This is a genomic window from Candidatus Solirubrobacter pratensis (assembly GCF_000425945.1).
GTDB classification, from domain to species: domain Bacteria; phylum Actinomycetota; class Thermoleophilia; order Solirubrobacterales; family Solirubrobacteraceae; genus Solirubrobacter; species Solirubrobacter pratensis.
Window position 1 is genome coordinate 56,257 of record NZ_KE384481.1, and the last position, 56,624, is coordinate 112,880.

At 72.7% G+C, this 56,624-nt stretch carries 53 protein-coding genes and 2 pseudogenes (2 of these 55 only partly in view); 31 read left to right on the forward strand and 24 right to left on the reverse strand.

Going from position 1 to position 56,624, the window contains the following annotated elements:
* Positions 1-1,483, reverse strand: partial view of an exonuclease domain-containing protein gene (locus tag H958_RS0129865; protein ID WP_196807632.1) — the 5' portion only. The gene continues 170 nt to the left of window position 1, outside the view; 1,483 of the gene's 1,653 nt are visible here — the first part of the coding sequence; the start codon lies at positions 1,481-1,483; its stop codon lies off the left edge, out of view.
* 64 nt (positions 1,484-1,547) lie between these two features.
* Between H958_RS0129865 and H958_RS47940 the strand changes: the two genes are divergently transcribed.
* Positions 1,548-1,964: a hypothetical protein gene (locus tag H958_RS47940; protein ID WP_028061349.1), complete on the forward strand. Its 417-nt coding sequence runs from the start codon at positions 1,548-1,550 to the stop codon at positions 1,962-1,964.
* Between the two features lie 39 nt (positions 1,965-2,003).
* Here the strand turns inward: H958_RS47940 and H958_RS41310 are convergent, their stop codons facing one another.
* A complete protein-coding gene (locus H958_RS41310; protein ID WP_051324993.1) occupies positions 2,004-4,874 on the reverse strand; it encodes a WD40/YVTN/BNR-like repeat-containing protein in 2,871 nt (956 codons plus the stop codon).
* Positions 4,862-5,386 (reverse strand): RNA polymerase sigma factor, encoded by a 525-nt coding sequence (locus H958_RS41315; RefSeq protein ID WP_196807633.1) that lies wholly within the window; start codon positions 5,384-5,386, stop codon positions 4,862-4,864. The genes H958_RS41310 and H958_RS41315 overlap by 13 nt, the downstream gene beginning before the upstream one ends.
* Positions 5,387-5,490: 104 nt before the next feature.
* Between H958_RS41315 and H958_RS0129885 the strand changes: the two genes are divergently transcribed.
* Entirely contained in the window at positions 5,491-6,726 is a 1,236-nt protein-coding gene (locus tag H958_RS0129885) for an ABC transporter substrate-binding protein (protein WP_081686431.1), read from the forward strand.
* Here H958_RS0129885 and H958_RS0129890 read toward each other — a convergent pair.
* Entirely contained in the window at positions 6,723-6,920 is a 198-nt protein-coding gene (locus tag H958_RS0129890) for a hypothetical protein (RefSeq protein ID WP_028061351.1), read from the reverse strand. The two genes, H958_RS0129885 and H958_RS0129890, sit on opposite strands and share 4 nt — an antisense overlap.
* A 14-nt stretch (positions 6,921-6,934) precedes the next feature.
* Here H958_RS0129890 and H958_RS41320 point away from each other — a divergent pair, with 14 nt between their 5' ends.
* The gene (locus tag H958_RS41320; protein WP_037412066.1) at positions 6,935-7,390 is read left to right on the forward strand and encodes a chromate resistance protein ChrB domain-containing protein; all 456 of its coding nucleotides are present in this window, start codon (positions 6,935-6,937) and stop codon (positions 7,388-7,390) included.
* On the opposite strand, the gene H958_RS0129900 is transcribed toward H958_RS41320, so the two are convergent.
* From H958_RS0129900 to H958_RS0129910, 3 genes are all read right to left on the reverse strand, one after another.
* The gene (locus tag H958_RS0129900; RefSeq protein WP_051324996.1) at positions 7,342-8,169 is read right to left on the reverse strand and encodes an ABC transporter permease; all 828 of its coding nucleotides are present in this window, start codon (positions 8,167-8,169) and stop codon (positions 7,342-7,344) included. The genes H958_RS41320 and H958_RS0129900 overlap by 49 nt on opposite strands.
* Positions 8,170-8,179: 10 nt before the next feature.
* Positions 8,180-9,184, reverse strand: coding sequence for an ABC transporter substrate-binding protein (locus H958_RS44370; RefSeq protein WP_051324997.1), 1,005 nt, complete (start codon positions 9,182-9,184; stop codon positions 8,180-8,182).
* Positions 9,185-9,324: 140 nt separating this feature from the next.
* Positions 9,325-10,254, reverse strand: a complete 930-nt coding sequence (locus tag H958_RS0129910; RefSeq protein ID WP_037412067.1) for a S1C family serine protease — start codon at positions 10,252-10,254, stop codon at positions 9,325-9,327.
* Between the two features lie 67 nt (positions 10,255-10,321).
* Here H958_RS0129910 and H958_RS41330 point away from each other — a divergent pair, with 67 nt between their 5' ends.
* From H958_RS41330 to H958_RS41340, 3 genes are read left to right on the forward strand one after another with little or no spacing between them, the layout of a single operon-like run.
* Entirely contained in the window at positions 10,322-10,771 is a 450-nt protein-coding gene (locus H958_RS41330) for a MarR family winged helix-turn-helix transcriptional regulator (RefSeq protein ID WP_196807634.1), read from the forward strand.
* On the forward strand, positions 10,768-12,321 hold the full coding sequence (locus tag H958_RS41335; RefSeq protein ID WP_156028407.1) for an MFS transporter: 1,554 nt from the start codon (positions 10,768-10,770) through the stop codon (positions 12,319-12,321). Before H958_RS41330 ends, H958_RS41335 begins: the two co-directional genes overlap by 4 nt.
* A gap of 56 nt (positions 12,322-12,377) precedes the next feature.
* Positions 12,378-13,325, forward strand: coding sequence for a magnesium transporter CorA family protein (locus H958_RS41340; RefSeq protein WP_051325001.1), 948 nt, complete (start codon positions 12,378-12,380; stop codon positions 13,323-13,325).
* Positions 13,326-13,379: 54 nt separating this feature from the next.
* Here H958_RS41340 and H958_RS0129930 read toward each other — a convergent pair whose 3' ends face one another.
* A complete protein-coding gene (locus H958_RS0129930; protein ID WP_028061354.1) occupies positions 13,380-13,745 on the reverse strand; it encodes a PNPOx family protein in 366 nt (121 codons plus the stop codon).
* A 51-nt stretch (positions 13,746-13,796) separates the two neighbouring features.
* Between H958_RS0129930 and H958_RS41345 the strand changes: the two genes are divergently transcribed.
* Genes H958_RS41345 through H958_RS0129950 form a run of 4 tightly spaced genes read left to right on the forward strand, consistent with a single transcriptional unit; the run spans position 13,797 to position 17,145 of the window.
* Positions 13,797-14,543, forward strand: coding sequence for an SDR family NAD(P)-dependent oxidoreductase (locus tag H958_RS41345; protein WP_051325002.1), 747 nt, complete (start codon positions 13,797-13,799; stop codon positions 14,541-14,543).
* Positions 14,540-15,487, forward strand: a complete 948-nt coding sequence (locus H958_RS0129940; protein WP_028061355.1) for a Gfo/Idh/MocA family protein — start codon at positions 14,540-14,542, stop codon at positions 15,485-15,487. The genes H958_RS41345 and H958_RS0129940 overlap by 4 nt, the downstream gene beginning before the upstream one ends.
* A 55-nt stretch (positions 15,488-15,542) precedes the next feature.
* Positions 15,543-16,790 (forward strand): crotonyl-CoA carboxylase/reductase, encoded by a 1,248-nt coding sequence (gene ccrA / locus H958_RS0129945; RefSeq protein ID WP_028061356.1) that lies wholly within the window; start codon positions 15,543-15,545, stop codon positions 16,788-16,790.
* A gap of 1 nt (position 16,791) precedes the next feature.
* On the forward strand, positions 16,792-17,145 hold the full coding sequence (locus tag H958_RS0129950) for a hypothetical protein (protein ID WP_028061357.1): 354 nt from the start codon (positions 16,792-16,794) through the stop codon (positions 17,143-17,145).
* 49 nt (positions 17,146-17,194) lie between these two features.
* On the opposite strand, the gene H958_RS0129955 is transcribed toward H958_RS0129950, so the two are convergent.
* On the reverse strand, positions 17,195-18,634 hold the full coding sequence (locus tag H958_RS0129955; RefSeq protein WP_028061358.1) for an MFS transporter: 1,440 nt from the start codon (positions 18,632-18,634) through the stop codon (positions 17,195-17,197).
* Positions 18,635-18,739: 105 nt separating this feature from the next.
* On the opposite strand from H958_RS0129955, the gene H958_RS0129960 reads away from it, so the two are divergent.
* On the forward strand, positions 18,740-19,375 hold the full coding sequence (locus tag H958_RS0129960; RefSeq protein ID WP_231379408.1) for a TetR/AcrR family transcriptional regulator: 636 nt from the start codon (positions 18,740-18,742) through the stop codon (positions 19,373-19,375).
* 1,574 nt (positions 19,376-20,949) lie between these two features.
* Here the strand turns inward: H958_RS0129960 and H958_RS0129970 are convergent.
* The 3 genes and pseudogenes from H958_RS0129970 to H958_RS41355 all read right to left on the reverse strand — a co-directional run.
* A complete protein-coding gene (locus tag H958_RS0129970; RefSeq protein WP_028061361.1) occupies positions 20,950-21,795 on the reverse strand; it encodes an MBL fold metallo-hydrolase in 846 nt (281 codons plus the stop codon).
* A gap of 2 nt (positions 21,796-21,797) precedes the next feature.
* Complete coding sequence (locus H958_RS41350) at positions 21,798-22,526, reverse strand: amidohydrolase family protein (RefSeq protein WP_051325003.1); 729 nt, start codon at positions 22,524-22,526, stop codon at positions 21,798-21,800.
* Positions 22,523-22,978: pseudogene (locus H958_RS41355) on the reverse strand (ABC transporter permease); the annotation flags it as partial. The pseudogene H958_RS41355 and the gene H958_RS41350, both read right to left, overlap by 4 nt.
* Positions 22,979-23,207: 229 nt before the next feature.
* On the opposite strand from H958_RS41355, the gene H958_RS0129985 reads away from it, so the two are divergent.
* A complete protein-coding gene (locus H958_RS0129985; RefSeq protein ID WP_028061362.1) occupies positions 23,208-24,146 on the forward strand; it encodes an aldo/keto reductase in 939 nt (312 codons plus the stop codon).
* 1 nt (position 24,147) lies between these two features.
* Here the strand turns inward: H958_RS0129985 and H958_RS44375 are convergent, their stop codons facing one another.
* Complete coding sequence (locus H958_RS44375) at positions 24,148-27,639, reverse strand: LamG domain-containing protein (RefSeq protein WP_156028409.1); 3,492 nt, start codon at positions 27,637-27,639, stop codon at positions 24,148-24,150.
* Between the two features lie 242 nt (positions 27,640-27,881).
* On the opposite strand from H958_RS44375, the gene H958_RS0129995 reads away from it, so the two are divergent.
* On the forward strand, positions 27,882-28,592 hold the full coding sequence (locus H958_RS0129995; RefSeq protein ID WP_028061363.1) for a FadR/GntR family transcriptional regulator: 711 nt from the start codon (positions 27,882-27,884) through the stop codon (positions 28,590-28,592).
* Positions 28,593-28,696: 104 nt separating this feature from the next.
* Here the strand turns inward: H958_RS0129995 and H958_RS41365 are convergent, their stop codons facing one another.
* Positions 28,697-30,706, reverse strand: coding sequence for a sensor histidine kinase (locus H958_RS41365; RefSeq protein ID WP_051325005.1), 2,010 nt, complete (start codon positions 30,704-30,706; stop codon positions 28,697-28,699).
* Between the two features lie 73 nt (positions 30,707-30,779).
* Complete coding sequence (locus H958_RS0130005) at positions 30,780-31,244, reverse strand: winged helix-turn-helix transcriptional regulator (RefSeq protein WP_051325006.1); 465 nt, start codon at positions 31,242-31,244, stop codon at positions 30,780-30,782.
* A gap of 95 nt (positions 31,245-31,339) precedes the next feature.
* Here H958_RS0130005 and H958_RS0130010 point away from each other — a divergent pair, with 95 nt between their 5' ends.
* Positions 31,340-32,227 (forward strand): alpha/beta fold hydrolase, encoded by an 888-nt coding sequence (locus tag H958_RS0130010; RefSeq protein WP_051325007.1) that lies wholly within the window; start codon positions 31,340-31,342, stop codon positions 32,225-32,227.
* Here H958_RS0130010 and H958_RS41370 read toward each other — a convergent pair.
* From H958_RS41370 to H958_RS0130025, 3 genes and pseudogenes are all read right to left on the reverse strand, one after another.
* On the reverse strand, positions 32,224-33,069 hold the full coding sequence (locus H958_RS41370) for a fumarylacetoacetate hydrolase family protein (RefSeq protein WP_028061366.1): 846 nt from the start codon (positions 33,067-33,069) through the stop codon (positions 32,224-32,226). The two genes, H958_RS0130010 and H958_RS41370, sit on opposite strands and share 4 nt — an antisense overlap.
* A 13-nt stretch (positions 33,070-33,082) precedes the next feature.
* Entirely contained in the window at positions 33,083-33,889 is an 807-nt protein-coding gene (locus H958_RS0130020) for a family 1 encapsulin nanocompartment shell protein (protein WP_028061367.1), read from the reverse strand.
* A gap of 101 nt (positions 33,890-33,990) precedes the next feature.
* Positions 33,991-34,296, reverse strand: a pseudogene (locus H958_RS0130025) (ferritin family protein); the annotation flags it as partial.
* Between the two features lie 46 nt (positions 34,297-34,342).
* On the opposite strand from H958_RS0130025, the gene H958_RS0130030 reads away from it, so the two are divergent.
* The 10 genes from H958_RS0130030 (at position 34,343) to H958_RS41385 (ending at position 45,007) form a co-directional block, all read left to right on the forward strand.
* Positions 34,343-35,320 carry an aldo/keto reductase gene (locus tag H958_RS0130030; RefSeq protein ID WP_028061369.1) on the forward strand — a complete coding sequence of 326 codons (978 nt, stop codon included), beginning with the start codon at positions 34,343-34,345 and terminating at the stop codon, positions 35,318-35,320.
* 20 nt (positions 35,321-35,340) lie between these two features.
* Positions 35,341-37,305, forward strand: coding sequence for a protein meaA (locus H958_RS41375; protein WP_037412070.1), 1,965 nt, complete (start codon positions 35,341-35,343; stop codon positions 37,303-37,305).
* Positions 37,302-38,225, forward strand: coding sequence for an ArgK/MeaB family GTPase (locus tag H958_RS41380; RefSeq protein WP_037412072.1), 924 nt, complete (start codon positions 37,302-37,304; stop codon positions 38,223-38,225). Before H958_RS41375 ends, H958_RS41380 begins: the two co-directional genes overlap by 4 nt.
* 149 nt (positions 38,226-38,374) lie before the next feature.
* Complete coding sequence (locus tag H958_RS0130045) at positions 38,375-38,905, forward strand: cupin domain-containing protein (RefSeq protein ID WP_028061370.1); 531 nt, start codon at positions 38,375-38,377, stop codon at positions 38,903-38,905.
* Positions 38,906-38,971: 66 nt separating this feature from the next.
* Positions 38,972-39,718 (forward strand): HpcH/HpaI aldolase family protein, encoded by a 747-nt coding sequence (locus tag H958_RS0130050; RefSeq protein WP_051325008.1) that lies wholly within the window; start codon positions 38,972-38,974, stop codon positions 39,716-39,718.
* Positions 39,719-39,798: 80 nt separating this feature from the next.
* Positions 39,799-40,710, forward strand: coding sequence for a TIM barrel protein (locus H958_RS0130055; protein ID WP_051325009.1), 912 nt, complete (start codon positions 39,799-39,801; stop codon positions 40,708-40,710).
* A complete protein-coding gene (iolC, locus tag H958_RS0130060; protein WP_028061373.1) occupies positions 40,707-41,654 on the forward strand; it encodes a 5-dehydro-2-deoxygluconokinase in 948 nt (315 codons plus the stop codon). The genes H958_RS0130055 and iolC overlap by 4 nt, the downstream gene beginning before the upstream one ends.
* Positions 41,630-42,457: a 5-deoxy-glucuronate isomerase gene (gene iolB / locus H958_RS0130065; protein ID WP_028061374.1), complete on the forward strand. Its 828-nt coding sequence runs from the start codon at positions 41,630-41,632 to the stop codon at positions 42,455-42,457. The genes iolC and iolB overlap by 25 nt, the downstream gene beginning before the upstream one ends.
* On the forward strand, positions 42,454-43,962 hold the full coding sequence (locus tag H958_RS0130070) for a CoA-acylating methylmalonate-semialdehyde dehydrogenase (RefSeq protein WP_028061375.1): 1,509 nt from the start codon (positions 42,454-42,456) through the stop codon (positions 43,960-43,962). The genes iolB and H958_RS0130070 overlap by 4 nt, the downstream gene beginning before the upstream one ends.
* Before the next feature lie 115 nt (positions 43,963-44,077).
* The gene (locus H958_RS41385; RefSeq protein WP_196807636.1) at positions 44,078-45,007 is read left to right on the forward strand and encodes a LacI family DNA-binding transcriptional regulator; all 930 of its coding nucleotides are present in this window, start codon (positions 44,078-44,080) and stop codon (positions 45,005-45,007) included.
* 668 nt (positions 45,008-45,675) lie between these two features.
* On the opposite strand, the gene H958_RS0130080 is transcribed toward H958_RS41385, so the two are convergent.
* Positions 45,676-46,677, reverse strand: a complete 1,002-nt coding sequence (locus H958_RS0130080; protein WP_037412333.1) for a LacI family DNA-binding transcriptional regulator — start codon at positions 46,675-46,677, stop codon at positions 45,676-45,678.
* Between the two features lie 79 nt (positions 46,678-46,756).
* On the opposite strand from H958_RS0130080, the gene H958_RS0130085 reads away from it, so the two are divergent.
* From H958_RS0130085 to iolD, 6 genes are read left to right on the forward strand one after another with little or no spacing between them, the layout of a single operon-like run.
* Positions 46,757-47,767 carry a sugar ABC transporter substrate-binding protein gene (locus H958_RS0130085; protein WP_028061377.1) on the forward strand — a complete coding sequence of 337 codons (1,011 nt, stop codon included), beginning with the start codon at positions 46,757-46,759 and terminating at the stop codon, positions 47,765-47,767.
* Positions 47,768-48,826, forward strand: coding sequence for an ABC transporter permease (locus H958_RS0130090; protein ID WP_051325011.1), 1,059 nt, complete (start codon positions 47,768-47,770; stop codon positions 48,824-48,826).
* Positions 48,823-49,602 carry an ATP-binding cassette domain-containing protein gene (locus H958_RS0130095; RefSeq protein ID WP_028061379.1) on the forward strand — a complete coding sequence of 260 codons (780 nt, stop codon included), beginning with the start codon at positions 48,823-48,825 and terminating at the stop codon, positions 49,600-49,602. The genes H958_RS0130090 and H958_RS0130095 overlap by 4 nt, the downstream gene beginning before the upstream one ends.
* The gene (locus H958_RS0130100) at positions 49,599-50,738 is read left to right on the forward strand and encodes a Gfo/Idh/MocA family protein (RefSeq protein WP_037412078.1); all 1,140 of its coding nucleotides are present in this window, start codon (positions 49,599-49,601) and stop codon (positions 50,736-50,738) included. Before H958_RS0130095 ends, H958_RS0130100 begins: the two co-directional genes overlap by 4 nt.
* Positions 50,735-51,703, forward strand: a complete 969-nt coding sequence (iolG, locus tag H958_RS0130105; RefSeq protein ID WP_028061381.1) for an inositol 2-dehydrogenase — start codon at positions 50,735-50,737, stop codon at positions 51,701-51,703. Before H958_RS0130100 ends, iolG begins: the two co-directional genes overlap by 4 nt.
* On the forward strand, positions 51,703-53,598 hold the full coding sequence (gene iolD / locus H958_RS0130110) for a 3D-(3,5/4)-trihydroxycyclohexane-1,2-dione acylhydrolase (decyclizing) (RefSeq protein WP_037412081.1): 1,896 nt from the start codon (positions 51,703-51,705) through the stop codon (positions 53,596-53,598). The genes iolG and iolD overlap by 1 nt, the downstream gene beginning before the upstream one ends.
* On the opposite strand, the gene H958_RS0130115 is transcribed toward iolD, so the two are convergent.
* The 4 genes from H958_RS0130115 to H958_RS0130130 form a co-directional block, all read right to left on the reverse strand.
* Positions 53,552-54,436 (reverse strand): carbohydrate kinase family protein, encoded by an 885-nt coding sequence (locus tag H958_RS0130115; RefSeq protein ID WP_081686434.1) that lies wholly within the window; start codon positions 54,434-54,436, stop codon positions 53,552-53,554. The two genes, iolD and H958_RS0130115, sit on opposite strands and share 47 nt — an antisense overlap.
* Positions 54,437-54,500: 64 nt before the next feature.
* The gene (locus tag H958_RS0130120) at positions 54,501-55,355 is read right to left on the reverse strand and encodes an LLM class flavin-dependent oxidoreductase (RefSeq protein WP_028061384.1); all 855 of its coding nucleotides are present in this window, start codon (positions 55,353-55,355) and stop codon (positions 54,501-54,503) included.
* Complete coding sequence (locus tag H958_RS0130125) at positions 55,352-55,597, reverse strand: DUF2630 family protein (RefSeq protein ID WP_028061385.1); 246 nt, start codon at positions 55,595-55,597, stop codon at positions 55,352-55,354. The genes H958_RS0130120 and H958_RS0130125 overlap by 4 nt, the downstream gene beginning before the upstream one ends.
* Before the next feature lie 13 nt (positions 55,598-55,610).
* Positions 55,611-55,997: an Rv0361 family membrane protein gene (locus H958_RS0130130; RefSeq protein ID WP_028061386.1), complete on the reverse strand. Its 387-nt coding sequence runs from the start codon at positions 55,995-55,997 to the stop codon at positions 55,611-55,613.
* Positions 55,998-56,021: 24 nt separating this feature from the next.
* Here H958_RS0130130 and H958_RS0130135 point away from each other — a divergent pair, with 24 nt between their 5' ends.
* Complete coding sequence (locus H958_RS0130135; RefSeq protein ID WP_028061387.1) at positions 56,022-56,591, forward strand: hypothetical protein; 570 nt, start codon at positions 56,022-56,024, stop codon at positions 56,589-56,591.
* Here H958_RS0130135 and H958_RS0130140 read toward each other — a convergent pair.
* Positions 56,562-56,624 carry the final stretch of a lipase/acyltransferase domain-containing protein gene (locus H958_RS0130140; protein WP_028061388.1) on the reverse strand. 2,391 nt of this gene lie beyond the right edge of the window, so 63 of the gene's 2,454 nt are visible here — the last part of the coding sequence; its start codon lies beyond the right edge, outside the window — the gene reads right to left on this strand; the stop codon is at positions 56,562-56,564. The genes H958_RS0130135 and H958_RS0130140 overlap by 30 nt on opposite strands.

The window sequence follows — 56,624 nt, forward strand, 5'->3', positions numbered from 1 at the left end:
GCGCCGACCTGGCCGCCAGCTCGGGCGCGTGGACCAGCGGACCCCAATCCACCACGCGCCCGCCCGCGAGCCACACCGCGTCGAAGCGGCCGCGCTGCGAGGGATGCGGCGCGAGCACGAGCCGGGTGCTGGCATGGATCGCGCGCAGCACGCCGCCGAGCCGCCCGAGCAGCGCCTCGAGCCGGCGGCGCCGGCGGTGCAGCCACGCCGCCCGCTCGTAGCGGCGCTCCGCCGAGGCGGCGCGGATCTGCCGGTCCACGTGCGCGAGCAGCGACGACCCGCCGTCGCCGCCGCTCGTGAACAACGCCAGCGCGGCGTCCAGCCGCTCGCGGTAGACGTTGGGATCGAGGTCGCGCAGGCAGGGCGAGAGGCAGCGCCCCATCTGGCCGTACGCCGACGGATGCGCGCGGCGCGGCAGCGCGCGCCCGCAGTGGCGCAGCCCGAACAGCGAGTTGAGCTGCTCGACCAGTTCGGCCGCCGCCGCGCGGCCGCGGAGCGGGCCGACGCAGATCGCGTGGCCGGCCGCCGGCTCGCGCGCCACCTCGAGGATCGGGAACGGGATGTCCAGCCGGCAGCGCAGGTACACGAAGCCATCCGGCTCGGCCTTGCCGCGCACGTTCCCCGGCGGCCGCAGCGTCTTGATCAGCCGGTCCTCGAGCAGCAGCGCGCCGAGCTCTGACTCCGTCGCCTGGTGGTCGACGTGCTCGGCCTCCGACGTCCACGACGCGCCCGCCGAGAAGTGCGCGGCGGCGCGCGTGCGCAGATCGATCGACTTGCCGACGTACAGCGGCCGCCCGTCGGCGTCGCGGAACACGTAGACGCCGGGGTCGTGCGGGAGGTGCTTGAGGTGCGGCCGCGCGCCGCGCCGAGCCCGTCCGCGGTCGCGCCCCGTGTGCTTCTCCTTGCGCGTGCGGCCGCGCAGGAGCGCGAGCGCCTCGCCGATCGTCGCCGCGTTCGCGCACAGGCGGCCGAAGAGCGCGCAGAACACGCGCGCGCACGTGCGCGCGTCGGGCAGCGCCCGGTGGACCTCGCCGACGTCGACGCCGAGCGCGGCGGCCAGCGTCGCCAGCCCGCGGCGCTTCTGCAGCGGCGCGAAGCGGCGCGCGAGCTGGACGGTGCACAGCACCGGCGGGTCCGGCCACTCGAGGCCGGCGCTCACGAACGCCTGCTCGAGCACGCGCCGGTCGAAGCTCGCCGAGTGCGCCACCAGCACGCGGCCCTGCATCCGCGCCGCCAGCTCGGGCAGCACCGACTCAGGCGGCGGCGCGGCGTCGATCATCGCCTGCGAGATCCCGGTGAAGCGCTGGATCCCGCGCGACAGCGGCGCCGCGACGCCGACCAGCGACCCCCACTCGTCGTGCAGCTCGCCGCCGCCGACCAGCACCGCGCCGACCTCGGTCAGCTCGCAGCGCTCGCCCGGGAGGCCGTTGGTCTCGGTGTCGACGGCGAGGAACTCTGCGGAGGCGAGGGGCAGCTCGAGCACGGACCGTCCAGCATCCGCTCCGAACCGGACGTATCGCAAGCGCGCTTGCAGTAGCGTCCGCGACGTGCGGATCGCGGCCGTCGCCATCGCAGCGTCAGCGCTCGCCGCCGGCTGCGGCGGAGGCGGACCGCGCGCGAACGTCCGGCGCCCTCCGGCGCCCGTGACGATGACGGCGGCGATCCACGACGACGTCGTCCAGGTCTCGCCCGCGCGCGTCGGCGCCGGGCCGATCGTGCTGGTCGTCTCCAACCAGACCGCCAAGCCCCAGCGCGTGACGTTCGAGACCGACGAGCTCGGAGGCAGCCGGGCCGGCCGCATCGCCTCCACGCCGGTCATCCCCGCGCAGGGCACCGGCCGCCTCACGATCGACGCGCGCAGCGGCCGCTACGCCGTCCACGTCCGCAGCCGCGCGATCAGGGCCGCGCACGTGCGCGTCGGCGCGCCGCGCAAGTCCTCCCAGAACGATCTGCTGCTGCCCTGATCCGCCCCGCGCCCTGGACGGGCGCGGGGCGGGAGGGTCCTACGGGTTCGTCGTCGACAGCGTGAACGTCACCGTCGCCGAGTAGCTGCCGGTGCGCAGCGGGTCGTTCGCGCCGATGTGCTGCTTGAACGCGATCCCGAACGCGTCGTTGGTCACCGGGCCGGTCCACGCCGTCTTCTCCGGCGCGACCACCAGCGGCTCGGCCAGCTTGAACGCGCCGTTGGCCAGCGTCGCCGGCCAGGCGCTCAGCGCCGCATCGCCCGCCGTCGACGTCACCGACGCCGTCGTCGAGGCCGAGTAGTTGCCGTCCACGCCCGCCGCGAACGCGCCGAACGACGCAGGACCGCCGAGCGTCAGCGAGAGCGTGGCCGGCACCGTGCCGCCCGCGCCGCCGCCGGAGGTACCGCCCGTCGTCACGCTCGTCGACAGCGGCAGCCGCCACACGCTGCGGCCGAACGTCGCGGCCACGAGCCACTTGCCGTCGCCCGAGAGCTTGACGTCCATGATCGGCGTCTTCGGCAGGCCGACGCTGATCCGGTACCAGCTCGAGTCGCCGTCCTTGCGGTCGAACAGGCCGTAGTCGGTCGCCGCGTAGAGGACGTCGTGGGCGCCGTCGTAGAGGATCTCCTCGACGGGGCCGTTGGGCAGGTTGGAGCTGATGTTGCTCCACGTCGCGCCGCCGTCGCGCGACTCGTAGACGTTGGCCGCGTCGTCGCCCTCGCGGTAGCCGGAGAACGCCACGTAGAGGTGGTTCGAGTCGGCCGGGTCGACCTGGATCGCGTTGACCCAGCGCGTCGGCGTGCCCTGCAGCCGCGTCCAGTTGGCGCCGCCGTCGGTCGTCTTCCACATCCGGCCCGTGTCGGTGCCGACGTAGATCAGACCTGACGTCTTGGTCGGCGCGATCGCCGAGATCGTCGCGTACTCATTGGCGTAGAACGGCCCGAGGTCGTTCGCGTCGGCCGGCACCGGGCCTGCGAGGCTGTTGGCGTCGTCCGTCGGGCTGATCACCGTGAAGTGCGCGCCACGGTCGTGCGAGACGCCGAGGGTCGAGCCGCCGAGGTAGATCGTCGCGGGATCGTTCGGGTCCAGCGCGAACGGCGTATCGGTCGTCCAGCGCTGGTTGGCCGGCCACGGGCCGGGACCGGTCCGCGGGTTGTTCTGGAACGATGTCGAGGTCGTCTTGCCGCCCGCGTCGTGGAACTGCGCGCAGCTCTGGCTCGGCGGCGACGGCTGGAAGCACTCGTAGTAGTAGCTGTGATCGGTCTGGTCGATGGCGACCGTGTGCCCGTCGCCACCGCCGTAGTTGTCCCACTGCGACAGGTCGCTCGGATCTGCCGTCGGCGTCCACGTGCGCTTGGAGCCGTTGTCCTGCAGGCCGGTCACCTGGCGCGTCGCGTCGTCGTGCGCGACGTCGAGGTGGTAGCTCTGGTTCCACGGCTCGTACGTGCCGTGCACCCAGGTGCCGGAGGCGCCGTTGGAGTCCGACCGGTAGACGCCGCCGTCGTCGCCGTTGTAGACGCGGTTCGGGACGTTCGGATCCCACACCATCGCGTGGTGGTCGGAGTGGGGCCCGGACGAGTTGTGCCAGGTCGCGCCGCCGTCGTTGGACTCCTTGAGGCTCACGTCGGCGTTGAACAGGTGGTCCTGGTTCTTCGGGTCCACCCACAGGCGCCCGAACCACCACTGGTAGCCGGACGAGGTCTGGTACGCGCGGCCGCCGACCTTGAACGTGTCGCCGCCGTCGTTGGAGTAGTAGAAGCCCTTGTCCGGGCCGTACGGCGTGCCGCTCACGACGTAGATGCGGTCCGGGTTCGACGGCGCGAACGCGATGCCGATGCGGCCGAGGCTCGCGTCGGACTTCAGGCCCGTCTGCGCGGTGTCGTAGCTCGGCAGCGGGTCGACGATGTTCTCGAGCCGCGTCCACGTCTCGCCGTCGTCGTCGGAGCGGAACAGGCCGGAGCCGACGCCGCCGTAGACGCGGGCGCCGTTGTTGCGCTTCTTGTCCCACAGCGCGGCGTAGACGCGATGCGGATGCGCGGCGGAGTGGTCGACGGTGACGTCGATCGCGCCCGTCGTGTCGTTCGGCGGCGCGAGCACGCGGCGCCAGGTCTTGCCGGCGTCGGTCGTCTTGTAGAGGCCGCGCTGGCTCACGACGCGCGAGATCGAGCCCGCGGCGGCCGCGAAGACCGTGTCGGAGTCATCGGGATCGACGGCGATGCGGCCGAACGACGCGCTGTCGGTGAGCCCCGTGTTCTGCCACGTCGCGCCGCCGTCGGTCGACTTGTAGATGCCGTCGCCGAAGTAGGTCAGGCCGCCGCCCGAGGGGTTCGCCTCGCCGGTGCCGGCCCACAGCGTGCCGTTCGGCGCCTGGGCGAGCGCGCCCATCGTCTGCGTCTGGTCGTCCGGCCACGCGGTCGTGAAGGTCGAGCCCGAGTCGGTGCTCTTCCAGATGCCGCCGCCGGACGACGCCACGAAGAGCGTGTTCGGCGTCTGGTTGTCCATCACCAGGTCGACGACGCGGCCGCCGACGTTGGCCGGGCCCTCGAGCTGCCACGGCGTCGAGCCGGGGGCCGAGGGGACCGCCGCGGCCTGCGCCTGCGCGCGCTCGACCTGCGCGGTGCTGACGTCCTGCGCCGAGCTCTGCTTGAGGTCCAGATACTCGTCCGGCGCGTCGGGCGCCGTCGTCTCGTGCTCGATCTGCGGCGGCTGCGCGACGGGCGCCGCGGCGAGCTGCTCATGCGTGCCCGACGTCGAACGCGCGGTCGCGACCGCCGCGACGATCAGCAGCGCGGCGACGGCGAGCGCCAGCCGCGGCGGCCGCCGCCTGACGGCCGCTGCCCGCGAAACGGCTCTCGAGAGCCGCTCCCCGAACTCCTGGGTGAACCGGTCGTAGTCCTTCACCTTGCCCATGCCTCCTCGATCCTTGGACCCTCGAGCGCGTCGGCGAGCGCCGCCAGGCCGCGCGACACCCGGGCGCGCGCCGCCTGCTCGGAGATGCTCAGCGACTGCGCGACCTCGATGTAGGGCAGCTCGTCCAGCACGCGCAGCTCGACCGCCTCGCGGACCGGCTCGCTCAGCGACGCAAGCGCGGCGCTCAGCTCGGTCCGCACCGCGTCGAGCTGCGCACGGTGTGCGATGTCCGCCAGCAGCTCCTCGTCGGCCGGCGGCCGCTCGAGTCCCAGCCGTTGCATGGCGCGCCGTTCGGCGTACCCGCGGCGGAAGTACCGCGCGAGCTGGCGCCGGGCGATCCCGTACAGCCAGCCCACGGCCTCGACCTCGGTCGTGCCGCGGAACTTCGAGCAGCCGGCGACGGCCTGCGCGAAGGTCTCCGACCAGAGGTCGAGCGCGATCTCCACGTCCGCCGTCCGGCGGGCGAGGAAGAGCAGCAGGTCGTCGTGATGGCGCGCGTAGAGCGCGTCCACGTCCAACTCGCCGCCACGGCGTAAGAAGCGCGGCCCCCTCATCGGCACCCGTAGTTCCAGTTGCCGGTGGGATGTGACATCCGCGTCATCGGGTCTCATAAGGGGTGCCATCCTTCGCCGTCGTGCTCCGTCCTGGAATCGCCTTCGCGCTGCTCGCCTGCGTGCTCGTCGTGGCCGGCTGCGGGAGCGCCGGCGACGCGCTCCCGGTGGTCGTCAGCGCCCCCGTCTCGAGCCAGCCGTGGATCGCGAGCTCGATCCGGCGCGGCGCGCAGCTCGCCGTCGACGACCTCAACGCCCGCGGCGGCGTGCGCGTCGGCAACGCGAAGCGCGAGCTCTCGCTGCTGGTCCTCGACAACGGCGGCTCGCCCGCCAACGCGCTCGCCAACGCGCGCACCGCCGTGTCCAAGGGCGCGCTCGCCCTGGTGACCGACGGCACGGGCGCGGCCTCCATGGCCGCGGTCACGGACCCCGCCAACCTGCCGGTCTTCATCTGCTTCGACGGCGGCGCCGGGCTGATCGATCCGGGCAGGCGTCCGACGCTGTTCCGGATGGCGCCCGCCGACGCGACGCTCGCCGGCCGGCTCGCCGACTACATCGCCAACGCGAAGCCGCGCGTCGCGCTGCTCACGGACGACTCCGGGTACGGCCAGCAGGGACGCGCGGCGGTGACCGCCGCGCTGCGCAAGGACCAGGTTCCCGTCGTCTCCGACCAGACGGTCCAGCAGCGGGCCGCCGACGTGACGCCCCAGGTGCTCGCAGCCCGCCGCGCCGGAGCGCAGACGCTCGTGCTGTGGACGAGCGCCGCCGACATCGCCGCCGTCCTGCAGGCGACGCACGCGATCGGCTGGGACGTGCCGGTGATCTCCGGCCAGACGGGCGAGGATCCGCTCGTCCGCCAGCGGCTGGTGGCGCACCCCGACTGGCTGAAGTCGCTGCGCTTCGTCTCCTCGCGCATCACGGCCGAGGTCGGCCCGAAGCCCTTCGAGCGCTTCCGTGCGCACTACGAGGCCAAGCTGGGCGTCGACAAGGTCGGCGTCAGCCAGGACGGCCGCCCCGTCCTGCAACCGCCGGACTGGGCGATGTACTCCTACGACGCGCTCAACCTCGTCGCCGAGGCGCTCGACGAGACCGGCGCGCTCGGCGCGTCGCTGATGCGCGCCATGGGCACCGCGTCGATCGTCGGCGCCAACGGCGACTCGCGCGGCTACAGCCCGACCTACCACGAGGGCATCTCGCCGAGCGACATGTACTTCGCGCGCTTCGACGGCTTCCAGTTCGAGCCGGTCGGCGACGATCCCCTGTCGGGCTCCCTGCCCGCGATCAGCCAGCTGGGGCACTAGGCGGCTCCGTCCAGCGTGAGCGTGAGCCGCACGCGGCCGCGGCACTCCTGCACGAACGTCACGTCGCCGCCCTTGAAGTCGACCTCGGCGTCGCCGGGGTCGACCTGCTCGAAGATGATCCGGTGGCCCCGGCTCCGCAGCGCCGCGAGGTACGCGTCGTGCGCCTCGCGCAGCGTGCCGGCGCGCGCGGTCATGCCACCCTCGCGCGATGCAATGGGTCACCAGGAGCGACGTGCGCATCGGCAGGATCGCCTGCACGTGGCTGATCGAGAACGTCGCGGATCCGGGCGCCGAGATCCTCTACGTGCCGGCCGCGGACCTCCCCGCGCGCATCGAGGCGGGAGCGATCCCGTTCCACGTCAAGGGCGTGCAGTTCGACCACCGCGACCGTCGCACGCCGTTCGAGGCGATCCTCGAGGCGCACGGGCTCGACGCCGATCCGGTGCTCGCCCACATGGGCCGCGTGATCAACGGCGCCGACACCGACAACACGCTCTACGACCAGCCGGAGGGACCGGGGCTGCGCGCGCTGAGCGAGGGCTACCGCGCATTGCACCCCGGCGACGACGCCGCCGTGCTCGCCGCGATGGCACCGGTGATGGGCGCGCTGCACGCCTACTCCCAGTCGATCAGCACGCGCTCGAGCAGCCCGACCACGATGTAGCCGACCACCGCCAGCGCCACGAGGGTCAGGGCCGCCGCGAAGACGAGCGGCGAGTCGTACTGGTTGCGCCCCAGCTCCATCATGTAGCCCAGCCCGGCGCTGGCGGCGACGAACTCGGACACGATCGCGCCGGTCATCGACAGCGTGAGCCCCATCCGGACGCCGGCGAGGATCGTGCGCAGCGCGAGCGGGAGCTCGATGTGGCGCAGCGTCCTCCAGCGCCCCGCGCCCTCGGTCGCGGCGGCGTCGACGAGCGTGCGGTCGACGGTCCGCAGCCCGACGGAGAACGTGACCATCATCGGGAAGAAGACGATCACCGTGCAGATCAGCGTCTTCGAGAACAGACCGAGCCCGAACCACACGATCAGCAGCGGCGCGAGCGCGAGGATCGGCATCGCCTGCGTGGCCGCGATGTATGGCGCGAGGATGCTCGCGAACAGCGGCGACTTGGCCAGCGGATAGGCGAAGCCGAGCGCGATCACGAACGCGAGCGCCCATCCCAGCAGGGCGACGCGCACCGTCGCGTAGACGTGGTGCCAGAGGATCCCGCGCTTGGACAGCGCCCACCACTCCATCCAGACGGCATGCGGCGACGGCAGCGAGTATTCGGCCACCACGTGCGCGTGCGAGAGGATCTCCCACACGAGCAGGCCGAGCAGGATCGCCAGCGCGCTGGCGCCGGCCGAGCGCCAGTTGCCCAGCGGGCCTCGCCGCCGCCGCCTTCGCGCCACGGCGCGCACGGGCGGCAGGACGCCCTCGCCGACGAGCGGCGAGGGCACGGGCTGATCGCTAGCGGACGTTGGCCTGCTCCGCGAACACGTTGGTGAACACGGAGGAGACGCTCGGCTTGGCCTTGATCGCCGAGATCCCGCGCAGGAAGTTCACCGTCGTCGGCCAGCCACTCGGGTTCGACCAGCCGTACGGGTGCCCCTTGGGCTCGCGCTGGTAGGCGAGCCGGGCCGACAGCACCTTGCGCTGCGTGTCGATCGCCTTCTGGCTGACGAGCTCGGGCAGCCGCTTGAGCGCGATCTTGAACGCCGCGTCCGGGTGCTGCTGCGTGTACTTCTCGCCGCGCATCGTGGCCTTCACGAAGGCGGCGACGACGGAGCGGTGCGCCCTGATCTCCTCCGCGCCGGTGACGACGCCGTTCGGCGTCAGGTTCACGTAGCTGGCGACCTTCATGACGTTGACCGGGTGGCCGATCGCGGCCGCCTGCACGGGCTCGTTGTCGGTGAAGGTCATCGCGACGTCGATCTGCTTGTTGACCAGCGCCTCGGTCTCGGTGAACCCGACGGCGACGATCTTGACGTCCTTGCGCGTCAGGCCGGCGGACTTCAGCAGCGCGCGCAGCCCGTAATCGGTCGAGCTGCCGGGCGCGGAGATGCCGATGCGCTTGCCCTTGAGGTCGGCGGGCTTGGTGATCCTCGGCCCGCCGTTCTTGAGCCACATGGCACCGACCGGGTATTGCTGGTACTGCGCCGCGACGTACCGGACGTCGGCGCCGGCGGACTTGGCGATGATGGCCGTGTCGCCGCTGGAGGCGCCGAACGTGAACTTGCCGCCGGCGACCATCTGCAGCAGGTTGGGCACCCGGTCGTAGTTCATCTTGACGTTCAGGCCGGCGGCCTTGTAGTAGCCCAGGTCCTGCGCGACGTAGTACGGCGCGAACTGCACGTTCGGCATGAAGCCGGTGCCGACCGTGACGTCGGTGGCCGCGCGAGCTTCGGCCAATGGGAACGCGAGCAGCGCGAGCGCTGCGATCCCCGCGACGCGCGGGAGGCGTGTGTGCGGCATGACTTCCTTTCATGACGCGCAGGCCCGAGCCGCGCTCCGGCGGCCGTCCTACGCAGACCCCAGTTCAGGTCGCCGCCGACAGACCCCTCCGCGGCAAGCGAACCGGACGGCATGGTCCGACACGCTCGATGAGAGGACGATTAATGCGTCAGCTCGACCGGGCGCACGCTGACTTCGCGCGCCATGCCGGCGCGCACGACGCCGAGCGTGACATCGGCGCCGATGCGCCCGGAGTCCATCAGGCGTTGCAGGTCGTCGACGCCGCACACCGGCTCGCCGTCGACGGCGACGATCAGATCCTCCGCGCGCATGCCGGCGCGCGCGGCCGGTGAGCCCGCGACCACCTCGACGACCTCGACCGCGCGGTCGCGCCCGAGCGTCGCCGCCACGGCGGGGGGCACGGGGCGGGCACCCCCCGCGATGCCGATCCAGGCGCGCCGCACGCGGCCGTCGCGCATCAACTCCGAGACGATCTTCCGCGTCGTCGCGTTGATCGGGATCGCCAGCCCGAGGCCGACGCCCGCGACCGCGGTGTTGATGCCGATCACGCGCCCGCCGGCGTTCGAGAGCGCGCCGCCGGAGTTGCCCGGGTTCAGCGCCGCGTCGGTCTGGATCACGTCGTCGATCACGCGCGTGGAGGTGCCGTCGCGGGCCGGGAGCGAGCGGCCGAGCGCGCTCACCACGCCGGCGGTGACGGAGCCGCCGAGGCCGTGCGGGTTGCCGATCGCCACGACGAGCTGGCCGACGCGCAGGATCGCGGCGTCGCCGAGCTCGGCGGCGGTGAAGCCGCTGCCCTCCGCGCGCAGGACCGCGAGGTCCGACAGCGGGTCGGCGCCGATCACGGACACGGCCACGTCGCGCCCGTCGGTGAACGTCGCGCGCAGGCGCCCGCGCGCGCCTTGGACGACGTGGGCGTTGGAGAGCAGGAAGCCGTCCGGCGTGATCACGACGCCCGAGCCGCCGCCGCCGCGCCGCATGCGCAGGTTCGCGACGGACGGCCCGAGCCGCTCGGCGACCGTCGTCACCACCTGCGAATAGGCGTCCAGGGCTTCAGCTTCGGTCACAGTCACTTGCTGAATGATAGTGACGGGCCGAGGGGTTCGAACCCGGCTTGACATGGGCCCTAAAGTTGCATGCGTGCAAGCAACAGTTGCGTCAGCGCAACGACTTTCCGAGCTCCTCGCCCCGCTCTGGGCGTACCTGAACCGCAAGTCCTCGGCGGAGCTGTTCGAGATGGTCGCGGAGCTCGATTCCTCGTTCTCACAGGTCAAGATGATGTTCCTGCTCGAGGACGGCGGCGAGCACTCCGTCAAGGAGATCGCCACCCACCTCGGCCTGTCGCTCCCAGCCGCCTCGCGGGCGGTCGACGGGCTCATCCAGCGGGGCTGGGTCACCCGCCGCGAGAGCGCCGAGGACCGGCGCTCGCGGCTCGTGGCGCTCACGGACGACGGCCGCGCGGTCGTCGACCGCGTCCTCCGCGCTCGGCTCAAGACGCTCGAGCGGTTCGCGGAGGAGCTCACGCCCCAGGAGCGGGACGGACTCGCCAAGGCCCTCCTCCCCATCGTCGAAAGGATCGCCCCGTCGTGACTCAACGACTCCGGCTCTCCGATGAGAACCGCCGCTGGTGGACGCTGGCGGCCATGTGCTTCGCCCTCGCCATGGTCATGCTCGACAACACCGTGACCAACGTGGCGCTGCCCTCGATCCAGCGCAGCTTCGACGCGTCGCTGTCCTCGCTGGAGTGGACGATCAACGCCTACACGCTCACGTTCGCCGTGCTGCTGGTCACCGGCGGGCGGCTCGGCGACATCTTCGGCCGCCGCAAGGTCTTCCTGATCGGCGTCGTGATCTTCGCCGCCGCGTCGGCGACGATCGGCCTCGCGCCGAGCGAGCAGTGGCTGGTCGCCTCGCGCGCCGTCCAGGGCGTCGGCGCCGCGCTGATGATGCCCGCGACGCTGTCGATCATCACCAACGCGTTCCCGCCGCAGGAGCGCGGCAAGGCGATCGGCATGTGGGCCGGCGTCTCGGCGATCGCGCTGGCGCTCGGGCCGCTGGTCGGCGGCTGGCTGACCCAGGACGTCACGTGGCGGGCGATCTTCTTCCTCAACGTGCCGATCGCGGTCGTCGCCGTGTTCGTGACGCTGTTCGCCGCCCAGGAGTCGCGCGACGAGACGGCGTCGCGGCAGGTCGACGTGCCGGGCATCGGGACGCTGACCGTCGGCCTCACCGCGCTCGTGCTCGCGCTGGTCGAGGGCAACGCGTGGGGCTGGGGCTCGCCCGGGATCATCGCGCTGCTCGTCGCGGCGGCCGGCGGTCTCGTGACCTTCGCGGCGATCGAGCGGATCTCGGCGGCGCCGATCGTCGACTTCGCGTTCTTCCGCTCGCGCTCGTTCCTGGGCGCGAACATCGTCGCGTTCTCGATCTCGTTCGGCATGTTCGCGGTCTTCTTCTTCCTCGCGCTCTACATGCAGAACATCCTCGGCTACGGGCCGCTGGAGACCGGCGTGCGCTTCCTCCCCACGACGCTCGTGATCATGGTCGCGGGGCCGGTGGCCGGGCGGCTGTCGGACCGCATCGGGCCGCGCACGCCGCTGACGATCGGGCTCCTGCTGGTGGCGATCTCACTCGGGTGGCAGTCGCGCATCAGCGTCGACACGAGCTTCGGCTTCCTCGTCGTGCCGTTCGTGCTGCTCGGCCTCGGAATGGGCTTCACGATGTCGCCGATGAGCACGGCGGCGATGAACGCGGTCGACCGCACCAAGGCCGGCGTGGCGTCGGGGACGCTGTCGATGACGCGCATGGTCGGCGGGACGTTCGGCGTCGCCGCGCTCGGCGCGCTCGTCGCGGCGATCGGGCGCCATGACCTCGCGCGGTCGCTGCCGCAGCTTCCGCACGCGGCGCGCGAGCGGCTCGTCGACGCCCTGGGCGCCGGCGGCAGCGCGGCGGGGACCACGGCGCAGGTCCGCGACGCCACGCAGCGCGCGTTCGTGGACGCGCTCGGCACGGGGCTGACGATCGCGGCGATCACGCTGCTGCTCGCGGCGCTGGCGGCGTGGTTCATGGTCAATCCGGCGCGGCCGGACGCCGAGGTCCCGGTCGAGGCGGAGGCGATGGCCGAGGCGGGCGCCGCCGCATGAGAGAGTGTCTCGCCCTTCGTGTCTCGCAAGCTCGACACTCCGTGCGACGTTAGATAGTGCTCGTCCTCACTGCGGTCGACGAAGCGCGCATCCGCGCGCAGCGGGAGCGGGACGAGTTCTTCTGGCTCGACCTGCTCTCGCCGTCCGACGACGACCTCGGCAAGCTCGGCGACCTGCTGGAGCTGCACCCGGTCGCGATGGAGGACACGCGCGAGTTCGGCCAGCGGCCGAAGATCGACCTCTACGAGCACCACCTCCTGCTCGTCTTCTACAGCGCGCGCGTGACCGGCGACCCAGACTCCCCGGCCAGGCCGATCGAGGTCCACGTCTATCTCTCGGGCGGGTTCGTGGTCACCGTCAGGCGCGAGCCGTGCCTGGTGCTCGACCAGCTGCACGAATCGCTCCAGCCCGAGTCCACGAAGGAGGAGGAGGTGCTCGTCTACCGGATCCTCGACGGGCTCACCGACGCCTTCTATCCGGTGATCGATCGGATCGAGGAGGAGGTCGACGCGCTCGAGGCGGACGTGCTCGCACGCCCACGACGCGAGTACCTGTCGCGCATCTACCGGCTCAAGCAGGCCGTGCACGGGCTGCAGCGGCTCGTCAGCGTGCAGAAGGAGCAGTTCCACCGCTCCTCCGACGAGATCCTCAACCTGGCCGGCCTCTCGCACGGCTCGCGCGCGTACCTGCGCGACGTCGGCGATCACCTGGCCCAGGTCGCCGGCGAGCTGCAGCGCCAGACCGACGACCTGATGGCGCTCACGTCGACCTACTTCAACGCCAACTCCGACCGCCTCAACGCGGTCGCCACGCGGCTGACGATCGGCACCACCCTGTTCGTCGCCTGGACGCTCGTGACGGGCTTCTTCGGCCAGAACTTCGGCTGGCTCGTGGACCACATCAGAAGCCGCGGATCCTTCATCACGTTCGGCGTCGGCGGCCTGGTGGTGCCGACGATCGTGCTGCTGACACTGTTCTACGTCAAGCGCGACGACTGGTTCTAGCGCGCGCAGGCGGCCGACCCCTACGACGCCTTCCTGGCCGAGCGCATCAGCCCTTCATCCCTCCAGCGGTGAGCCCTCTCGCGGCATGAACTCCATATGGATCGTCGACGTGCGCATCAGCCTGTGCGCGCGCGGGATCAGCAGGCCGTGGAGGATCCGGTACTTGCGCGCGAGCGCCTTCGCGGCCTGTCGCGCCTCCTCGCCCTCCAGGATGCGCCCGCGCACGGGCACCTCGGCGAGCTCGCAGTCGGGCGTCCGGCGCACGCGCCGCCACTTCCACGCCTTCCCGTACGTGCGCACGTAGGCGCGATCCTCGACGATCGCGAGGTGGACCTTGGTGGCGACGGCCGTGCCGTCGCGCTTGTAGGTGGTCAGGACGACGTTGCGCCGGCGCGCGAGCTGCTCGAGTGAGGTGGTCATGCCCCCGGGGGACGAGACGGCCCCGGAGGCTGTGACAGTAGGGTCCTACCCGTGTCCGTCTCGCTCGAAGGCAAGCTTGCGCTGGTGACCGGTGCGGGCAGTCCGGACGGGATCGGGTTCGCGGCCGCTCGCACGCTCGCCGAGCGCGGCGCGCGCGTGGCGATCACCTCGACGACCGAGCGGATCCTCGACCGCGCGCGTGAGCTCGGCGCGCACGGCGTGATCGCGGACCTCAGCCGCTGGGGCGACGCGCAGCGGCTCGCGCACGAGGTCGGTGACGTCGACGTGCTCGTCAACAACGCCGGGATGGTGCAGACGGGCCGCGACGAGCAGGACGTGCGCTTCGTGGAGCTGGCGCCCGAGCGCTGGGAGCTCGGGATCGACCGCAACCTGCACACCGCGTTCCGCATGTGCCGCCTGCTCGCGCCCGGCATGGCCGCGCGCGGCTGGGGCCGGATCGTCAACGTGTCGTCCGTCACCGGTCCGTACGTCGCGCTCGAGTACTCGGTCGCCTACGGCGCCGCGAAGGCCGGCGTCGACGGGCTCACGCGCGGCCTCGCGCTCGAGCTGGGCCCGTCCGGCGTGACCGTCAACAGCGTCGCCCCGGGCTGGATCGCCACCGGCTCCTCGACCGAGGAGGAGCTGGAGGCCGGCCGCAACACGCCGCTCGAGCGTCCCGGCCGGCCGGCCGAGGTGGCCGAGCTGATCGCCTTCCTCGCCTCCCCCGGCGCCTCGTACGTCACCGGCCAGTCGATCGTGGTCGACGGCGGCAACATCCTCCAGGAGCTCAAGCTGTGATCAGGTGGGGAATCATCGGCACCGGCGGCATCGCGCGGGCGTTTGCGGCGGACCTCGAGCTGACGGACTCCGGCACGGTCGCCGCGGTCGGCTCGCGCAGCCTCGAGAAGGCCGAGGCGTTCGGGCACGGCCGCGCGCACGGCAGCTACGAGGCGCTGGTGAGCGACCCCGAGGTCGACGCGGTCTACGTCGCCACGCCGCATCCGATGCACCACGCGAACGCGCGGCTCGCGCTGGAGGCCGGCAAGCCGGCGCTTGTGGAGAAGGCGTTCACGATGAACGCGAACGAGGCGAAGGACCTCGTCGGCATGGCGCGCGAGAAGGGCGTCTTCCTGATGGAGGCGATGTGGACGCGCTTCCTTCCCCACATGGCCGAGATCCGCCGCCTGATCGCCGAGGGCGCGCTGGGCGAGATCGTCACGGTGATCGCCGACCACGGCCAGTGGTTCGCGCAGGACCCGGCGTTCCGCCTGTTCGCGCCCGAGCTGGGCGGTGGCGCGCTGCTGGACCTCGGCGTCTATCCCGTCAGCTTCGCCTCGATGGTCCTCGGCACGCCGGAGCGCGTCGTGACGCTCTCGACGCCCGCGTTCACGGGCGTCGACGGGCAGACCTCGATCCTGCTCGGCTGCGCGAGCGGGGCCCAAGCGGTGATCAACTGCACGTCCTCCGCGGTCTCCCCCACGACGGCGGCGATCGTCGGCACCGAGGCGCGGATCGAGATCGAGCGCCGCTGGTATGGCCCGTCGGCCTTCACCTTCACGCCCCGTGACGGGGAGCCCACGCGGTTCGAGACGCACCTCGAAGGGCACGGCCTGCGTCTGGAGGCGGACGAGGTCGCCCGCTGCCTCGAGCAAGGCCTGCTCGAAAGCCCGCTGCTGCCGCTGGATGAGACGGTCTCGATCATGGAGACGATGGACGCGGTGCTGGCGGCTGCGACCGTGTGAGGATCCGCACACATCGACCGGCGGGCAGCGACGTCCGCGGCGGTACTGTCCGGTCATGTCCGTCGACACCAGCCAGATCGCGCAGATCGAGGTCGAGCCCGGCGAGCTTCCCGCCACGATGGCGGCGTGGGTCATCCGGGCCGAGCGTGAGGGAGAGCCCAGCGAGGCCTTCCAGCTGGAGGAGATGGACGTACCCGAGCCCGGAGCCTTCGAGGTCACCGTGCGCGTGATGGCCGCCGGCGTCAACTTCAACAACGTCTGGGCGGCGCTCGGCAAGCCCGTCTCGGTCTTCCGCTACCACGAGGAGGACCACCACATCGGCGGCTCCGACGCGTCAGGGATCGTGTGGAAGGTCGGAGAGGGCGTGACGCGCTGGAAGCCCGGCGACGAGGTCGTGGTGCACTGCAACCAGGCCTCCTACGAGGACCCGGAGGTCCACGGGCTGGACCCGCTGGCCGCGCCGTCCCAGCGCATCTGGGGCTACGAGACGACGTGGGGCTCGTTCGCGCAGTTCTGCAAGGTCCAGGCGCAGCAGCTGCTGCCCAAGCCCAAGGCGCTCACGTGGGAGGAGGCGTCCTCCTACGGGCTCACGTTCTTCACCGCCTACCGGATGCTCGTCGACCAGGCTCGTCTGCAGGAGGGCCATCGCGTGCTGATCTGGGGCGGCGGCGGTGGCCTGGGCGTGTTCGCGCACCAGCTCTGCCGGCTCTCCGGCGCCGACTCGCTCGGCGTCGTCTCGAGCCCGGAGAAGGGCGAGCTCGTCAAGTCGCTCGGCGCGTGCGACTACATCGACCGCAGCGAGTTCACGGGCATGATGCGCCGGGGCGACGAGGACCCCGTGGAGGAGAAGGCGCGCTTCAAGGAGTCGCGCCGCTTCTGCAAGGCGGTCGTCGAGAAGCTCGGCGGCGAGCCCGACATCGTGTTCGAGCACGTCGGCCGCGCCACGTTCCCCACGAGCGTCCTCGTGGTCAAGCCGTTCGGCACGGTCGTGATCTGCGGCGCGACGTCGGGCCACACGCTGGACTTCGACGTCCGCTACCTCTGGATGCGCCAGAAGCGCATCGTCGGATCGCACTTCGCGAACGCCTGGGAATGCCACCGCGCGAACGAGCTGATCGAGGCGGGGAAGGTCCGTCCCGTACTCTGGAGGACCTTGGGCTTCGAGCAGGTCGCCGAGGCCCATCAGCTCATGTACGAGAACAAGCACCTCGGAAAGATCGCGATCCTCGTGGGAGCGAGTTCCGAGGGGCTCGGAAAGACAGCGGACGGCCCGGGCGCGATCCGGGCGGAGGTGGGAGCCTGACATGGCAGCCGGCGTGGTGCACATCCCGTGGTACGCGACCCTGTTCCGGGGCGACGCGTTGGAGGCCGCGCTGGCCGAGATCGCTCCGGTCGCCCAGCGCTACGGCGCGACCGACTATCGCGTGTATCGCAGCCGGGACGACATGTACAAGTTCCTCCAGCTCTCGACCTTCGAGGACAAGACGTCCTGGGAGGCCTACTGGTACGGGCCTGAGTTCATCCAGTTCCGCGCCGAGTACGCGAGCTACTACCAGGTGCCGGTCCTGTACGTCTGGAACGACCTGGTGATCCAGGGCGGGCTCGACACCGAGCCCGCCGCGATCCACGGCGCCCCTGCGGAAGGCGACACCGTCTAGGGAGCCCGCCAAGGGATGCCGGTGCGTCCGGATATCCCTTGACGAACTCCTAGTGCGCCATCACGGGCGCTCCGGCCCGCGCCTCGGCCGGTGCGCCTGAGCGCAGCAGCAGGGCCGTCACGACCGCGCTCGCGGCGAAGATCGCGGCCGTCCACCAGAACGCCGTCGTGTAGCTGTGCACGGCGGCGAGCTGCGGCGCGCCGCCGCCGTTGACGAAGCTCGTCGCGGCGCTCGCCGCGATGCTCGAGAGCAGCGCGGTGCCGATCGAGCCACCGACCTGCTGGGCGGTGTTGACCATCGCCGAGGCGACGCCCGCGTCATGCGCGGCCACGCCCGCCGTCGCGGTGTTCATCGCCGGCGCCATCACCAGGCCGATGCCGAGCCCCATCACGAGCAGTCCTGGAAGCACGTCGCCGGCGTAGGTGGAGCCGACGCCGATGCCGGTCAGCAGCACCATGCCGGCCGCCGCCAGGGTCATGCCGGCCGGGATCAGCGGGCGGGGGCCGAGGCGCGGCAGCAGCTTCGCCGTCGAGGTGGTCGCGGTGAGCATGATCGCGCCGACCATCGGCAGGAACGCGAGGCCGGTCTCGACGGGCGAGAAGCCGAGCGTCTGCTGCAGGTAGTACGTGAGGAAGAGGAACACGCCGAACATGCCGATCGCGACGAGCCCGGCGGCCAGGTAGGCGCCGCCGCGGTTGCGGTCGGCCACCACGCGCAGCGGCAGCAGCGGGTGCGCCGCACGCCGCTCGATCGCCACGAAGATCGCCAGCAGCAGCACGCCGCCGGCGAGGAAGCCGAGCGTCAGCGCATCGCTCCAGCCGCGCGTCTCCGCCTTCGAGAAGCCGAACACGAGCGCGAACACGCCGGCCGAGGCGGCGGCCGTCCCCGGCCAGTCGATCCGCGGGTTCTCGGCGCGCGCGCCGCCCGCCAGCAGCGTCAGCGCGCCGAGCGCCGCGGGCACCGCCAGCGCCAGGTTCACGTACAGGCACCAGCGCCAGGAGAGGTACTCGGTCAGGACGCCGCCGAGCAGCAGGCCGATCGCGCCGCCGCCGCCGGCGATCGCGCCGTAGATGCCGAACGCCTTGCCGCGCTCGCGCGGGTCGGTGAACGTGGTGCTCAACAGCGACAACGCGGCCGGCGCGAGCAGCGCGCCGAACGCGCCCTGCGCCGCGCGGGCGGCGACGAGCACGGCGAAGCTCTGCGCCGCGCCGCCGACCGCCGAGGCGAGCGCGAAGCCGAGCAGGCCGGCGATCAGCGTGCGGCGGCGGCCGAAGAGGTCTCCGAGGCGCCCGCCGAGCAGCAGCAGCGAGCCGAACGCGAGCGCGTAGCCGGTGACGATCCACTGGCGCGCGTCGTCGGAGAACCCGAGCGCGTGCTGCGCCGACGGCAGGGCGATGTTCACGATCGTCGCGTCGAGGACGACCATCAGCTGGGCGAGCCCGAGGAGGGCGAGGATCCACCAGCGGCGGTTGTGCTGTTGCTGTTCCATGCGGAGTCTCCAGACGGAAGTGGAGGTGCATTCTCAACTTTGGTGCCGGGAGCGTAGCAAGAAACTGGAGACATGTCCTCCGGATCAGCGCCTACTGTCTTCCTCGTGGCCACTCTGCGACGCGACGCCGAGCGCAACCGCCGGCGCATCCTCGAAGCCGCCCGCGAAGGCTTCGCGCGGCGCGGTCTGGGCATCACGCTGGACGAGATCGCGCGCCTCGCCGGCGTCGGCGTGGGGACCGTCTACCGGCGCTTCCCCAACAAGGAGCAGCTGATCGACGCGCTCTTCGAGGACCGCATCGGGGAGGTCGCCGCGCTCGCCGAGACGACGCTCGAGGACGAGGACGCCTGGCGCGGAATCGCGACGTTCCTCGAGGGCGCGGTCGCGCTGCTGGCGAGCGACCGCGGTTTGCGGGAGCTCGTGCTCGGCAGCAAGTACCGGCCGGAGCGCGTCACCCGCGCGCGCTCGCGCATCAAGCCGCTGGTCGAGCGGCTCGTCGAGCGCGCCCAGTCGGCAGGAGCCCTGCGCGACGACATGCGCGCGACGGACTTCCCGCTCATCCTCTTCATGCTCGACGCGGTCGTCGATTCCACGCGGGACGTCGACCCCGAAACGTGGCGCCGTGCCCTCGCGATCGTCCTCGACGGGCTCGCCGCGCGCCGCGACGCCCCCACCCCGCTGCCCGGCGCCGCGCTCGACGACGAGCAGCTCGACGCAGCGATGCGCGCCTGGCGCCCTTAGCCTGGATCCACCGATGATCCGTGGATGCCTCGGCGTCGTGGGCTCCGTCCATGGTCGATCGGCCGGGCACCTGCAGGGTGGCCCCTTCGGGTCCCGGCCGATCGGCCAGGGGCGCCGGCCACGGCGGCGAGGCGCCGCGGGGATCGGTGATCCAGGCGTTGCGCTCGTCAGGCAGCGGGCCGGGGTCGGGCGTGCGCTGCCCGTCCAGCGCGATGCCGATCGTGCGGCGCCACTGCTTGTCGCCGGCGCGCCGAGGGACTCGCCGGCGCCGACCGGGGGGCGACCGAGAGCATCACGTACGCCAGGGTGACGTCGGCGCGCACCGCCCCCGCGACGTGTGCGCCACCTGCGGCTGCGGGCCGCCTCCCGCGACGCGGCGTCGCCGGCGCGCGGCTGCCGTTGCGACCTCGCCTCGCGACGCCGCCTCACCGGCGCGCGGCCTGCCGTTGCGATCCCGCTTTGGGGCCGGCTCGCGACGCCGCCGCGCTCGCAGGCGACGTCGCGGGCGGCCGCCGCCGCCCGGTCTCCTCGCGACGCCGCCGGTCCAGCCTCACCGTGCGCCGGCCTGCGCAGCCACACCCGATGATCCGTGGATGCCTCGGCGAGCGAGCGCCTCGCGCGCGGCGCGAGCCCCGCCGGCGGCGCGGTGCGCCGGCCGCGCGCGAGCCCCTCGCGCGCCGCGCGAGCCCCGCCCGCGGCGCGAGCCCCGCCGGCGGCGCGGTGCGCCGGCCGTGCGCGAGCCCCTCGCGCGCCGCGCGAGCCCCGTCGGCGGCGCGTTCGCCGGCCGCGCGCAAGCGCCTCGCGCGCCGCGCGAGCCCCGCCGGCGGCGCGGTGCGCCGGGCGCGCGCGAGCGCCTCGTGCGCGGCGCGAGCCTCGCCGGCGGCGCGGTGCGCCGGGCGTGGCGAGGGATGGAACTGCGCCGGTAAGGGGAACGGGGTTCAGCCCGGTTTGGTGGAGCCTCCGCGCGGCGCGGATCGATCGCGTTCGATCAAGACCGGGCGCTATCCGAACGTGATCGACCACGACGGACCGCCGCGTCAGAGGGTGCGTCACGTTTGTCAACGCATACTTGACAAACGCGACGCACCCCCTCGAGCGGGTGATCGTTTTGGCGCGCGAGCGCTCACCCGCCCGCGCGGCGGGCGGAGAGACGCGGGCGGGGTGGCGCGGGACCGCAGGCGGCGGCGGAGAGACGCGCGCGGGGTGGCGCGGGACCGCAGGCGGCGGCGGAGAGACGCGGATGGGGTGGCGCGGGACCGCCGGGCGGCGGCGGAGAGACGCGCGCGGGGTGGCGCGGGACCGCAGGCGGCGGCGGAGAGACGCGGGCGGGGTGGCGCGGGACCGCCGGGCGACGGCGAGACGGCGTGGCGACCGCGGTCACCGGCCTCTCCGCCCACCTCGCGCCCGCCATCCGCGACGGGACGCGCCGGCGCGGCGGTCGGGCGCGGCGATGGACACGACTTCGTCCCGAGCGCCCAGACCGGCGCACGGACATCGTGCCCGGGGTTCGCGTGCGCGCGCGGGCGCCACCGGCTGATCGCGCGCATCGAGGCCGGGGCGGCGCGACCGGCCGCTCAGGCGGCCGCCTCGGCGCGCTTGCGCCGCCAGCGGTCCAGGCCCTGGAAGAGCTGGTCCGGCGGCGCGGCCTGGATCACCGACGCGGCGTCGCGGTCGGCGCCGGCCTCGATCCGCGCCTCGAGCGCGGCCACGAACCCGTCGAGGTCGTGCTCGGCGGCCAGGCCGGCCTCCATGTGCAGCGCCTCGCGGCACGCCTCGAGCTGGGCGGCCGGGTCCTCGGCCGCGCCGAAGTGCGTGAGCGCCAGCGTCGCGGGCTCCCAGGCGGCGATCGTGTCGATCGAGCGGTTCCAGAGGTCGACGTCGATGTCCGGCGGCGGCGTCGGCGCGATCGTGAGGTCGTGCGGGGGCACGCGCACGCCGGCCATGTCGCCGACGAACGCCCAGCCCGAGGGCTCGTGGAAGTAGGAGACGTGGTGCGACGCGTGCCCGGGCGTGTACTCGACGCGGAACGCGCCCTCGACGTCGCGCTCGCCGCCGCTCAGCACGCGCAGGTTCGCCTCCGGCACGGGCACGACCTCCCCCCACAGCCGGCGCAGGCCCTCGTCGCCGCCGTACAGCCGCCCGGCGCTGGCCACGAGCTTCGACGGATCCGCCAGATGCGGCGCGCCGCGCTCGTGCACGTAGACCGGGAGGTCAGGCCAGCGCCGCACGAGCGATCCCGCCGCGCCCGCGTGGTCGAAGTGGATGTGCGTCAGCAGCAGCGCGCGCGGCTTCTCGCCCCCGAGCGCCTCGAGCAGCGTCGCCTCGGTCGACTGCGGGCCGGGGTCGACGAGCAGCCCGTCGACCTCCCAGCAGCAGATGACCTTCTCCCGACCCATGTGGAGCACGTCGATGTCCCGCATGGCTAGAAACCGTAGACGGCGGCGGCGTTCGCGAGCACCGAAGCGGGCGCGACCGACGCCACCGCGTCGAGCCAGCGCTCCGGATCCCGCGTGAGCGGCCAGTCCGAGCCGTAGAGGCAGCGCTCGGCGCCGAAGACGTCCAACGCGTGGGAGAGGTACGGCCGCACGTCCTCCCGCGCCCACCCGGGCCCGAGCTCGGCTTCAAGCCCCGAGAGCTTGCAGAACACGTTCTCGCGCGCCGCGAGGACGGTGACGTGCTCGCGCCACGGGTCGAGCCCGTGCGGCTTGCCGAGGTGATCGAGCACGATCCTCGTGCCGGGGCACCGCGCCGCGAGCGCGGTCACGAGCGGCAGCTGCTCGCGCGTGACGCACGCGTCGAAGACGAGCCCGGCTTCGCCGCAGCGCCGGACGCCGCTCACGACGGCGTCGAAGAGCGCATCCGGCTGCCCCTGCAGGAGCCGGCGGACGCCCTTGACGACCGGCGGGAACACGAGGTCCGGATCGTTCTCGAGCGGCGCGAAGGCGACGATCGCCGAGACGGCACCCAAGGACTCGACCCACTCGACCTCCGCGCGCCCCTCGTCGTCGCGGCAATCGGCCTGCACGAACACGAGCGCGTCCGCGCCGCCGCCGTAGTCCTCGGGCAGGAAGGGGCGGCGCAGCTCGTCAGGGAGCCAGTCGTAGTGCAGCCGGCCCGGGTCCCAGAAGTGGACGTGGCCGTCGGCGATCACTCCTGTGCCCGGCCGCTCGTGATCCGCGAGACCATCAGCGCCACGAGGATGATCCCGCCGTTGAGCGCGTCGATCCACTGCGCCGGCACGCCGCCGAGCGTCAGCACGTTCTGGATCGTGTACAGCAGCAGGATCCCGGTGAAGGCGCCGAACACGGTGCCCTTGCCGCCGCTCAGCGAGACGCCGCCGATCACCGCAGCGGCGAACACGGTGAAGATCGCGCCGTTGCCCTGGTTGGCCGCCACCGACGCGAGCCGGCCGGAGATCAGCATGCCGCCGATCGCGGCGAGCAGCGAGGCGACGATCAGCACCGACCACAGCACGCGGTCGGTCCGGATGCCGGCCGCCCGCGCCGCGTCGAGGTTGCCGCCGATCGCGTACAGGGAGCGCCCCCAGCGCGTGAACCCGAGCACGCCGCCGGCGATCGCGAACAGCCCGACGCAGATCCACATCGGGTTCATCGCGTCGGACCCGTCGAGCATCCGCGACGTCGGGAAGCGCACGTCGCGAACCTCGAGCTCGACGATCCGCTCCACGTCGGCGAGATGCGGCGAGCCGTTGGTGTGATCGGGAGAAATCATCCGATGACTAGCTCAACACAAGCGCTCGGTTTCCGCAAGCGCGACGTTCTCGGTGATATACATCGGACCAATGGCCGACGTGACCGACGAAGGCTGAGCGATGCTCGAGCTGCCGCGGCTCGGACTCGGCTGCGCCCCGCTCGGCGGGCTCTTCTCCGAGGTCGGCGACGAGCAGGCGCGCGACGCGGTCGACGCGGCGTGGGATGCCGGCATCCGGTTCTTCGACGTCGCGCCGCAGTACGGCGTCGGCCGCGCCGAGCGGCGGGTCGGCGCCGCACTGGGCTCGCGCCCGCGCGCCGAGTACATCCTCTCCACGAAGGTCGGGAGGCTGGTCGTGGACCCTGGCGCCGGCGACGAGCGCCCGACCCACTTCGCCGGTGCGCCGCCGGCCGAGCTCGCGTTCGACTACTCGCGCGACGGGGTCCTCAGGTCGCTGGAGGACAGCCTCGGGCGGCTGGGGCACGACCGCGTCGACATCGTCCACGTCCACGACCCGGACGACCACCTCGAGCAGGCGATCGCCGAAGCCGTGCCCGCGCTGTGCGAGCTGCGCGAGCAGGGCGTCATCCGCGCCGTCGGCGCCGGCATGAACCACGCCGCGCCGCTCGCCCGCATCGTCGCCGAGGCCGATGTGGACTGCATCCTGCTGGCCGGCCGCTACACGCTGCTCGACCACGCCGGCGCGCTGGACCTGCTCGGCGCCTGCGGCGGGCGCGGCGTCGCCGTGATCGCCGCCGGCGTCTTCAACAGCGGCCTGCTCGCGGGCGGCTCCACGTTCGACTACGCGCCGGCGGGCGAGGAGCTGCTGGCCCGCGCGCGGACGCTGAAGGAGGCGTGCGAGGTGCACGGCGTGCCGCTCCCCGCCGCCGCCATGCGCTTCCCGCTCGGTCATCCGGCCGTCGCCTCCGTGCTCGTCGGCGCGCGGTCGCGTGAAGAGGTCCGGGACAACGCCGCGGGGTTCGAGAGGCCGATCCCCGCGGCGTTGTGGCGAGGGCTGCGCGCAGCCGGACTGCTCGACGCACGCATCCCCGTCCCCTGACCTACGGCATCGTCGTCGACAGCGTGAACGTCAACGTCTTCGCGTAGGTGCCCGTGTAGAGGGCGTCGGCGGCGGCGATCGGCTGCTTGACGTCGATCCCCACCGTGTCGCCCGAGACCGGTGCTGTCCAACTCGCGAGGCCGGTTGGGCTCGCGCCCACTGGCGTGAACGCCCCGCTCGCCTTGACCTGCAGCGCCTGCGGCATCGTGTGGCTCCCGTTGACCAGGTGGCCCGGGGCGGTCGCGCTCGCGTCGGCCACGGTCAGGGTCGCGTTGGTCGCCGTCGAGGTCACGTTCGACGTGGCCGAGGCGGTGTAGTCCTGCGTCCTGCCCGGCGTGAAGATGCCGAAGGACGGCGCGGGGCTGATCGCCAGCGCCAGCACCGCCGGGACGCTGCCGCCGATCTCGACCGGCTGGTCGACCTTGACCACGAACGCGAGCTTCTGCCAGGTGGCGCGCTCGCCGGCCGACAGCGCCTTGGTGAAGACCGCCGTGCGGTCGACCTCGGCGCTGATGCGCTGGCCGCCGGTCTGGTCGGCCCCGATGCGGTACTCGCCGCCGGCGCAGCCGTTGATGCCGAAGCCCGAGTTGTAGGTGCCGCCGCCCAGGCGCGTCCCGTCGACGTACACGTCGAACGCGCCGGTCCGCTGGAACGCGATCACGAGGTCGATGAAGCGGCCGGTCGGCAGGACGGCGGTCGTCGTCACGCCGCTGCCCGACGTGATCACTCGCAGCGCGCCGCTCGGCGTGAGGTCGATCAGGATGCCGTCGGCGTCGCCGCCGCTCGCGGTCTTCCAGTCCCAGATGCGGCGGTAGCTGCTGCCCGGGTTGATCTTGATCTCGGTCGCGAACGTCGCCTCGCGCAGGTAGCCGAGCGTCGTCGCCGGGGTCCGCAGGTAGCGGCCGCCGTCGATGCTCGCCGAGCTGCCGGTCGGGCCGGTCGCGAGGTAGGTCGCCGGGCCGCCGGCGAACGCGCCGTTGCGCCCGTAGCTCGACCAGTCCTTGATCGTGTCGCCCGAGCTGGGGTCCCACGCGACCACGGTGGGGCCGGCAGGCGTGGCGCACGGGCCCGGCGGCTCGTAGCCGACCGGGTCGATGCCGATGCGGGCGTTGCTCTGAGCCAGGTGGCGCGTCTTGGTCGCCGGCGTGCCGGTGATCTGCGCCTTGGGCAGCGCGGTCGTTGGCGCGCTCGCGCGCTGGACGAGGTACTTCCCGCCGTCCGCCGCCGCGATCGTGAACGTGTCAGCGGTGGTGGTCGGGACGACGACCGTGCCGGTGTCCGACCCGTCGACGACCTGCACGCCCTGGCCGGGCCAGGGGTTCTTGACGCGGATGTCGTGCGCGGCGCCGGACTCGATCGCGACGGTCGTGATCGTGCCGCCCTGAACCTGCACGTCGACCTTGGAGCGGTGCTGGAGGAAGACCGTGCCCTCCGCGTCCCAGCCGGGCGGGACGGCGGGCGCGATCCGCAGCAGGCCGTCGAAGTCCTGCGCGAGCGACTCGTTGAGCGCCAGCGCGGTGACCCCGACCTGCTCGTCGTAGGGCTCGGTCAGGTTGCCGCCGCTGCCGAGGTTCGCGAGGCCGTTGGCGAACAGCTGGAACGAGGACGTCGACGCGCGCAGGCGCGACGCGACCTCGGATCCCATGCCCAGCCGCGCGGCCTGCACGGGGTCATACGTCCAGTCGTTGGAGTTGATGTTGCGGCGACGCGCGTACGTCGTCCTCGCGAGGTTCCAGAGCGGGCTCTGGTCGGAGATCAGGTTGTACGGCCAGACCGGCTCGAGATCGAGGTTCTCGCTGTTGCGGAACGGCGCCGCCGGGTCCGAGGAGAAGCCGAGGACGGTGTTTCCGTCGTTGTCGCCGGCCGCCGTCTTGAGCTGCGTGTGCGTGGCCGCGTCCGTCCGCGGGAAGTCGAGCAGCTTCGGGATCGCCGCCTGCGCGGCGCTCACCAGGTCCGGGTCCTTGCCGAGCAGCGTGGCCGACTCGACCACGATCGGGAGCAGCTGCTTCATGGCCGCGATGTCGGTGATCGGGTCATGCACGTCCCACTGCGACTCGTGCGCATTGGACGGGAACGTGTGGAGCTTGCCGTCGGCGCCGGTGGTGCTGTAGGCGAGCATGAAGCGCGCGGCGTCGGCGATCAGTGGGTAGTTCGCCTCCAGGAACGCGCGGTCGTCGGTGGCCTGGTAGGTGCGCCAGACCCACGAGGCGACCTCGGAGGCGGTCGTGATGTTGCGCTTGTTGTAGCTCTCGGCGCCGACCGAGTCGCAGGAGCTGTTGCCCTCGTCGGTGCCGGTGTACCAGCCGGTGCCATCGAAGCGCATGGTCTCGGGGATGCAGATGCCGGGACGCCCGCCCATCCGCAGCGTCGTCCACGCGCGGATCGCGTCGAGGTTGTCGTGATAGAGCCGGAACCGCGGCGCGTTCATGGCGGTGTTGCCGGCGCCGATGTTGGCGGCGATCTGCATCCGCATGTTCCAGAACCAGTAGTGGCCGCCGCCCCACGACTGCTGGTCGCGCGAGAAGTTGAACATGTCGGCGACGCCGGCCTGGCTGGACGGGAACGTGTCGCGCTCGGAGGCGCCCTCGACGTAGAGGAAGATCGTGCGCAGGTTCTCCATGTAGTCCGCGGTGCCGTCGGCGGAGGTCAGCTTCATCAGGCCGACCTTGCTCCAGTAGTCGTGCCACCAGGTCAGGTGGGCGCTCCGGAGCGCGTCGGCGGGAGCGGTGGCGTCGGAGCCGAGCGTGGCGGCCGCGGTCGCCGCGGCGTCGCCGCCCGTCCAGTGCGGGACCGAGACCACGACGCGGAAGGAGCCGTCGATGTTGGGCCGGAAGCTGACCTGCGCGGTACGGGCGTCGACGACCGAGGAGACGATGTCGCGGCCGCCGGCGGTGATCGCGGCGAGCGACCCGAACGTCTTGCCGGTGCCGCCGCTCGCGCTGCCGGTGTCGACCCACGTCTCGGCGAGCCGCGCGATGCCGTTGCTCGAGCCGGCCTGCGGGGTGCGGCCGGCCTGCAGGTTGACCTGGGCCGTCTGGGCGGACGCCGGGTCGGCGCCGGTGACGTCGACGACCAGCTCGTCCTTGTCGGCGCGCACGTACGTGGTCGCCGTCATGCCGCCGCCCGACTGGCGGTAGGTGGCGTCGTAGAGGTCGACGCTCGCCTTGTAGTCCGCGGCGCTGGTCATCGCCTGCAGGCCGGGGATCACGACCTGTCCGGGCGACCTGCGCGTCGGGAAGGTGTCGGCGCGCTCGAGCTGGGCGGTGAAGCCCTGCTGCGCCCAGACCGCCGCGCCCATCACGCCGTTGCCGACGGGCATGGAGAGCGGACCGGTGGCCGGCGCCTGCTCGAGGATGATGTTCGAGCGCCGCACGACGTTCGCCGTGTCGACGTCGAAATGCCCGTTGCTCCACGCCGTCGTGTCGGCCAGCGCCGCCGGCGCCGGCACAGCCATCGCGGCGGCGAGCGCCGCGATCATCCTCGTACCCCGCACGCTCTCTCTCCTCGTCAGCCCCGTTCGGCCAGCCGCGCAACTATTACCTCCAGCGCGGATCAAGTCAAGGCATTGACCCGATGTTTGCGACCTTTCACGAGTTGAGCGGGATCTTTCATCCTCATGAAAGGTCTATTCGTCCGGTCAATTCGGGGGAGATAGACGCGCGGCCACGTAGAGCCGCGATGCGAATCAGGTCGAAAACGTTGCGGTGAGGGCCGTGCGGTAGAAAGATCGGAGGAATGAGCGTCACCCAGCAGGCGATCGACGAGATCAAGGGCATGATCATCCGCGGGGAGCTTCGCCCCGGCGACAGGTTGCCCAAGGAGGCCGACCTCGCCGGCCGCCTCGGTCTCTCGCGCAACTCGCTGCGCGAGGCGGTGCGCGCACTGACCTTGATCCGGATCCTCGAGACGCGCCAGGGCGACGGCACCTACGTCACCAGCCTGGAGCCGGACATCCTGCTGGAGACGATCAGCTTCGTCGCGGACTTCCACCAGGACCGCACGCTGCTGCACGTGCTCGAGGTCCGCCGCATGCTCGAGTCCTCGGCCGCGGCGCTGGCGGCCCAGCACGCGACCGAGGAGGAGCTGGAGGCGCTCGCGACGCTCGTCAGCGAGATGGACGCGTGCGAGACGGTCGAGGCGTTCGTCGAGAACGACCTCGCCTTTCATCGGACGATCGCAGTCGCCTCGCGCAACCCGGTGCTCGCGTCGCTGCTGGACTCCTTCTCCAGCCGCACGTCGCGCGCACGGGTCTGGCGCGGCGTCACGCAGGCCGGCGCGATCGAGCAGACCAAGGCCGACCACCAGGCGATCTACGCGGCGCTCCTGCACCGCCGCGTCGACATCGCCGCCGGCCTCTCGATCGCCCACGTCTCCTCAGTCGAGGCGTGGCTCGAGCACGCGCTCGAGGCCGCCGACGACGAGGCGCCCGAGAGCGCGGCGGCCTGAGCGCGATGCTGGTGTCGGCGTAGTTCCCGCCCGCGGGCGTGGCGGCCCGCCGCGAGAGAACCGATCCCGGCGACGCTCCGCGCGAGGGCGAGGACGACCAGGCCTCACTCGTCCGCAGGGATCGGGATCGCCGCCGTCACCTGCGTCCCTCCGGCCGCGGGGCTCTCGACCGTCAGCTGCCCGTGGAGGATGGCGAGCCGGTCCGCGAGCCCCTGCAGGCCGCTGCCCTCGATCCGGGCGCCGCCGACGCCGTCGTCGCACACGGTGACGTGCAGCGCATGCTGCACGACGTGCGCCGCGACCGTGGCGCCGGACGCGTGGGAGTGCTTGGCGACGTTGGTCAGCGCCTCGGCGACGACGAAGTAGGCGGTCGACTCGACCGCGGCCGGCAGCCGCACGGGCTCGACGTCGAGCTCGACCGGCACCGACATGCGTGACACGAGGGCGTCGATGCCCGCCCGCAGGCCGCCGCTGGTGAGCGCGGCCGGGAGGATCCCGTGCGCGAGCTCGCGCAACTCGACCATCGCGCCCTCCGCCTGCTCGATCCCCTCGCGCATGAGCGCCGGCACGCCCCCGTCGTGATGCTCGAACGCGCGCAGCGCGAGCTTGAGCGTTATCACCGTGTGGACCAGGCGCTGCTGCGCGCCGTCGTGGAGGTCGCGGACGAGCCGGCGACGCTCCTCGTCGGTGGCCTCCACGAGCCGCGCGCGCGAGGCGTCGAGGTCCGCGCGCGCCTGGATGTTGGAGATCGCCGTCGCGACCAGCTCGGTGAACTGACCGAGCCGCTCCTCGGTGCTCGCCGGCAGCGGCTGCGGCCTCCCCGAGGCCGCGACCATCGCGCCCCACATGCGGCCGTCGACGAGGATCGGCGCGCCGACCGCCGAGCGGACCCCCGCCTTCCGCGCCAGCTCCCCGATCGGCCCGTCCGACTGGTTGAAGTCGTCGACCCGCGCCGCTCTCCCGCTCTCCAGCACCAGCGAGGCGACGTTCACGCCGCCGATGCGCATGCGCTCGCCGACGCCCATCGCGTGATCGAACGCGCCCCAGCTGCCGACGATCACGCCGAACGTCCCATGCTCCTCGTAGCGGACCATCCGCATGTCGTCGACGTGCAGCAGGCGGCCGAACTCCTCCGCGACCGCAGCGAAGATGGCCTCCGGAGGCGAGCCTTCCGCGACCAGCGTGGCGACGCGCCGCAGCGCCGCCTGTTCGTCCGTGAGCCGCTCTGTCTCCGCGCGCGCGTTGGCGTTCGAGATCGCCGTCGAGACCAGCTCGCTGAACGCGGCGATCCGCAGCTCGGTGTCGGCCGGCAGCGGCTGATCCTGCGCCTTCGACGACGCGAGCATGACGCCCCACAGCCGCCCGTCGACGACGATCGGCGCGCCGACCGAGGAGTAGATGCCGCGCTGGCTCAGCATCGACGCGATCGGGTCCGCGACGTCGGTGTAGTTGTCCATGCGCGCCGGCTGCCGGGTCTGGCGCACGAGCGACGCGACGTTGAGACCGTCGACCGGGGCGCGCGTCCCGATCGGGGTGTGATCGCCCGCGCGGCTCCAGCTCGCGATGCCGACCGCGGTGCCGTCGGGCTCGTAGCGCCCCATGTGCGTGGCGTCCGCGTCGAGCAGATGGCCGAGCTCGCGCACGACGGCGGCGAACAGCTGCTCCGGCGCGACGCCGCGCGCGACCAGCGTCGCCACGCGGCGCAGCGCGGCCTGCTCCTCGGCCAGCACGGCGCGCGCGGCGTCCGAGCGCTCGGCGCGCCGGCTCGCGAAGGCCCCGATCTCTCCCACCAGCACCGCGCCGGCGAGGTACGCGACCAGGTTCAAGAGGTCCTCGGTGCCCGGGAACGCGCGCGGGTGCGTCGGCGGGAACGCGTACCAGTCGTAGGCGACGAGGAACGCGATCGCGAGCGGCGACGCATAGGCGGTGCCGCACCACCAGCCGACCGCGATCACGGCGGCGATGCACGCCACGCCGAGCAGGATCGCGACGATCGTCGACTCGGCGACCTCGAGCAGCACCGCGACGACCGCGAACGAGGCGACACCCACGGCGAACGCGAGCGCGATCTCGGCACCCGCACGGACTTGCCGCGGGCGCAGCTGTGCGGTCATGGATCGAGGCTAAACCCAGCGTGCCCGTAGCACCAAGCCGGGCCGTCCCGGACCGCCCGGGCAGGGCGTGCCGTCATCCGCCCGGCGAGATCGCGCGTGCCTCGATGTCCCGCGCGGTCAAGGGCTCGTGACAGTGCGTGCACGCGAGATACGGGTCGGCGGGCATGCCGCAGGAGCGGTGGAGCAGCTCCAGCGCGGGGCCCTCGCCGGCGCCGGCCAGATGGCGGTCGGACCAGCGCATCAGACCGACGATCACCGGATAGAGGTCGAGCCCGCGCTCGGTCAGGCGGTACTCGTACCAGTCCGGGTCGGTGCGGTAGCGCACGCGCTCGAACATGCCGTCGGCGACCAGCTGCCGCAGCCGATCGGCGAGCACGTTGCGGGCGATGCCGAGATTGCGTTGCATATGGCCATAGCGGCGCACGCCGAAGTACGCCTCGCGCAGGATCAGGAACGTCCAGCGATCGCTGAGGACGTCGACGGCCAGCTCGACGGCGTCGCGCGGCGGACGGGCGGGCGTGTGGTTCCCCTTCGGCAACTGGTTCGCGATCTCCTCGGATCGAGATTGAAACTAGGTCGTGCTCGAAACTAGTTTCGCTGCGAAACCAGTCGAGATCAAGGAGCTGACGCCCGATGGGACCCACCGACACCGCAGATCCGCACGGCGCCGCGGTCACCGCCCGCGAGCTCGAGCTGTCCGCGGGGACGATCGAATACGAGGACACCGGCGGCGACGGCCCCACGATCGTGCTGCTGCCGGGCCTGCTGATGGACGCGTCGCTGTGGGAGCACGTGATCGCCGAGCTCGCGCCGGGGCACCGCTGCATCGCGCCCACACTGCCGCTGGGAGCCCACCGTCAGGCGATGCGTCCCGGCGCCGACCTGTCGCCGCCCGGGCTCGCCCGGCTCGTCGGCGAGCTGCTCGACCGCCTCGACCTGGACGACGTCACGCTCGTCGGCAACGACACGGGCGGTGCGCTCGTCCAACTGATCGCGGCAGAAGGCGCCGCCCGCGCCGGCCGCATCGTGCTGGTCTCCTGCGATGCGTTCGACAACTTCCCGCCCGGCCTGACCGGCAGGACGCTCGTGCTGAGCGGCAAGCTCGCGCCCCGCTTGTTCGGCCTGTTCATGCAGCAGCTGCGCCTGCGGCCCTTCCGGCGGCTCCCGCTGGCCTTCGGGCGGCTCACCAAGCGCGGGGACGCCGCGACCGCCCGCTGGATCCGGCCGGTGCTCGAGCAGCGCGAGATCCGCCGCGACACGGTCCGCGTCCTGCGGGCGATCGGCGCCGAGCGCAGCCTGATGCTCGACGCGGCCGAGCGCCTGCCGGAGTTCGACCGTCCCGCCCTCGTCGTGTGGGCGAGCGAGGATCGCGTCATGCCGCCCGAGCACGGGCGCCGGCTCGCCGACCTGCTCCCGCGGGGACGGCTCGTCGAGATCCCGGACAGCTACACGCTGATCCCGCTCGACCAGCCGGCGCGGCTCGCCGAGGCGATCCGCGACTTCGTGGAGGAGTCGTCCTAAGCGGACACCGCGACGGCGGAGCGGACCGGGTTCACGAGCGTGCCGACACCCTCGACCTCGGTCTCGACCGTGTCGCCCGGCGCCAGGAAGCGCGGCGGATCCATGAACGCGCCGCAGCCCCACGGCGTGCCCGTGAGCAGCACGTCGCCGGGGCGCAGCGTGAAGCTGCGCGAGCAGAACGCGATCAGCTCCGCGACGCCGAAGATCATCTCCGACGTGCTCGAGTCCTGCACAGGCTCGCCGTTGACGCGCGTGCGCAGCGCGAGCGCCTGCGGGTCGGGCACCTCGTCGCGCGTGACGACCGCGGGCCCGAGCGGGCAGAAGGTGTCGAGGCTCTTCGCGCGCACCCACTGGACGTCGGCGAACTGCAGGTCGCGCGCCGACACGTCGTTGCCGACCGTGTAGCCGAAGACATGCTCGAGCGCGCGCTCGGCCGGCACGTTGCGCGCCGTCTCGCCGATCACGACGGCCAGCTCGACCTCCCAGTCGACCTGCTCGGTCACCTCCGGATCGATCACGACGGCCTCGCCCGGGCCGATCACCGACTGCGGGAGCTTGGCGAAGATGAGCGGCCGCTTCGGCGTCTCCATCCCCGACTCGCGCACGTGGTCGGCGTAGTTGAGGCCGATGCAGACGATCGCGGACGGCCGCAGCGGAGCGAGCTCCCCAGCGCCCGCGGGCGCGGGCCCGCCCGGGGCCAGCGCCGCATCGCGGTCGGCGGCGGGCAGGGCGAGGAGATCCGACAGCGTGCGGTCCGCGCCGCCCGCGGTCAGGCGCGGGCCGTCGGGCGCGTCGGCGACGACGTGCGGCCCGCCCGCGAGCTGGAGGGTGCGATAGCGCATCGGTAAGACCAAGCTAGCCGGTCGTGAGCGCGATCGCCGCCTCGGGCGTGGCGACGCGGAAGGTGAAGCTCTCTTCGAGGTACAGGCGCACGGCGTCGTCGTCGTGCGACCGGTAGCCGATCGCGAGGTCCTGGCCCGACTCGAACAGGAAGTCGCCGCCGCGCTGGCTCACGAGCACCGCTCCGCGCACGCCGGGCGCGCGCACGAGCGCGCCGCCGATGATGTGCTCGAGGTGCTCGAACACCGGGTAGCCGCCGTGCTCGGTCGTCTCCACCACCGCGCGGTAGCACTCCGGGCCCAGGGCGAGCCCATAAGGCCGCGGGATGCCGGCGCGCAGCAGGCGCTCGGCCGCGCGCGCGACGGCGCCCGGGTACTGGCCCGCGGCGTCGCCGAGCGGGATCGGCTCGTGCGAGCTCGCCTCGCTGATGCCGGCGATGCCGGCCTCCTCCCAGCCGTGGAAGACGGCCACGTTCTCGGCCAGCGCGATGTTCAGCGCGGCCGCGTCGAGCGCGTCGAGGTCGACGTCCTCGGCCCCGCGCTCGGCGGCCCGCAGCTCCTGGCGCGCGACGCTGAACTCGGCGCGCAGCTCGACCACGGGGAGCACGCGCCGCTGGGCGCCCTCGACGCCCTCGACGAGCGTGCCCGCGAGCGCGTTCACACGGCCGAGGTTGCCGGCCGAGTACGTCCAGCCCTTCGGGCCGTCGAAGTCGACGAGCCGGCGGGCGGCGAGGGCGACCGTCAGGCGGTCGCGCGCCTCCTCGTCGATCAGGCCCCAGTCGGAGTCGGTCAGCGGCGCGTGCGAGCGCAGCAGATGGCTCATCGCACCGCTCCCTTCAGCCCACCGATGCCGAGCGAGATCGGAGCCTCGAGCGGCGCCGCGACCCCGGGGACGTCGACGCTCTCGAGCGACTCCTCGCCGGCCTCCTCCTCGGACACCTCGCCGCGGGACACGATGTCGCCCTCCTGGAACAGGATCCCCCTGGCGATCTCGCGCCACAGCGGCTTCTTGCGCAACAGGTACTCGAGGTCCATCGCGAAGTGCTTGAACTCCTCGCCCTGCGCGTTGCGCATGACCGCGACGGCCTCGCGATCGGACTCGATCGCGATGCGCTGCTCGTACCAACCGATCGCCTCGGCCTCTTCAGTCAGCGATGCGCACATGCGCGCGAACGTCCGGGTCTGCGCCGGCAGCTCGTCCGGCGGCTCGTGGTACTGGTCGAAGCCCATGGCTGCACAGTACGGGGTTCCCGCACGGCCGCTAGCCTCGCTCGGCATGCGAACGCTCACACTCGGCCGAACGGGCCGTCAGGTCTCAGAGGTCGGGTTCGGCGCGTGGCAGATCGGCGGCGACTGGGGAAGCGTCGACGAGGACGCCGCGATGGCGACGCTGCACGCCGCGGCCGACGCCGGCGTGACGTTCTTCGACACGGCCGACGTGTACGGCGACGGGCGCTCCGAGCGCCTGGTCGGACGGCTGCGCCGCGAGCGCCCGGAGATCACGGTGGCGACGAAGATGGGCCGGCGGCTGGATCAGGTGGTCGCGAACTACTCGCCCGAGAACTTCCGCGCGTGGAACGACCGCTCGCGCGAGAACCTCGGGATGGAGACGCTCGACCTCGTCCAGCTGCATTGCCCGCCGACCGACCTGTACTACGCGCCGGAGGTCTTCGACGGCCTCGAGGCGATGGTCGCGGAGGGCCGGATCGCGGCCTACGGCGTCAGCGTGGAGCGCGTCGAGGAGGCGCTGAAGGCGATCGAGTACCCGAACGTCCAGACGGTCCAGATCATCTTCAACGCGTTCCGCCAGCGGCCGGCCGGCGTGTTCCTGCGCGAGGCGGCGGCGCGCGGCGTCGGGGTGATCGTGCGCGTGCCGCTGGCCTCGGGCCTGCTGTCGGGCAAGTACACGGCCGAGACGACGTTCGGCGCCGACGACCACCGGACCTTCAACCGCCGCGGCGAGTCCTTCGACGTCGGCGAGACCTTCGCAGGCGTGCCGTACGAGGTCGGGCTCGACGCCGTCGAGGAGCTGCGGCCGGTCGTGCGCGAGGGGGCGACGATGGCGCAGTTCGCGCTGCGCTGGATCCTCATGCACGACGCGGTCAGCACCGTGATCCCCGGCGCCCGCAACGCCGAGCAGGCGCAGGCGAACGTCGCCGCCGCCTCGCTCGCGCCGCTCGACGCCTCGACGATGGAGCACGTCGCCGCCGTCTACGAGCAGCGCATCGCGCCGTACGTGCATCAGCGCTGGTAGCGCATCAATACCATCTCCATATGACGCACCGGCTGCCCGAGCGCGACCGGCCGTGGATGATCCGCACCTACGCGGGGCACTCCACCGCGGCGCGCTCCAACGAGCTCTACCGGCGCAACCTGGCCAAGGGCCAGACGGGGCTCTCGGTAGCGTTCGACCTGCCGACGCAGACCGGCTACGACGCCGATCACGAGCTGGCGCGCGGCGAGGTCGGCAAGGTCGGCGTGCCGGTCGCGCACCGGGGCGACATGGCGACGCTGCTCGACGGCATCCCGCTCGGCGAGATGAACACGTCGATGACGATCAACGCCACGGCGGCGTGGCTGCTGGCGCTCTACATCGTCGCGGCCGACGAGCAGGGCGTCGCGGAGTGCGCGCTGCAGGGGACGACGCAGAACGACATCATCAAGGAGTACCTCTCGCGCGGGACCTACGCGTTCCCGCCCGGGCCGTCGATGCGGCTGATCGCGGACATGGTCGCCTACACGGTCGAGCACGTCCCGCGCTGGAACCCGGTCAACATCTGCTCCTACCACCTGCAGGAGGCGGGCGCGACGCCGGTGCAGGAGATCGCGTACTCCCTCGCGACCGCCATGGCGGTGCTGGACGCGGTGCGCGAGCGGGTGCCGCAGGACCGCATGGGCGCCGTGTTCGGGCGCATCTCGTTCTTCGTCAACGCCGGTGTGCGGTTCATCGAGGAGCACGCGAAGCTGCGCGCGATGACGCGGCTGTGGGACGAGCTCGGGGTCTCGCGCTACGGGGTCGAGGACGCCAAGCAGCGGCGGTTCCGGTACGGCGTGCAGGTCAACTCGCTCGGCCTGACCGAGTCCCAGCCGGAGAACAACGTCCAGCGGATCGTGCTCGAGGCGCTGGGCGTGACGCTGGGCCGCGACGCGCGGGCGCGGGCGGTGCAGCTTCCCGCCTGGAACGAGGCGCTGGGGCTGCCGCGGCCGTGGGACCAGCAGTGGTCGCTGCGGATCCAGCAGGTGCTCGCGTACGAGACCGACCTGCTCGAGTACCCGGACATCTTCGAGGGCTCGAAGGTCATGGATGGATTGGTCGGCGAGCTGATCGACGGCGCGCGGGAGGAGCTGGCGCGCGTCGAGGAGCGCGGCGGCGCGGTCGAGGCGGTGCCGTACATGAAGGCGGCGCTCGTGGAGTCGCACCGCGAGCGGATCGCCCGGATCGAGTCGGGGCAGCAGGTGCTCGTCGGCGTCAACCGGTTCACCGAGACCGAGCCCTCGCCGCTGACGCAGGACGGCGGGATCCTGGTCGTCGATCCGTCGGTGGAGGCACAGGCGTGCGCGGCCCTGGCTTCCTGGCGCGCGTCGCGAGGCGACGTCTCGGAGGCGCTGGAGGAGCTGCGCCGGGTGGCGGCGAGCGACGAGAACATCATGCCCGCGACGCTGGCCGCGGCGCGGGCGGGCGTGACGACCGGCGAGTGGGCGCAGGCGCTGCGCGACGTCTTCGGCTCCTATCGCGCGCCGACGGGCGTCGGCGAGGCGGCGTCGCCGGCGGCCGACGAAGACCTGCGCGACGAGGTCGCGCGCGTGTCGGAGGCGCTCGGGCGGACCCTGAAGATCCTGGTCGGCAAGCCGGGGCTGGACGGGCACTCCAACGGCGCCGAGCAGATCGCCGTGCGGGCGCGCGACGCGGGCATGGACGTCGTGTACGAGGGCATCCGGCTCACGCCCGCGCAGATCGCGCGGTCCGCGGTCGACGAGGGCGTCCACGTGGTCGGCCTCTCGATCCTCTCGGGCTCGCATCGGGAGCTGATCCCCGACGTGATCGCCGCGCTCGACGGCGCGGACATTCCGGTCGTCGTCGGCGGGATCATCCCCGAGGCGGACGTGGCCGAGCTCAAGGCGGCGGGCGTCGCGGCGGTGTACACGCCGAAGGACTTCGAGCTCGACCGGATCATGCGCGACATCGTGGCGCTCGTCGCCGGGAGGATGGGGATCCCGCCCACCCCGGCAGCCGCGTGACCGGCGCCGAGCTCGGCGCCCGGCTGCGCGCCGGCGACCGCACGGCCGCGCCCGCCGCGCTGAACCTGCTCGAGACGCGCACCGCGCGCCTCCAGGCGTCCGCGCTGGTGACCGCGGCAGGCGACGGCGCGGGCCACATCGTGGGCGTCACCGGGCCGCCGGGCGCCGGCAAGTCGACGCTCCTGTCCGCGCTCCTGCGCGAGTGGCGGCGCGAGGGCCGCTCGGTCGCGGTGCTCGCCGTCGACCCTTCCTCGAAGCGCTCGGGCGGCGCGCTGCTCGGCGACCGCGCGCGGATCGAGCACGACCCCGCCGACCGCGACGTCTTCATCCGCTCGATGGCCGCGGGCGAGCGGCTCGGCGGCCTGGCTCCCGCGACCCGCGCCGCGGCGCAGGCGCTCGCCAGCGCGTTCGACCTCGTGGTGATCGAGACGGTCGGCGTGGGACAGTCGGAGACCGACGTCGCGGAGGCCGCCGACAGCGTCGCGGTCGTCGTCCAGCCCGGCTCCGGGGACGCGCTGCAGTTCCTGAAGGCCGGGATCATGGAGGTGCCCGACGTGCTCGTCGTCACCAAGGCCGACCTCGGGCCGGTCGCGCGGCGCGCCGAGCAGGACCTGTGCTCCGCGCTCGGCGCGCTCGGCGCGCGTGAGACGCCGGTCGTCGCGGTCAGCTCGGTCGCGCCGGTGCGGGGGATCGACGCGCTCGCGCACGCCCTGGACGCGCATCGCGCGTCGCTCGACCTCGCGGCGGTGCGCACGCGAGCCCACCGCCTCGGCGCGCTCGCCGACTTCATCGCCGAGCACGGGGAGCGCGGCCTGCGCGCGCTCGGCGGCCGCCGCGCCGCGGTCCGCTGGCTTGCCGAGCAGGACGCAGCGCTGGACGAGCCCGAGCTGCTGCGGCGGCTCGAGGCGCGCGCGGCCTGACTCCTCCGCGATGCCGACGGCGGGTCATCCCCGGGGATGACGCCGGACCGTCCGCTGGGCTGGTCCGGATCACCAGCGCGGCCGACGACAGGCGACGCGCGGGCCGCGAGAGTGGACCGCACAACCTCCCCAGTGCAAGGAAGCTCGACATGGCCCATATCGGACAGACCCTCGACAACCCCGTCTCCGGCGAGACGATCACGTTCGTGAGCACCGCCGCGGAGACCGACGGCGAGCTGCTCGCGTTCGACCTCGAGCTGACGCCCGACGGCAAGGTGCCCGGCCTGCACGTGCACCCGGAGCAGACCGAGTGCTTCCGCGTGGTCGAGGGCACGATGACGTTCAAGCTCGGCCGCAAGACGATCGTGGCCCAGGCCGGCGACATCGTGACCGTGCCGCCGGGCGCGGCGCACAAGTTCGCCAACGGCGGCGAGACGGTCGCGCGCGCCCGCGTCGAGGTGCGCCCCGCACTGCAGATGGCCGAGCTGCTCGAGACCGCGGTGCGGCTCGCCGAGGAGGGCCGGACGCTCCCGAGCGGCATGCCCCGCCCCCTCGCCCTCGCGCAGTTCACGCGCAGGTTCCGCCGCGAGGTCCGGGGCGCCTTCCCGCCCGCGTGGGTGCAGCAGGCGACGATGGCCCCGCTCGCCCTGATCGCGCGCAAGCCGCTGCCGGCGGTCTAGCGCCCGGACGAAACCGTGCCCGCGCGCGTTGCGCCCGCGGCCATAGACTCCCCCGCCGTGACGTCCATGAAGGAACGGCTTGCGGCGGGGGAGACGCTGTTCGGCAGCTTCCTCTCGTTCGGCAGCCCGCTGGCCGCCGAGGCGCTCGGCCTGGCCGGCTTCGACTGGCTGTTGGTGGACCTCGAGCACGGCGGCGGCCATGAGTCGCAGGTGCTCGGGCAGGTGCTTGGGGCCCGCGCGGCGGGCGTGCATGCGCTCGCGCGCGTCGAGTCGGCCGAGCGGTCGCGGACGACGCGCCTGCTCGACCTCGGGGTCGAGGGCGTGATGTGCCCGCAGGTGAGCTCGGGCGCCGCCGCCGAGGCGTGGGCGGCCGCGCTGCACTACGGGCCGGCGGGCAGCCGCGGCGTCGCGCTGTACAACCGCGGCGCCCGCTACGGAACCGACCCCGACGCGATCGAGAACGCTCGGCGGACGACGCTCGGCGTCGCCCAGATCGAATCGCCCGAGGCGGTCGAGGAGGTCGAGCGGATCGCGTCCGTGGACGGGATCGACGTCGTCTTCATCGGCCCCAGCGACCTCACGTTCTCGATGGGCCGCTTCCGCGAGTTCGACGACGTCGAGTACCGCGAGGCCGTCGAGCGCGTGGTCACCGCGGCGCGCGACGCGGGCAAGGCCGCGGGGATCTTCCTCGGCTCGCCGGAGCGCGTGCCCGAGGCGATCGCCGACGGCTTCCGGATGATCGGCATCGGCTCCGACGCGACGATGATGATGGCCGGCGCGCGCGCCGCGCTCGCGGCCGCACGCGACGACTGAGAGGGGCATCGCCGGCCCACACGGTGCATCTTGACACCCCGACTACGCTGGTTGGAACGTTCCAATCGCCGGAGGAGACCGTGTCTACGACCCAGAGCGCCGCGTCCGGGGCCGACGTACGCGCGGCCTGGAGCCGGATCGCCGCCGCGCCCATCTCGTGGGGCGTGTGCGAGGTCCCGGGCTGGGGCCATCAGATGGAGCCCGATCGCGTGCTCGCGGAGTTGCGCGCCGCCGGCCCGGCCGCGACCGAGGCCGGGCCCGAGGGGTTCCTGCCCGACGACCCGCGCGGGACGCTCGCGGCGCATGACCTCAGCCTCGTCGGCGCGTTCGTTCCCGCCGTGCTGCACGAGCCGGGCGGGGCTGACGAGATCGAGCGCGCCGCGGCGCGCCTCGCGGCGGCCGGCGCCGGCATCGCGGTCGTGGCGGCGATCGCGGGCGCGGACGACTACGACTCGCGGCCCGAGCTGACCAGCGAGCAGTGGGCGACGCTCCTCGGCGCCCTCGACGAAGGCGCCGCGCGCGCCGCCCACCACGGGGTGCGCGCCGTGCTGCACCCGCACATGGGCACGGTGATCGAGAGCCAGGCGGACGTCGACCGCGTGCTGGAGGGCAGCTCGATCGCGCTGTGTCTGGACACCGGGCACCTGATGGTCGGCGGCGCCGATCCGGTCGCGCTGGCCGAGGCCGCGGGCGACCGCGTCGAGCACGTGCACCTCAAGGACGTCGACGGCGAGCTGTGCGCCGCCGTCCGCGCCGGCGCCGTCGCGTACTCCGACGCCGTGCGCCAGGGGCTCTACTGCCCGCTCGGACAGGGCGCGGTCGACGTGCCGCGCATGGTCCGCGCGCTCGAGCGCCACGGCTACGCCGGCTGGTACGTGCTCGAGCAGGACGTGATGCTCGCGGGCGAGCCGGCCGCGGGAGCGGGTCCAGCGGCGGAAGTGCGCGCGAGCGCGGAGTACCTGGCGGGCGTCCTCGAAGGGGCCGCGCGATGACCGCGGGCGCCGTCCCCGAGATCATCACGATCGGCCGCATCGGCGTCGACCTCTACCCCGAGCAGATCGGCGTGCCGCTCGCCGACGTCACCTCCTTCGCCAAGGGACTCGGCGGCACCGCGACCAACGTCGCCGTCGCCGCCGCGCGGCTCGGCCGCCGCACCGCGGTGATCACGAAGGTCGGCGACGACGCGTTCGCGCCCTACGTCCGCCAGGCGCTCGAGGGCTTCGGCGTCGACGCGCGCTGGGTCGGCACCGATCCGAGCCTCCAGACGCCCGTGACGTTCTGCGAGATCTTCCCGCCCGACGACTTCCCGCTGCTCTTCTACCGCAACCCGACCGCGCCGGACCTCAGCATCGAAGCCGCCGAGCTGGACAGGCCGGCGCTGCAACAGGCCGGACTCGTGTGGACCACGGGCACGGGCCTGAGCCGCGAGCCGTCTCGCGAAGCTGTGCTGACCGCGCTCGAGACCGCCGCCTTCGCCGTGCACGACATGGACGACCGCCCGATGCTCTGGCCCGACGGCGAGCACCACGAGCACTGGGCCGCCGAGGCCGTCAAGCGAGCCGACGTCGTCGTCGGCAACCAGTCCGAGGCGGCCGTCGCGGTCGGCCCCGGCTCCCCGCGCGAGCAGGCCGAGCGCCTGCTCGCCCTCGGCCCGCGCACGGCGATCGTCAAGCAGGGCCCGAAGGGCGTCCTCGGCGCGACCGCCGACGGCGAGGTCGTCGAGGTCGCGCCCGTGCCCGTCGACGTCGTCTGCGGCCTCGGGGCCGGCGACGCGTTCGGCGGCGCGCTGTGCCACGGCCTGCTGTCAGGCTGGCCGCTCGAGCGCACACTGCGCTTCGCCAACGCCGCGGGGGCCATCGTGGCCTCGCGGCTGCTGTGCGCCGACGCCATGCCGACGCTCGAGGAGGTCGAGTGCATCTGCACCTCAAAGGTGTGACCGAGATCACGCCGCAGTCGGCCGGCTGGACCTACACCGGCCTGCGGATCGTCACGCTCGGCGAGCCGATCAGCGTGACAACCGGCGAGGACGAGTACGCGATCCTCCCGCTCGCCGGTCACGGCAGCGTCGAGACCGAGGGCGAGACGTTCACGCTGCAGGGCCGCGAGTCGGTCTTCACCGAGGTCTCCGACTTCGCCTACGTCCCGCGCGACAGCGAGTTCCGCCTCGACGGGACCGGGCGCTTCGCCCTCGCCCACGCCCCCGCCCGCCGCCGCCTCGAGCCCGCGTACGGCCCGGCGCACGAGGTGTCGGTCGAGATCCGCGGCGCCGGCACCTGCACGCGACAGCTGAACAACTTCCTCGGCCCCGGCGAGTTCCCCGCGGACCGCCTGGTCTGCGTCGAGGTCCTCACGCCCGAGGGCAACTGGTCCTCCTATCCCCCGCACAAGCACGACGACGCGACGGCGGGAACCGGGGAGGCCGAGCTCGAGGAGATCTACTACTTCGAGGTCCGCGGCGAGAACGGGTACGGCATCCACCGCACCTACACCGCGGACGCCGGCATCGACGAGACGGTCGTCGTCACGAGCGGCGACGCGTTCCTCGTCCCCCGCGGCTACCACGGCCCGTGCATCGCCGCCCCGGGGCACGATCTCTACTACCTCAACGTCCTGGCAGGCCCCGGCGAACCGAGCCTCGCATACTCAGATGACCCCGCGCACCACTGGCTGCGCGACGCGTGGGCCGGCATGGAGACCGACCCGCGCCTCCCGATGACCTCCGACAGGAGCCCGAGATGACCACAGCGACCGCGACGCAGCTGACCCACTGGATCGCCGGCGGACCCGACGACCGCCCCGCCGAGCGCTACGGCGACGTGACCGAGTCCGCGACCGGCCGCCTCGTCGCCCGCGTCCCGTTCGCGACCGCGGACGACGTCGACCGCGCCGTCCAGGCGGCGGTCCGCGCCCAGCGCGAGTGGGGCGCCGCCAGCCTCACCAAGCGCACGCAGGTCATGTTCGCCTTCCGCGAGCGCCTCAACAACGCCAAGCAGGAGCTTGCCGAGATCGTCACGCGCGAGCACGGGAAGGTCCTCTCCGACGCGATGGGCGAGATCACCCGCGGCCAGGAGGTCGTCGAGTTCGCCTGCGGGCTGGCGCACCTGCTCAAGGGCGAGAACACGCCGAGCGTCTCCGGCGGCGTCGACTCGCATTCGATGCGCACGCCCGTCGGCGTCGCGGCCGGGATCACGCCGTTCAACTTCCCGATGATGGTGCCGCTGTGGATGATCCCGATCGCGATCGCGTGCGGGAACAGCTTCATCCTCAAGCCGTCCGAGCAGGACCCGTCGGCGAGCCTCGTGATCGCCCGACTGCTCAAGGAGGCCGGGCTGCCCGACGGCGTGTTCTCCGTCGTGCACGGCGACAAGGAGGCGGTCGACGCCATCCTCACGCACCCGCAGATCGACGCCGTCAGCTTCGTCGGCAGCACGCCCGTCGCGAAGTACATCTACGAGACCGGCACCGCGAGCGGCAAGCGCGTCCAGGCGCTGGGCGGCGCGAAGAACCACGCGATCGTGCTCCCCGACGCCGACCTCGACCTCGCCGCCGACGGCCTGGTGAGCGCCGCCTACGGCTCCGCCGGTCAGCGCTGCATGGCGGTGTCGGTCGCCGTCACGGTCGGCGACGTCGCCGAGCCGCTGCTCGGCAAGATCGAGGAGCGCATCGCCAAGCTCAAGGTCGGCCCTGGCACCGACCCCGCGTCCGAGATGGGCCCGCTCGTCTCCAAGGCCCACTACGAGAAGGTCTCGGGCCTGGTCGACGCCGGCGTGGAGGAGGGCGCCAAGCTGCGCGTCGACGGCCGCGGTCTGTCGGTCGAGGGCCACGAGGACGGCTACTTCCTCGGCCCGTGCGTGTTCGACGAGGTCAAGCCCGGTATGCGCGTCTACGACGAGGAGATCTTCGGCCCCGTGCTCGTCGTCGTCCGCGCCGGCAGCTACCCGGAGGCCGTCGAGCTCGTCAACGAGAACCCGTACGGCAACGGCGCCGCGATCTTCACCTGCGACGGCGGCGCCGCCCGCCGCTTCGAGCAGGAGGTGACCGCGGGCATGGTCGGCGTCAACGTGCCGATCCCCGTGCCGATGGCCTACCACTCCTTCGGCGGCTGGAAGAGCTCGCTGTTCGGCGACCTGCACGTGCACGGCCCGGACGGCGTGCGCTTCTACACGCGCGGCAAGGTCGTCACGACGCGCTGGCCGGATCCCAGCCACGCCGGCGTCAACCTCGGCTTCCCCACCCAGACCTGAGCCCGGAAGCCCCGATCGTCGTGGATGCCTCGGGGGTTCCGGGCTGAGAACCCGGCCCACGATCAACGCCGTCGCCGAGCGGGCGGGCGTCTCCAAGTCGCTCGTCTCGCTCGTCATGCGCGGCGCGCCGAACGTCTCGGAGGCGCGCCGCGCCGCCGTGCTGCAGGCCGCGGCGGAGCTTGGCTACCGCCCCAACCTCGTCGCCCGCAGCCTCGTCGAGCGCCGCACGCGCACGCTCGGCGTGCTCGTCTCGGATCTGCACAACCCGTTCTTCGCGGAGGTGATCGACGGGCTGCAGGCCGAGGCGCAGGAGCGCGGCCTGCGGATCGTGCTCGGCACGGGCCGGCGCGACCCGGCCGAGGAGGCCGAGACCGTCGAGGCGTTCCTGCAGCAGGACGTCGACGGGCTCGTGCTCCTCTCCCCCCGGCTGCCGGGGATCGAGGACGTCGCGGCGGCGGTCCCGACCGTCGTGGTCGCCACGCGCGCGGAGCACGTCGACGTCGTCGTCAACGACGACGCGCTCGGGGCCGAGCTGGCCGTCGCCCACCTCGCCGAGCTCGGGCACGAGCGCATCGCGCACATCGCGGCCGCGGGCACGCAGGAGCGGCGCGCAGGCTACGAGTCCGCGATCGCGCGCCATGGCCTCGAGGCGCTGATCGCGGACGGCGACGTGACCGACGAGGGCGGCTATCGCGGCGCGCAGCGGCTGCTGGCGAACGGCCGCCCGACGGCGATCTTCGCGTGCAACGACCTCGCCGCGCTAGGCGCGCTGACCGCGATCGAGGAGGCGGGCCTGTCGGTCCCCGGCGACGTCTCGCTCGTCGGGTACGACAACACGTACCTCGCGTCGATCCGCCACATCGCGCTCACGTCGGTCGACCAGCCGCGGCATCGGATGGGGCGGCTCGCGGTCGAGGCGCTCGACGCGCGGCGCGAGGCGCCCGGCGCGCCGCCGGCCCTGCACACCGTCACGCCGCACCTGGAGATCCGCAGCTCCTCCGCGAGCCACGCCCCGCGCGCGGCCCGCGCCTCTCGAGCCCCCTGACCCGCGGGGCGGCCGTGACGGGGAGCGCCGCGTCGCGAGCAGTCCGGCTCGCCCGAGGATGACGCCGGTGGGCGAGACAGACCCGCATCCCTTACCCGCGACGCTTGCGGGGTCTCCGCGCCGCCGACGTCCGGGACCGGCGAACTGCGCTGGTATCGCGTCGCGCCGGATCCCCCGGCTCACCGTGATCTGACGCAGCGAGCCGCCCGCGACGGCGTAGGCGGTGTGCGGGCGCGTGGCGGAGCGCGCGAAGATCACGCCGATCAGGCGGCCGCCGCGGATCACCGGCGTGCCGGAGTCGCCGGGGCGGACCTCGCGGTCGAGCGCGATCACGTCTCGCCGGGCTCCGTCGACGCTCGCGGTCAGCGTGGGCGTGTCGCCGATCCGCAGCGGCTTCGCCTCCAGCCCCGGCACGTGCAGGAGCGCGAGGTCGGCGTCGTCGTCGCGGCGGATGACCGTGGCGGGGCGCCCGTCGACCCTGACCGGACCTTCAAGCGCGTGGGCGACGGTGAGCACCGTCTCGTCGCGGAGCGCGAAGCCGGTCGCGTGCTCGGCGCGGCCTCCCTCGACGGTCAGGAGGGTGGGGCCGACTGCGCCGGTACGGGAAGCCAGCAGGAGCAGCGCCACCAGGATCGGCGCGAGCGCGGCGCCGCGGAGCGCGAGCCGCGTCATGGCGCCGGCCCCGACGTGTTGCGCACCACGAGCGTCGGCGCCGTCAGCCGCACCGACTGCTCGCGCCGCCCGTCGATGCGCTCGAGCACGAGCTGGAGCGCGAGCCTGCCCATCTCGCGCCGCGGCTGGTCGATCGTCGTCAGCGACATGTGGTGCAGGGCGGCGAGGAAGGTGTTGTCGAACCCGACGATCGAGACGTCCTCCGGCACGCGGACGCCCTCGTCCTCGAGCCGGTCCAGGACGCCCGCGGCCTGGAGGTCGTTGCCCGCGAACACCGCGGTCGGAAGCGTCCCGCCGGCAAGCAGCCGCTCCGCGGCGTCGACGCCGCCGACGTCCGTGAACTCGCCCGCGAGCACGACCGGCTCGAGGCCGAGCGCTCGCATCTCGCGCACGTACCCGCGCCGGCGGCCGGCCGACGACGCCTCCTCGCCGCCGTCGACGTGCACGATGCGCTCGTGCCCCAGCCCTGCGAGGTGCTCGACCGCGAGCCGCGCGCCGAGCGCCTCGTCGGTGATCACGCAGTCGACCGCCGGATCGCGCACGAGCCGGGAGATCGCGACCACCGGCGCGACCCGCGCCGCGGCGGCCAGGTCGTGCGACCGCAGCCGCGGCGAGACGACGATGATCCCGTCGGTCCGGTACTCGAGCAGCGCCTCGAGCATCGCGCGCTCGCGCCGGGGCTCGCGGCCGCCGGTCGACAACAGCACGCGGTAGTCGAGCTCGGACGCCAGCTCCTCCACGCCCGAGGCGATCTCGGCGAAGAACGGGTTGTGCAGGTCGTTGAGCAGCACGCCGATCGTGCGCGTCCGGCGCTCGACCAGCGAGCGCGCCATCGCGTTCGGGCGGTACCCGAGCTCCGATGCAGCGGAGAGCACGCGCCCGCGTCGCTCGGCGCTCACCTTCGGGCTCCCCCGCATCACCAGCGACACCAGCGCGCGCGAGACGCCGGCGGCCTGCGCGACGTCCTCCATGGTGGGGTGCCTGCTCTTGACAGCCATGCCGCGGCGAAGCATACTCCCAGCGGTTAGAGCGCTCTAATCGTTCTTGTCGCGCTCCAACGTCTGAGAGGAGAGGTCAATGACCAGCACTCGCCTGCGTAGCGCCTTCGCGCTGCTGCTCGCCGCCCTCACGGTCGGGCTCGTGGCAGCGTGCGGCGGTGGCGGCGGCAATGGCAGCAGCAGCGGCTCGTCCGGATCGAAGGACGAAGTCGATCTGACGGCCAAGCGCGACATCACGATCGCGATGGTCACCCACGGCGACGCAGGCTCCTTCTGGTCGGTCGTCAAGAAGGGCGCGGAGCAGGCGGCCAAGGACGAGGGCGTCACGCTCAAGTACACCGAGTCCAACAACGACCCGCAGGCGCAGGCGCAGATGATCGACGCCGCCGTCTCCGAGAAGGTCGACGGCCTCGCCGTCTCGGCCCCGAACCCGGACGCGATCAAGGGCTCGCTCCAGAAGGCCAAGGCGGCCGGCATCCCGATCATCACGCTCAACTCCGGCTCGGACGTCTCGAAGGAGCTCGGCGCGATCACGCACGTCGGCCAGGACGAGACGATCGCCGGTCAGGCGGCCGGCGCGCGGATCAAGTCCGAAGGCGCGAAGAAGGTGCTCTGCATCATCCACGAACAGGGCAACATCGGCCTCAATCAGCGCTGCGACGGCGTCAAGAAGGGCTTCGGCGGACCGGTCGACAACCTCCAGGTGAAGGGCACCGCGGACATCTCGACCACGCAGACGGAGATCAAGTCCAAGCTCCAGGCCGACAAGTCCTACGACTACGTGATGGCCCTCAACCCGGACATCGCGACCGCCGCCGACACGGCGATCAAGGGCGCCAACAGCCAGGCCAAGCTCGCGACCTTCGACCTCTCCGGCGACGTCGTGAAGGCGATCCAGGCGGGCGGCATCCAGTTCGCGGTCGACCAGCAGCAGTATCTCCAGGGCTACCTGCCGGTCGTCTTCCTGACGCTGTACAAGACCAACGCCAACACGGTCGGCGGCGGCCAGCCGGTGCTCACCGGCCCGGGCTTCGTCGACAAGGCCAACGCGGCGAAGGTCCAGCAGCTGGCGGCGTCCGGGACCCGCTGAGTGGCCGCCACCGCCTCACCCCCGCCCGCTCCGGCGTCGGTCGTCGACGACCGGCTGGCGAACGTCAGCTTCACGACGAAGCTGCTTCGCCGGCCGGAGCTCGGCGCCCTCATCGGGGCCGTCGCGGTGGCGCTGTTCTTCGCCGTCACGACGACGCAGTTCATGACGCTCGACGGGATCTCGAACTGGACCGACGTCGCGTCCACGATCGGGATCCCGGCGGTCGCCGTCGCGCTGCTGATGATCGGCGGCGAGTTCGACCTGTCGGCCGGCGTGATGACCGGCAGCGCCGGCCTGCTGATGGGCATCCTCGCGACCAAGCTCGGCCTCAACATGTGGCTCGCGATCGTGCTGACGCTGGCGGCCGCGATGGGCATCGGCTTCATCAACGGCTACATGGTCGTCAAGACCAAGCTGCCGAGCTTCATCGTCACGCTCGCGACGTTCTTCATCCTGCAAGGCGTCAACCTGGGCGTGACCAAGGCGATCACGGGCACGGTGCTCGTGACGGGACTCGCGGGCGAGCCGGGTTACACGAGCACGAACAAGGTCTTCGGCGGCTCGTTCTGGAGCCCGCACGACTTCCGCGTCACGGTGCTGTGGTGGATCGCCGTCACCGCGCTGGCCACGTGGGTGCTCGCGCGGGCGCGGGTCGGCAACTGGATCTTCGGCGTCGGCGGTGACGCGAACGCCGCCCGCAACGTCGGCGTGCCGGTCGAGCGCGTGAAGGTCGGGCTGTTCATGTTCACCGCCTTCGCCAGCGCGCTGACGGGCATCATGATCGCGCTGCGCCTCGGCTCCACCCAGGCCAGCCAGGGCGTCGGCGAGGAGTTCACCTACATCATCGCCGCGGTCGTCGGCGGCTGCCTGCTCACCGGCGGGTTCGGCTCGGCGATCGGGGCGACGCTCGGCGCGCTGATCGTCGGCATGGCGTTCATCGGGATCCAGTTCAGCGGCTGGAACACCGACTGGCGCTTCCTGTTCCTCGGCGTGATCCTGCTCGCCGCGGTGCTGATCAACAACCTCGTGCGCCGCAGCGCGGAAGGAGCGCGGAGATGACGCCGTTGCTGGAGGTCAAGGACGTCACGAAGCGCTTCGGCAACGTGACGGCGATCCAGGACGTCTCCTGTCACGTCGACGCCGGCTCGGTGACGTGCGTGCTGGGCGACAACGGCGCCGGCAAGTCGACGTTCATCAAGATCCTCTCGGGCGTGCACCTGCAGGACGAGGGCGAGGTGCTGTGGGACGGCGAGCCCGTCCGCTTCCACTCGCCGCGCGAGGCGCGCGAGCGCGGCATCGCCACCGTGTTCCAGGACCTCGCGACGGTGCCGTTGATGTCGATCTGGCGCAACTTCTTCCTCGGCTCGGAGCCGACGAAGGGCGCGGGCCCGCTGCGCCGCATCGACGTCAGGAAGGCGCAGACGGTGATGCACGACGAGATGAGCAAGATGGGCATCGAGGTCCGCGACCCCGAGCAGCCCGTCGGGACGCTGTCAGGCGGCGAGCGCCAAGCCGTCTCGATCGCCCGCGCCGTCTACTTCGGCGCCAAGGTGCTGATCCTCGACGAGCCGACCTCGGCGCTGGGCGTCAAGCAGTCCGGCGTCGTCCTGCGCTACGTCGCCCAGGCGCGCGACCGCGGCGTCGGCGTGATCTTCATCACCCACAACCCACATCACGCGTACCCGGTGGGCGACCACTTCGTGGTGCTCAACCGCGGCCGGGTGATGGCCGACGGTCCCAAGGCCGACATCAGCCGGGACGAGCTGATCAAGATGATGGCCGGCGGCGCGGAGCTCGAGGCACTGGCGCACGAGCTGGAGCGTGCGCCCTCGTGAGGCGGCTGGGGATCGGGCTGATCGGCTTCGGCTGGCTCGGCCAGGCGCACAGCCGCTCGATGCTGCGCATCCGCACCCTGTTCGGGGAGCGCGAGTTCGATCCCGTGCTCGTCGCCTGCAGCGACGCCGTGCCGGCGAAGGTCGAGGAGGCGGTGCGCGACTTCGGCTACGCGCGCGGCGCGACCGACTGGCACGAGGTGGTGGACGCGCCTGACGTCGACGTCGTCGTCATCGCCGCGCCCAACGCCCTGCACCTGGAGATGATCGAGGCCGCCGCGGCGGCGGGCAAGCACGTCTTCTGCGAGAAGCCGGTCGGCGCCTCGCCCGAGGAGACCGTGCGCGCCCACTCCGCGGCCCGAGACGTGATCACCGGCGTGGGCTACAACTACCGCTGGGCGCCGCTGATCCGCTACGCCGCCGGCCTCATCCGCGACGGCGAGCTCGGCGAGCTGACGAACTACCGCGGCCGCTTCTTCTCGATGTACGGGTCCGACCCGCTGGGCGTCCTGTCGTGGCGCTTCCAGGAGGGGCTCGGGGTGACCAGCGACCTGCTCTCGCACGCCGTCGACCTGGCGCACATGCTCGCCGGGCCGATCGCGCGCGTGGTCGGCACGACGGCGACGTTCATCCCGGAACGGCCGCTCGGGAACGGATCGCACTACGGCCGCGGGCGGCCCGGCGATCCGCGCGGACCGGTCGTCAACGAGGACTACGCCGCGATGCTGGTCGAGTTCGAGAACGGCGCGCGCGGCAGCTTCGAGGCCAGCCGCACGATGATCGGGCCGGAGAGCCAGATGGCCTTCGACGTCCACGGCACGCGCGGGGCGCTCGGCTGGAACCTCGAGCGGCTCAACGAGCTGCAGCTCTACCGCGTCACCGACGATCCCGGATCTGGCTACACGACGGTCTTCGGCGGGGAGCGCTTCCCGCACCACGGCCGCTTCGCGCCGGGCAGCGCGAACGGGATCGGCTACGAGGACCTCGTGACGATCGAGGACTACGAGTTCTGTGCCTCGGTGGCGTCGGGCCGTCCGCACACGCCGTCGTTCGCGGACGCCGTCCGCTGGGTCGCCGTCCAGTCCGCGCTGCTGCAGTCGGCGCGCACCGGGCGCTGGGAGGAGGTCGCGCCGCTATGAGGGTGGGAGTTCTCGGAGCCGGCCGGATCGGCCGCCTGCACGCCGACCTGCTCGCGCATCGCGTCGCGGGCGCCGAGCTGGCCGGGACCTTTGACGTCGATCCGACGCTTGCGACCGTCGGGGCCGTCGAAGATCTCTTCGAGCTCTCCGACGTGATCGCGATCTGCACGAGCACGGACACGCATGCGGACCTGATCGTCGCCGCGGCCCGCGCCGGCAAGGCGATCTTCTGCGAGAAGCCCGTCTCGCTCGACCTTGCCGAGCTCGACCGCGCGCTGGCCGCCGTCGAGGAGGCCGGCGTCCCGTTCGGCATCGGCTTCAACCGCCGCTTCGACCCCGCGCACGGGGCCGTCCGCGACGCGGTGCTCGGCGGGCGCATCGGCGAGCCGCAGCTCGTGCGGATCTCGAGCCGCGACCCTGCGCCGCCGCCGCTGGACTACGTGCGCGTGTCGGGTGGCATCTTCCTCGACATGACGATCCACGACTTCGACATGGCGCGCTTCGTGACCGGGTCCGAGGTCGTCGAGGTCTACGCGCGCGGGGCGGTGCGCGTCGAGCCGTCCTTCGAGGACGCCGGCGACGTCGACACCGCGGTCGTGCTGCTCACGCACGAGGACGGCTGCCTGACCACGATCGACAACAGCCGCCAGGCCGTCTACGGCTTCGACCAGCGCGTCGAGGCGTTCGGCCCGCTCGGCATGGCGGCGTCGGAGAACCCGCTGACGCACACCGGCGTCGTCCATACCGCGGAGGGCGCGAGCCTGCCCACCCTCCCCTACTTCTTCCTGGACCGCTACATCCCCAGCTACGTGCGCGAGTGGGAAGCGTTCCTCGCCGCCGTGCGGGCGGGCGAGACGCCGCCGGTGTCCGCCGCCGACGCCCGCGCCCCGCTCGTGATCGGCCTCGCCGCCTGGCGCTCGCTGCGCGAGGGGCGCCCCGTCCGCATCGAAGAGGTTCCCGCCTGATGAGAATGACCGTCGCCCAAGCGCTCGTGCGCTTCCTCGCCGCCCAGCAGATCGAGCGCGACGGCGAGCGCTCGCCGTTCTTCGGCGGCTGCTGGGGGATCTTCGGCCACGGCAACGTCGCCGGACTCGGCCAGGCGCTGCAGCAGCACCGCGACCTGCTCCCCTACCACCTCGCGCGCAACGAGCAGGGCATGGTGCACGCGGCCGTCGGCTACGCGCGCCAGCGCAACCGGCTGGGGACGTTCGCGTGCACGAGCTCGGTAGGCCCGGGCGCGACCAACATGGTCACGGGCGCCGCGCTGGCCACGATCAACCGGCTGCCCGTGCTGCTCCTCCCCGGCGACACGTTCGCCACGCGCGCGCCGCACCCGGTCCTGCAGGGCCTCGAGGTCCCGAGCGACGGGACGGTGTCGGTCAACGACGCGTTCCGCCCCGTGACGCGCTACTTCGACCGGGTGCTGCGGCCCGAGCAGCTGATCTCGGCCGCGCTCGAGGCGATGCGGGTGCTGACCGACCCGGCGGCGACCGGCGCCGTCTGCCTCGCGCTGCCCGAGGACGTGCAGGCCGAGGCGTTCGACGTGCCCGAGGCGTTCCTCGAGCCGCGCGTGTGGACGGTCTACCGGCAGCCGCCGGCGCCGGAGGCGCTGGCGCGCGCGGCGGAGCTGATCCGCGCCGCGCGGCGGCCGCTGATCGTCGCCGGCGGCGGCGTGATCTACTCGGGCGCGACGGCGGCGCTGGCCGAGCTCGTGAACGCGACCGGCATCCCCGTGGCGGAGACGATGGCGGGCCGCGGCGCGCTGCTGTCCTCGCACCCGCTCTCGCTCGGCGCCGTCGGGGCGACGGGTACGAGCGCGGCCAACCGGCTCGCGCGCGACGCCGACCTCGTGATCGGGATCGGGACGCGCTGGAGCGACTTCACGACCGCGTCGAAGTCGGCCTTCCAGGACCCCGGCGTGGGCTTCGTGAACATCAATGTCGCCGCGCTCGATGCCTCCAAGCACGCGGGACTGGCGCTCCAGGCGGACGCGCGGGTCACGCTCGAGGCGCTGCGCGAGGTGCTCGAGCGCGTCGAGCCCGACTGGGAGGCGCGGGCGGCCGCCGAGGCGGCGGGGTTCGCGTCCGAGGTCGAGCGCGTGGTGGCGCCGGGGGACGGCGAGCTGCCGTCGCAGGCGTCGGTGATCGGCGCGATCAACGACGCCGCCGGGGAGCTCGGCGTGGTCGTGTGCGCGGCGGGCTCGGCGCCGGGCGATCTGCACAAGCTGTGGCGGGCGCGCGACCCGGACGGCAAGGGCTACCACGTCGAGTACGGCTACTCGACGATGGGCTACGAGATCCCCGGCGGCATCGGCATCAAGCTCGCCTCGCCGGAGTACCGCGTGATCGTCCTGATCGGCGACGGCTCCTACCTGATGCTCCCCGGCGAGCTCGTGACCGCGGTCGCCGAGGGCATCGACATGACGATCGTGCTCGCCGACAACCACGGCTACGCGTCGATCGGCGCGCTCTCGCGCTCGGTCGGCGGCCAGGGGTTCGGGACGCGCTACGTCCGCGGCGCCGCGCCGGCGGTCGACGGCGATCAGACGAGCGCGCTGGAGCTCGACCTCGCCGCCAACGCCGAGTCGCTCGGGGCGCACGTGATCCGCGCGCGGTCGGTCGAGGAGCTGCGCGAGGCGCTCGGCCACGACGTCCGCGGCCCGGTCGTGATCCACGTGGAGACCGACCGCTACGCGGGCGTGCCGGACTACGAGAGCTGGTGGGACGTCCCGGTCGCCGAGGTCTCGACCGACGAGCGGGTGCGCGCGGCGCGCGAGGCCTACGAGCGCGCGCGGGCGGCGCAGCGGGCCTACCTCACTCCGGCGGAAGCGGCAGCCCGCGGCGCGAGCCCTCTTCGATGAACTCTGCGAGCGCCGTCGCCCCGGCGGCGCCCGTCGGGACCCGCACCGACAGGGCGGCGTAGAGCGAGGCCCACCGCAGCGAGTCCTCGAGCGCCATCCCGCCGGCGTCGCCCCACGCCCAGGCGGCGACGAACAGGTCGCTCGTCCCGGTCGGGTCCACGGTGGCGCCGACGTCGAAGCCCTCGATGTCCACGCGGCGGCCGTCGATCACGGCGACGGCGCCGCGGGTCCCGACGCCGACGACGGCGGCGGGGACCGTGCGCCCGAGCACCTCGGCGGCCTCCTCGGGCGTGCCGGCGCCGGTGAGCACCATGCTCTCGCGGCTGTCGATGAGCATGCCGGCGGCGGTCCCCAGGTCGCCCGGCAGGCGGCCGGCGAACGCGCGCGCGTCGTCGTCCCCGACGCTCACGTAGGCGCGGGCGCCGTCCGGCACGACGTCGAGCTGGCTCAGCCCGGTGATGACCGCGCGCGGGGCGAGCGCGGCGACGTCCGCGGCGCGGGCGCGCACACCGGGATCGAAGGTGACCATGGCGCGCTGGCCGTCGAGCGGCAGCACCATCGTGACCGGCGTGCGCGGGCATGGCGCGCCGACGATCGCGACGCCCTCCTCGTGCAGCACCTCGCGGATCATGTTCCCCGCGGGATCGGGTGCGATCGGCGCCGCCAGGGCGGTCGAGAGCCCCAGGCGCGCCGCGCCGATGGCCGTGATCGCGCCGCCGCCGGGTGAGCGCACGAGGTCGCCGGCGAAGCGCTCCTCGCCGAGGTGCGGAAGCGCTTCCAGGCCGACGAAGGTCATGTCCATGAAAGCGGGCACGGCAACGACCACGTCGACGCTCATGAGACTGACGTCTATCAGGTTCCGCGGCGGTACACGAGCGGTGCGAGCCGCTCGCCGGGAACGCTCAGGCGCGCAGGGCGGGGCAGACCTCGGCCGCGAAGCGGACGATCTGCTCGATCATGTCCCCCTCGCTCCACAGCACGAAGCCGTCGAAGCCGAACTCGTCGCGCAGGCGCGTGAGCTCCTCGACCCAGTGCGACGGCGGCCCCTTCAGGTAGCCGGTGACCGGGCCGTCGGCGATCACGCCGTTGACGTTGGCGATCCGCGTGATCGCGGCGGGATCGCGGCCTGCCCGCTCCGCCGCGGCGTCGATCCGGGCGCGGGCGGCCGCCAGCTCCTCGAGCGGGAAGCGCGGGATGCTCGGGATCCAGCCGTCGGCCAGCCGGCCGGCGATCCGCTGCATCCGCGGCCCGTAGGCGCCGAGCCAGATGCCGATGTCGTGCACCGGCGGCGGCCCCGGGTGGACGCCTTCGACGGTGTAGTGCCGGCCCGCGAAGGAGACCGTCCGCTCGCCGCTCCAGCATGCGCGCAGGATCGCGATCGCCTCTTCGAGCGCGTCGACGGACGCCTTCGGCTCCAGCCGCGGGCCGCCCATCGCGGCGATCGCGTCCCAGAACGCGCCCGCCCCGAGGCCCAGCTCGAACCGGCCGCCGCTCAGGACGTCGAGCGACGCGGCCTGCTTGGCGAGCATCGCCGGATGCCGGAGCGGCAGGTTCGCGACGTCGGGGAAGAGCCGCACGCGCGTGGTCCGCGCCGCCAGGAACGGGATCAGCGAGAAGGTGTCCAGGAAGCGCCGCTGGTACGGGTGGTCCTGGATCCCGATCAGGTCCAGCCCGCCCTCCTCGGCGGCCTGGACCTGGGCGAGAACGCCTTCGAGCTCACCCGCGACGGGGACGACGAAGGCGCCGAGCCGCGTCACTGCAGGTAATGCTCCACGGTGTCGCCCGAGCGCACCTGGGCGTCGTCGGGGTCTTGCCCGGCGCTGCGGCGCGCGCGCCGCCGGCGCAGGAGGTCCCAGCACTGATCGAGCTGGACCTCCACCTCCTTCATGCGCGCGTGCGCGTCCTCGTCGAGCCCCTGGGAGTTCTCTGCGCGGTGCTGGAGGTCGTGCTCCTCTTTCACCAGCGCGTCGATGCGATCGAAGATCTGCTCGTCAGCCATGCCTTGGATCCTGTCACCCGAGCGAAGCGATCCGCCAGCGGCCGTCGATCTTGGTCAGCCGCAGCGTGTCGCGCGAAGGCGGCTCGCCGCGCGCGGAGGTGCGCACGTCGGCGGTCGCGCTGTCGCCGTCGACGGTGATCCTGCCGACCGTCAGCTTCGGATCCTCCACGCTGCCCAGCCCCTTCGACAGGGCGGCCTCGCAGGGCAGGCCGGCCTGGCGCACCTGCTCGAGCAGCTTCGGCGCCAGCAGCTGCTTGCACATCTTGTCGTAGTCCTTGGCCGCGGTGGCCTTGCTGAACGCGTCAACGGTCGCACGGACCTGCTCCTCGTCCGTCGGGCCGCCACCACAGCCGGCGAGCGCCGCTGAAGCCAGCAGGAGCGCGACAACCGGGCGGCGCACAGCCGCAGCATAGAATGGGTGCACATGTCCGCCGCAGCCCCGATCAAGTCCTGGCTGCGCTGCTACCGCTGCTGGTCGCAGGACCTGGAGGTCCAGGTCCACTACGAGGGCATCCACCGCATCGACCCGGTCACCGGGAAGCGCGCGGATGTCGTCGATGAGTTGCAGGAAGCCGTGGTGCAGTGCCTGGATTGCATGCACGACCAGCCGCATCTGGTCTTCCACAACGACCGCATCGAGCCGGTCGAGGACCGCTGGGAGCGCATGGTCGCCGGTACGCCCTGGGTGGCGTCGTGCACCGTGACCGTCGAAGCCGACGCGGTCGAGACGTGCTCGGGCCCCGAGGCCGCCGACTCGCTCGCCTACGCCGCGTTCGGCGACCACGGGACGCGCGAGTTCTTCACGCACGTGCGCTTCCACAAGCACGAGGACGACCAGATCGTCGTGCACCTGCTGGTCGAGCTCTACGCGCGCTCGAACGACGAGGCGACGTCGGTGCTGGAGGAGGCCGCGCGAGGCGGCCTCACCATCACGTCGCTCGCCGAGGAGTCGCGCCCGCCCGCGTCAACGGGCAGCGGCGACCACCCGCACTGACTCGGCGTTGCCCCATTCGTCGACGGACCAGTA

Coding starts and splice junctions, on each gene's coding strand:
- H958_RS41310 (WP_051324993.1), bottom strand. CDS start 4,874: ATGGGCAAGGTGAAGGACTACGACCGGTTCACCCAGGAGTTCGGGGAG.
- H958_RS0129890 (WP_028061351.1), bottom strand. CDS start 6,920: ATGACCGCGCGCGCCGGCACGCTGCGCGAGGCGCACGACGCGTACCTC.
- H958_RS41320 (WP_037412066.1), top strand. CDS start 6,935: ATGCAATGGGTCACCAGGAGCGACGTGCGCATCGGCAGGATCGCCTGC.
- H958_RS44370 (WP_051324997.1), bottom strand. CDS start 9,184: ATGCCGCACACACGCCTCCCGCGCGTCGCGGGGATCGCAGCGCTCGCG.
- H958_RS0129930 (WP_028061354.1), bottom strand. CDS start 13,745: ATGACCACCTCACTCGAGCAGCTCGCGCGCCGGCGCAACGTCGTCCTG.
- ccrA (WP_028061356.1), top strand. CDS start 15,543: ATGTCCGTCGACACCAGCCAGATCGCGCAGATCGAGGTCGAGCCCGGC.
- H958_RS0129950 (WP_028061357.1), top strand. CDS start 16,792: ATGGCAGCCGGCGTGGTGCACATCCCGTGGTACGCGACCCTGTTCCGG.
- H958_RS0129955 (WP_028061358.1), bottom strand. CDS start 18,634: ATGGAACAGCAACAGCACAACCGCCGCTGGTGGATCCTCGCCCTCCTC.
- H958_RS0129970 (WP_028061361.1), bottom strand. CDS start 21,795: ATGCGGGACATCGACGTGCTCCACATGGGTCGGGAGAAGGTCATCTGC.
- H958_RS0129985 (WP_028061362.1), top strand. CDS start 23,208: ATGCTCGAGCTGCCGCGGCTCGGACTCGGCTGCGCCCCGCTCGGCGGG.
- H958_RS0129995 (WP_028061363.1), top strand. CDS start 27,882: ATGAGCGTCACCCAGCAGGCGATCGACGAGATCAAGGGCATGATCATC.
- H958_RS41365 (WP_051325005.1), bottom strand. CDS start 30,706: ATGACCGCACAGCTGCGCCCGCGGCAAGTCCGTGCGGGTGCCGAGATC.
- H958_RS0130010 (WP_051325007.1), top strand. CDS start 31,340: ATGGGACCCACCGACACCGCAGATCCGCACGGCGCCGCGGTCACCGCC.
- H958_RS41370 (WP_028061366.1), bottom strand. CDS start 33,069: ATGCGCTATCGCACCCTCCAGCTCGCGGGCGGGCCGCACGTCGTCGCC.
- H958_RS0130020 (WP_028061367.1), bottom strand. CDS start 33,889: ATGAGCCATCTGCTGCGCTCGCACGCGCCGCTGACCGACTCCGACTGG.
- H958_RS0130030 (WP_028061369.1), top strand. CDS start 34,343: ATGCGAACGCTCACACTCGGCCGAACGGGCCGTCAGGTCTCAGAGGTC.
- H958_RS41375 (WP_037412070.1), top strand. CDS start 35,341: ATGACGCACCGGCTGCCCGAGCGCGACCGGCCGTGGATGATCCGCACC.
- H958_RS0130045 (WP_028061370.1), top strand. CDS start 38,375: ATGGCCCATATCGGACAGACCCTCGACAACCCCGTCTCCGGCGAGACG.
- H958_RS0130050 (WP_051325008.1), top strand. CDS start 38,972: ATGAAGGAACGGCTTGCGGCGGGGGAGACGCTGTTCGGCAGCTTCCTC.
- iolC (WP_028061373.1), top strand. CDS start 40,707: ATGACCGCGGGCGCCGTCCCCGAGATCATCACGATCGGCCGCATCGGC.
- H958_RS0130070 (WP_028061375.1), top strand. CDS start 42,454: ATGACCACAGCGACCGCGACGCAGCTGACCCACTGGATCGCCGGCGGA.
- H958_RS41385 (WP_196807636.1), top strand. CDS start 44,078: ATGCGCGGCGCGCCGAACGTCTCGGAGGCGCGCCGCGCCGCCGTGCTG.
- H958_RS0130080 (WP_037412333.1), bottom strand. CDS start 46,677: ATGGCTGTCAAGAGCAGGCACCCCACCATGGAGGACGTCGCGCAGGCC.
- H958_RS0130085 (WP_028061377.1), top strand. CDS start 46,757: ATGACCAGCACTCGCCTGCGTAGCGCCTTCGCGCTGCTGCTCGCCGCC.
- H958_RS0130095 (WP_028061379.1), top strand. CDS start 48,823: ATGACGCCGTTGCTGGAGGTCAAGGACGTCACGAAGCGCTTCGGCAAC.
- iolG (WP_028061381.1), top strand. CDS start 50,735: ATGAGGGTGGGAGTTCTCGGAGCCGGCCGGATCGGCCGCCTGCACGCC.
- iolD (WP_037412081.1), top strand. CDS start 51,703: ATGAGAATGACCGTCGCCCAAGCGCTCGTGCGCTTCCTCGCCGCCCAG.
- H958_RS0130115 (WP_081686434.1), bottom strand. CDS start 54,436: ATGAGCGTCGACGTGGTCGTTGCCGTGCCCGCTTTCATGGACATGACC.
- H958_RS0130125 (WP_028061385.1), bottom strand. CDS start 55,597: ATGGCTGACGAGCAGATCTTCGATCGCATCGACGCGCTGGTGAAAGAG.
- H958_RS0130135 (WP_028061387.1), top strand. CDS start 56,022: ATGTCCGCCGCAGCCCCGATCAAGTCCTGGCTGCGCTGCTACCGCTGC.